This window comes from Rathayibacter sp. AY1F9, from assembly GCF_002932155.1.
In the GTDB taxonomy this organism is placed as follows: Bacteria; Actinomycetota; Actinomycetes; order Actinomycetales; family Microbacteriaceae; genus Rathayibacter.
The window spans coordinates 52268-109938 of the sequence record NZ_PSVA01000002.1 but is presented as its reverse complement, the minus strand read 5'-3'; the positions used below and the strand labels follow the sequence as shown (position 1 = coordinate 109938).

The window sequence follows — 57671 nt, the reverse complement described above, 5'->3', positions numbered from 1 at the left end:
GACGACGATGAGGCTGATGATGAGACCGAGCATGGCGGTCGTCCTTCCGTTGTGCGGGCGGGGGCCCGCTGATCGGTTCCGCGGTTGCGGGACCGGTGGCTACGCAACCACCCCGGAGGAGGCGGCGGTACACCCCTGGGGGTGTGCTCGCCCCGACGGGCCGTGCGGTAGCGTCCGACCATGACCCGCCGTGCGCCCCTCACCGTCGCGCTCGTCGACGACTACGACGTCGTCCTCACGGGCCTCGCGCACATGTTCGACCACTACCGCGATCGGGTGGTCGTCGCCGAGATCGACGCGAACGCCTCCCTCTCCGATCGGATCGACGTCGTCCTCTACGACTCGTTCGCCCAGCCGGAGTCGGACCACCACGAGATCGCGGAGCTGGTGCGCAACGAGCGGGCCGAGCACGTGGTCGTCTACACCTGGAACTTCGCGCCGACGCTCATCGCGGACGCCCTCGAGCAGGGCGTCCACGGCTACCTCTCCAAGACCCTGCCGGCGCGGGAGCTGGTGGCCGCGCTCGAGCGGGTGGCGGCGGGCGAGGTCGTCGTCAGCGATCCTCCGCGGCGGGCGGGCAGCGCACCGGGCCTCGACTGGCCGGGCCGCCACGAGGGCATCACCGACCGGGAGTCGGAGATCCTCGCGCTCATCACGCAGGGCAAGAGCAACGCCGACGTCGCCGCGCTCACCTACCTCAGCCCCAACACGGTGAAGTCCTACATCCGCAGCGTCTACGGCAAGATCGGCGCGACCAGCCGCACGCAGGCCGTCCTCTGGGGCGTCGACCACGGCTTCACCCCCGACCACCACCGCATCGACCACTGGCTCGGCGGCCCCTGACCCGCGCCCGCGGGACGCCACTCCGGTACGCGACCCGCCGACGAACCCGCACCCGGGAGGCGTCTCGCGGGAGGGGGCGGGGGCGCACGCACCGCTACGGTGTCGCCATGCCCCTCGACCGCGCGCCGACCATCCGCGACGTCGCGGTGCGGGCCGGAGTGTCGTACCAGACGGTCTCGCGCGTGCTCAACGACAGCTCCCAGCTGCGGCCGCGCACCCGGGAGCGCGTGCTCGCCGCGATCGAGGACCTCGGCTTCCGCCCCAGCGCCGCCGCCCGCGCCCTGGCGACGAGCCGCTCCGGCCTGATCGGGATCCTCGCCGCCGAGAGCCACAGCTTCTACGGCACCGCCACCGCGATGGCCGCGATCGAGCAGGCGGCGCGCGACGCGGGCTACCGGGTCCCGGTCGTGAACGCGGCGCCGGACGCGGAGTCGCTGGCCGACGGCCTCGCCCACCTGCAGCGGGAGTCGGTGGAGGCGATCGTGGTCCTCGCCCCGCAGGAGCGCGCGCTGGAGGCGATCGAGAGCCTCGCGATCGGCGTCCCGTCGGTGACGCTCGGCGCGACGGACCGCGGCGCCGACTCCCTGCTCCTCGTCGACCAGGCGGCCGGAGCGCGACTGGCGACCGAGCACCTCGTCGGCCTCGGCCACACCCGCATCGCGCACCTCGCCGGTCCGCAGCACTGGGTGGAGGCGCAGGCGCGGCTCGAGGGCTTCGGCGCCGGGATGAGCGCGGCCGGCCTCGACCCCGTCGCCGTCGTGGAGGGCGACTGGAGCGCCGAGTCCGGCTACCGCGCCGGCCTCCGCCTCCTCGACTCCTCGCCCCGGCCGACCGCGGTGTTCGCCGGCAATGACCAGATGGCCCTCGGACTCCTGCACGCCTGCACCGAGCGGGGACTGCGCGTGCCCGAGGACCTCAGCGTCGTCGGCTTCGACGACGTCCCCGAGGCGGCGCACTACCAGCCGCCGCTGACCACCATCCGCCAGGACTTCGCGGAAGTCGGCCGCCGCACGATCGGCGTCGTGCTCGCGGAGCTGCGCGGCGAGGAGCCCGCCGTCGACCGCCCGGTGCCGCCGGTGCTGGTGGAGCGGGCGTCGACGGCTCAGGCCTGAGCAGCACCGGCCCCCGCCTCACCCCGCGTGCGGCAGCAGCACCTCCACGCGCCCCTCGCGCACCCGCGTCTCGAACCGCGGCTGCGGCGAGGTGGCCGGCCCCCGCAGCACCTCGCCGGTCTCGAGCGAGAAGGCGCTGCCGTGCCACGGGCAGGCGACGCACGCCTCCCCCGAGCCGTCCGCCGTGACCTCGCCGTCGTCGAGCGGGCCGGAGAGGTGGCTGCAGACGTTCGAGAGCACGTCGATCCGCTCGCCCCGCCGGAAGGCGAGCAGGGGGAGGCCCGCGACCTCCCTCCTCACCGGCGTGCGCTCCGGCAGGTCCGCCAGGGCGCCGAGCTCCTGCCAGCCAGAGGGGAAGCGGTGCGGCACGTCCTCCGCGTGGTTCGCCCCCGCCGCCTGCCGGTAGCTGAGGTGGCCGCCCAGGTAGCCGCCGCCCGAGACGACGGCGAGCCCGAGCATCCCGAGCACCTTCCCGCTCGTGGTGCGCCCGCGGCGGCGCTGCACCCACGACGCGGCGTAGAGGCCCGTCGCGACCACGTTGGCCGCCGAGTGCACCAGCCCGACGCGGGTCTGCTGCTCGTGCAGCTCCGACCAGTCGGTGAAGCCGGAGGCGGCGGTCGGCAGGACGCTGATCACGCCGACGCCGACGAGGGTCCGCGCCGCCCGCTGGTTCCCCGGCAGCAGGTCGAGCACCGCCGCCGACACCCAGGCGCCGGTGGGCACGAGGACGAGCAGCGGATGGACGGGGTGGCCGACCGGGACGCCGTGCAGCACGTCCCGCACCGGCTGCGGCCGGACCACCGCGTTCACGGCCCGCTTCACCCGGCCGACGAGCGGATCGAGGGCGGCGGCGTTCTCGAGGCGGGTGACGAGTCTGACGAGTCTGATCTCACGCATGCCTCATGCGACCAAGCGGGCGGCCCCGGCGGAAGGGGCTTGCGGCGGAGGAGGAGCAGTCGGACCCCGTCGGCGGGCCCCTCGCTTGCCGACCCCGAGCCGTTTCGCCTACGCTGACCCGGGGCTTTGTGAACGGTCACATCGCCCGAGCGAGGAGCATGATGGACCAGCGCAGGCCCACCCCCGCCGACGTGATCACGAGCGGCGCCACCGCCCTCGGCATCGAACTCGGCTCCACCCGGATCAAGGCGTGCCTGGTCGACGCGGCCGACCCGTCCGTGGTCCTCGCCGTCGGCAGCCACGAGTGGGAGAACCAGTTCGTCGACCGCCGCTGGACCTACTCCCTCGACGCCGTCCACGCGGGCCTCCAGGCCGCCTACGCGGACCTCGTCGCCGACGTCTCGTCGCGCCACGGCGTCCAGCTCTCCTCCGTCGGGGCGCTCGGCGTCTCGGCGATGATGCACGGCTACCTCCCCTTCGATGCGGACGGCGGGCTGCTCGTCCCCTTCCGCACCTGGCGCAACACCAGCACCGGGCCCGCGTCGGCCGAGCTCACCGAGCTGTTCGGCGCCAACATCCCGCTGCGCTGGTCGCTCGCGCACCTGCACCAGGCGGTCCTCGACTCCGAGCCGCACGTCGAGCGGATCGACTTCCTCACCACCCTCGCCGGCTACGTGCACTGGCGCCTCACCGGCGAGAAGGTCCTCGGAGTCGGCGACGCCTCCGGCATGGTCCCGACCGACCCGGCGACCCGCGACTACGACCAGCGTGTCGTCGACCTCTACGACGAGCGCGCGGCCGGCGCCGTGAAGCCCCTGCGCGAGCTGCTGCCCGCCGTGCTCCCCGCGGGCGCCGACGCCGGCTCGCTCACCGCCGAGGGCGCGCTCCTGCTCGACCCCACCGGCGCCCTCCGGCCCGGCGCCCCCGCCTGCCCGCCCGAGGGCGACGCCGGCACCGGCATGGTGGCGACCAACTCCGTCGCCCCGCGCACCGGCAACGTCAGCGCCGGCACCAGCATCTTCGCCATGGTCGTCCTCGAGGGCCCGCTGGAGAGCGTGCACCACGAGCTCGACCTCGTCGCGACTCCCGCCGGGGACCTCGTCGCGATGGTCCACTGCAACAACGGAGCCAGCGAGCTCGCCGGCTGGGTCGGCCTGTTCTCGCGGTTCGCCGCCGCGTCCGGCGGACCCTCCGACAGCGACGCCGTCTACGGCACCCTCTTCGCCGAGGCGCTCGAGGGCGAGGCGGACGCGGGCGGACTGCTCGCCTACAACCACCTCGCGGGCGAGCCGATCGCCGGCCTGGTCGAGGGCCGCCCGCTCGTCGTGCGCACCCCCGACTCGCGCCTCACGCTCGCCAACTTCATGCGCGCGCAGCTCTACGGCGTGTTCGGCACCCTGGCGCTGGGCATGCGCGTCCTCGCGGGCGAGGGCGTCCGGATCGACGAGATGTTCGCGCACGGAGGCATGTTCCGCACCGCCGGGGTCGCCCAGCGCTTCCTCGCCGGCGCGCTCGACGCCCCGGTCTCGGTCGCCGCGACCGCCTCCGAGGGCGGCCCGTGGGGCATGGCGGTGCTCGCCGCCTACCGCCTGCAGAGCGGAGTCGCGCTCGACGCGTACCTCACCGATCAGGTCTTCGGCGACTCCGGCTTCGAGACCGTCGCCCCCGACGCGGACGACGTCGCCGGCTTCTCCGCCTACCTCGAGCGCTACCGCGCCGGCCTCGCCGTCGAGCAGACCGCCGTCGAGACCCTCACCGACCCGCAGAACCAGGGAGCCACCGCATGACCACCCAGACCCCCGCCGTCGAGGAGGCGATCGCCCGCGTCCGCGAGGACGTCGCGCGGCTGCACTCCGAGCTCGTCCGCTACGGCCTCGTCATCTGGACCGGCGGCAACATCTCGGGCCGCGTGCCCGGCGCCGACCTCTTCGTGATCAAGCCCAGCGGCGTCTCCTACGACGACCTCGCGCCCGAGAACATGATCCTCTGCGACCTCGACGGGAACGTCGTCCCCGGCACCCCCGGCAGCGACCGCAGCCCCTCCAGCGACACCGCGGCGCACGCCTACGTGTACCGCGAGATGCCCGAGGTCGGCGGAGTCGTGCACACGCACTCCACCTACGCGACCGCGTGGGCGGCCCGCGCCGAGTCGATCCCCTGCGTCATCACCGCGATGGCCGACGAGTTCGGCGGGGAGATCCCCATCGGCCCGTTCGCGATCATCGGCGACGACTCCATCGGCCGCGGCATCGTCGCGACCCTCAGCGGGCACCGCTCGCGGGCGGTCCTGATGCAGAACCACGGCGTCTTCACCATCGGCAAGGACGCGAAGGACGCCGTCAAGGCGGCCGTCATGGCCGAGGACGTCGCCCGCACCGTGCACCTCGCGCGCCAGGGCGGCGAGCTCGTCCCCATCCCGCAGGAGTCGATCGACGCCCTGTTCGACCGCTACCAGAACGTCTACGGACAGAACCCCACCGGAGCCATCGCATGAGCGTGTACCAGAGCATCATCCCCGACCTCGCCACCCGCACCGTCTGGTTCCTGACCGGCAGCCAGGACCTCTACGGCGAGGACACCCTCCGCCAGGTCGCCGAGCAGTCGCAGGCCGTCGTCGCGCAGCTGAACGAGGCGGGCGCGATCCCCGTGACCGTCGAGTGGAAGCCGGTGCTGAAGAGCTCCGACGCCATCCGCCGCACCATGATCGAGGCGAACTCCGACGACTCCGTGGTGGGCGTCATCACCTGGATGCACACCTTCAGCCCCTCGAAGATGTGGATCCACGGCTTCGACGCGCTCGCCAAGCCGCTGCTGCACTTCCACACCCAGGCGAACGTCGCCCTGCCGTGGCAGGACATCGACTTCGACTTCATGAACCTCAACCAGGCCGCGCACGGCGACCGCGAGCACGGCTACATCCTCAGCCGGATGAGCGTGCCCCGGAAGACCGTCGTCGGCCACGCGAGCGACGCCCGCGTCACCGAGGCCATCGGCACCTGGTCGCGCGCGGCCGCCGGCTGGTCCGCCTCGCAGAGCATGAAGGTCGCCCGCTTCGGCGACAACATGCGCAACGTCGCCGTCACCGAGGGCGACAAGACCGAGGCCGAGATCCGCCTCGGCGTCAGCGTCAACACCTGGGGAGTGAACGAGCTCGTCGAGCGCGTCGACGCCGCCACCTCCGAGCAGATCGACGCCCTCGTCGCGGAGTACGTCGAGAGCTACGACGTGGTCCCCGAGCTGCTCCCCGGCGGCGAGCGCCACGAGTCGCTCCGCTACGGCGCCGCGGTCGAGATCGGCCTGCGCTCGTTCCTGGAGGAGGGCGGCTTCGAGGCGTTCACCGACAGCTTCGAGGACCTCGGCGGGCTCCGCCAGCTCCCGGGACTCGCCGTGCAGCGCCTCATGGCCGACGGCTACGGCTTCGGCGGAGAGGGCGACTGGAAGACGGCCGTCCTCATCCGCATCGCCGCGGTGATGGGCGCCGGCCTGCCCGGCGGCACGAGCCTGATGGAGGACTACACCTACGACATGACGCCCGGCGAGGAGCTCATCCTCGGCGCGCACATGCTCGAGGTGTCGCCGTCCCTGTCGTCGAAGCGCGCCTCGCTCGAGATCCACCCGCTGGGCATCGGCGGCCGCGAGGACCCGGTGCGCCTGGTCTTCACCGCCGACGCCGGCCCGGCCGTGGTGGTCGCCCTGAGCGACGTCCGCGAGCGCTTCCGCCTGGTCGCGAACAAGGTCCGGAACGTCGAGCCGCCCCAGACGCTCCCGCACCTGCCCGTCGGCCGCGCCGTCTGGCAGCCCGCCCCGGACTTCGGCACCAGCGCCGCCGCCTGGATCACCGCCGGTGCCGCGCACCACACGGTGATGACGACGCAGATCGGCCTGGAGGCGTGGGAGGACTTCGCCCGCATCGCCGGCGTCGAGCTCCTGGTGATCGACGAGTCGACCACCCTCCGCGGCTTCGAGTCCGACATCCGCTCGAACGCGGCGTACTACCGCCTGTCCCAGGGCCTGTAGATCCTGCGAGGCCGGACGGCCGGCTCCCTGCGGGGGGTCGGCCGTCCGTCGTTCCCGGCGAGCCGCCGGGTCGGGGCGGGGGGCCCGCCGCCGAGACCGGCCTGGATCGCGTCCGCGATCGAGGGCGGATCGCCCTCTCCGGCCCGTTCGGCGCCCGCTGCAGCGTCCTGGCCCCGGTTGCGGACGCGGTCGCAGCACGACGGAGGCCGGGAGGCCCGGACGGCCCTCGCGGGCAGTCGGTCCTTCCGGCCTCCGGGACGCAGGCGTGCGGCGGACGGTCAGTCGCGCGAGGTCGAGAACGCCGCGTCGAAGGCGTCGGCCGGCGGCGTGATCGCGTTGAGCTTCCGCACGAAGGCCAGGGCCTCGGGGGCGCCGTCGAGGCGGTCCATGCCGGCGTCCTCCCACTCGACGCTGGTCGGGCCGGTGTAGCCGATCGCGTTGAGCGCGCGGAACACCGGCTCCCACGGGACGGCGCCGTGCCCGGTCGAGACGAAGGTCCACCCGCGGCGCGGGTTCGCCCACGGCAGGTGCGAGCCGAGGACGCCGTTGCGGCCGTCGAGGTTGGTGACCGACTCCTTCACGTGAACGTGGAAGATGTGGTCGGCGAAGTCGAGCACGAACGCGACGCTGTCGAGCTGCTGCCAGACGAAGTGCGACGGGTCGAAGTTGAAGCCGAACGAGGCGCGGTGGCCGATCGCCTCGAGGGTGCGCTTGGCGGTCCAGTAGTCGTAGGCGATCTCGCTCGGGTGCACCTCGAGCGCGTAGCGGACGCCGACCTCCTCGAAGACGTCGAGGATCGGGTTCCAGCGGTCGGCGAAGTCCTGGTAGCCGGCGGCGATCCACTCGTCGGAGGCGGGCGGGAACATGGCCACGCCCTTCCAGATCGACGAGCCGGAGAAGCCGTTGACCTGCGTCACGCCGAGCGCGGCGGCGAAGCGGGCGGTGTCCTTGAGGTCCTGGGCGGCGCGCTGCCGGACGCCCTCGGGGTCGCCGTCGCCCCAGACGCGGTCGCTGAGGATGTCGCGGTGGCGCTCGTCGATCGGGTCGTCGCAGACCGCCTGGCCGGTGAGGTGGTTCGAGATCGCGAACACCTGGAGGCCGTTGCGCTCGAGGATGTCCTTCCGGCTCTGCACGTACTCCGCGTCGTCCCAGCGCGCCACGTCGATGTGGTCGCCCCAGCAGGCGATCTCGAGGCCGTCGTAGCCCCACTCCCCCGCGAGGCGCGCCACCTCCTCGAAGGGGAGGTCCGCCCACTGGCCGGTGAAGAGGGTGATCGGTCGCGTCATCGCGGATTCCTAACTCTCGACTCCCGCGCGCCGTCGCACCGGGAGAGGTAATTTGAGGGTTCACGCAACATATCAGGCACTCCCGCGAGCCCGAAAGGAACCGATCATCGCCCCGATCGCCGGCGCACTGTCGCGCACGCCCACCCTCGTCACCGCCACTGCGGCCCCGACCTGGGAGGAGGGCCTGATCGTCGGCAGCGGCCGCGTCGGCGCCGTGGTGCACGGCCCGGCCGACTCCCTGACCGTCCCGCTCGCCCACGAGCGCTGGTTCCTCCCCGTCAATCCGCGCCCGGACGCGCCCGACCTCGCCGGCGTCCGCGACGAGCTGCGCGGCGCCCTGCTGGCCGGCGACTCCGACACCGCCACCGCCCTGCTCGCCCGCGCCGCCCGCGACAGCGGCTACGACGGCGGCCTGATCTGGACCGACCCGCTCGGCCTCTGCGCGACCGTCACGCTGCGCACCCCCGGCGGCGTCGCCTCCGCGGTCCGCCTGATCGATCCGCTCGGCGGCGAGGCCGCGGTGGAGTGGACCGACGAGGACGGCGGCCGCCACGCCGTGCGCCTGCTCGCCCCGCACGGCGGCGAGGGCGTCCGGCTGGCTCTGGAGTCCTCCGCGGACACCGTCGTCACCGTCGAGCTCGCGCTCGGGGCCGGCGAGGCGACCTCCTTCGACACCGGCGTGCCCGACGCCTCGGCCGTGGTCTCGTCGCACGTCGAGGGCGGCGCCTCCGCGGTGCTCACGGCCGAGGCGGGCGAGGGCCCGACCGCGATCCGCGCCGTGACGCGGGCGACGAGCGGAGCGACGTGGCGCGTGGCCGGGGGCGCCGCCGTCTCGGACGTGGAGATCTCCGCGGGGGTCGCCCGCGTGCTCCGGCTGGACGTCGCGATCGGCGCGGCTCCCGACGCCTCCGCCGACCTCTCCTGGGAGGAGCTGCGCGACGCCCAGCGCGAGGGGCACGGCCGGCTGGTCGGCGCCTCCGTGCTGGATCTCGACGGCGCCTCCGACGCCGAGCTGACCGAGGACCTGTGGGACGCCGCCCGCTCCGGCGACGCGGGCGCCCGTCGCCGCGTGGTCGAGCTGGCCTGGCTGAGCGGCCGCGCGAACATCGTCGCGTCGACCGGCGAGCTGCCGCCGACGCTGCAGGGCGTCTGGCAGGGCACCTGGCGGCCGGCCTGGTCGGCCGACTACACGCTGAACGGCAACGTGCAGAACGGCGCGATGGCGGGGATGATCCCGACCGGCACGCCCGAGCTGGCGCTGTCGATCCTGGAGCTGGTGCTGCCGCACCTCGACGACTACCGCGAGAACGCGCGCCTCGTCTACGGGGCGGAGGGGATGCTCCTGCCGTCGCGGATGTCGACCCACGGCCGCGCCGACCACTTCGCGGCGAGCTACCCGCACCTCTTCTGGACGGGCTGCGGCGGCTGGGTGCTGCGCCTCGCCGCCGACGCCGTCGCGGCCACGGGAGATCGCGGCATCGTCGACGACCGGCTGTGGGAGCTGGCCGAGGGCGTGCTGCGCTTCGCCGAGACCGGGACGACAGTGGTCGACGGGGTGCGCCGGATCGTCCCCTCCTACTCCCCCGAGAACACACCGGGTGGTGCGCGCTCGCCGATAGCGGTCGATGCGACGATCGACGTCGCCGTGCTGCGGGACGCCGCGCGGGCGACGGCGCTGCTCGGGCGGGCCCGCGGCGACGACTCGCTCGACGAGCGCTGGGCGCGGGTGGTGGCGGAGCTGCCGGAGTACCGGGTCGCCGAGGACGGCACGCTGGCGGAGTGGATCGACCCGCGGTTCGCGGAGGAGATCGCGCACCGGCACGCGTCGCAGCTGTACCCGCTCTGGTACGCGGGCGACGCGGCCTTCGAGGGCCCCGGCGCCTCCGCGGTGCGGCTGCGGGCCGCCGCGGCGGCGACGGTGGCGGCGAAGATCGCGTGGCGGGCCGAGGCGCCGACCGCTCCTCCCGGGCGGATGGAGATGGCGTTCGGGCTGGTGCAGGTGGGCGTCGCGGCGGCGGCGCTGGGTGACGGGGAGGCGGCGCTGACCTGCGCGGAGTGGCTCGCGGTCGAGCACTGGTCACCGACCCTGACGACCCGGCACGACGCGGGGCGGATCTTCAACCTCGACGCCAGCGGCGGACTGCCGGGGCTCGTGGCGGCGATGCTGCTGGGATCGGATGACGAGACGCTGACGGTGCTGCCGGCACTGCCGTCCGCGTGGGCGCGGGGTGCCGTGACGGGGCTGCGCGCGCGCGGCGGGGTGGTCGTGGACCGGCTGGAGTGGTCGCCGGGGCGGGCGTCGCTGTGGGTGCGGCGGGTGCCGGGCGCGGAGTGGCTGGCACCGGCGGGCGGGACGCGGGTGCGCACGCTGCGCGACGCGGTGCTGCGGGTCGACGGGCGCGAGGTGTCGAGCGGGCTGGAGCTCGGTGCGGAGGCGGTGCGCGTGGACGTGGAGTGGCGCGGCTGAGGGCGCTGCGGAGGGTCCGGCTGCGGCACGCGGAACGAGCTCCGGTCCGCCGACGGAGGCGGAGCAGCGCACCGGGTGTCGTCCCCGCTGGCCGCCGGACCCGCCGTGTGGCCGCGTCGACGTGAGAACGAGACGCGCGCCGGATGCGGTGGGGTCGGTTCAGCTCCGCGAGTGCCCGTAGCGGTCGTAGACGCGGTTGCGAGCCGCCCGCTCGGCGGCGGGCAGGCGCTGCGCATCGGCGATCTCGTAGACGCCGAAGGTGTCGCGCAGGCGCGAGGCCGGGTCGACCTCGACGAAGGTGCACCAGGGCAGCCAGTGGTGGTGGCTGCGCAGGGTCTGGGTCGCGAAGTCGCCGCTCTCGTGGCCGAGGCCGGGCATCGCGTAGCCGATGCTGCCGTCGACGTCGGTCGACTGGCGGGTGTTGCGGTGCAGGAACTCGGCGAAATCGAGGTAGTGCTCGTCGCCCGTGATCAGGTGCAGTCGGTAGTAGCTGTACGAGCAGGCCGCCATGTAGACGTCGGCGCCGCCGCCGAGGGTGATGATGCTCTGTCCGCTGATCGAGTACCGGTTGAAGGGATGCGCCCAGGGCGCGCGGACCGGGAAGGACCACGCGTAGGTCCAGGTCTCCGTGTAGTCGGCGGCGCGGACGGCGCCCTCCAGCCAGCGCGGCTCCTCCGTCAGGTCGTACAGCGCGAGGAAGCCGAACAGTCCGTAGATGCCCGCCTCCTTGTCCTGGATGTCGGCGTTGTCGCAGGTGCCGCCGCGGTACTCCAGCGTGCGGTGGATGTTCGCGAACGACCACTCGCCGGCGCGCACGGCGGACGCGCGGTAGCGCCCCTCCCCCGTCACGAGGTGCAGCTGCACGAGGAAGCGGATCACGCTCGGGGTGTTCGAGCGCGAGTCCATCCGCACCGAGCCGTCGGCGTTGTAGGCGCGGTGGAAGCTGCCGTCGGCGTCCTGCACCTCGAGCAGCCAGTCGGCGGTCCGCCGGCAGAACTCGAGCCAGAGCGGGCGCTCGTCGCCGAGGTCCCGCAGGTGCAGGTAGGCGTCGAGGATCGCCTCGACGCCGTCGGCGAGCATCCGCAGGTAGTGCGGGTACGGCTCGAAGCCGCCGAGCGAGGGGTTGAAGCACATCCGCGGCGGGCCCGACTCGGGCAGCGCGGTCCGCGCCCAGAAGTCGACGATGCCGACGCCCTGCTCGAACGCCTCCGGCACGCCCTCGCGGTCGCCGTAGCGCAGCAGCTGGTAGCCGATGCCCGGCTGCTGCCCGACGAAGCCGAACTGGAAGGAGACGCTCGAGACGTCGAGGTCCGGCAGCTGACAGGCGAACGGCAGGCCCCAGGAGTCGCCGTAGCGGCGGGTGAGGCGCTGGAGGATCGCCATGCCGTGGTGGAAGTGCCGCTCGTTGTCGACCTCGAACAGGTCGTCGCGGAGCCGGGCGTAGGTGCTGCGCCAGGTGGCGCGCATCATCGTCGCGAAGTCGTCGTACCGGCCGAGGTCGACCGCGACGGCGTAGCGCTGGCGGAAGCCGACCTCGACCGGGTGGTTCACCCGCTGCAGGGCCTTCGGGGCGGCGTCGTAGTCGAGGCCGGAGTAGGGGTTCTCGATCGGGCGCTCGCCGTCGGCGCCCGGGTGGACGTAGTCGATCGACAGGCCCGCGGGCGGCACGTCGAGCGGGGTCCGCACGCCGAAGCCGTAGTAGAGGTAGTTCAGCGTCGTGCCCTGCGGGCGGCTCAGGCCGATCGAGCCGACGGTGCACTCCGGGTCGGTGAAGTTCTCCGAGCGGACCACGTCCAGGCGCGGCAGCGTCGCGTCGGCCGCCCAGCGCGAGAGCGCCACGGTCTCGCCGGTCGCGAGGCTCTGCGCGGCGAACAGCGGCAGCGCGTAGTGCGTCTCGGTGCGCCAGAAGTACTCGCTGCCGGGGTCGCGGCCCATCGCGTCGGCGGGCCCGAAGGCGTTGTCGCGGTACCAGGCGCCGGGGGCGAAGCACTCGTAGTCGCGGAGGTCGTCGGACCCGGTCAGCCCGAGCGAGACGGCGGTGGAGAAGCCGAGGTCGCCGCCGGCCGCCAGCACCTCGACGTCGCGGTGCACGGAGAAGCCGTCGCCCGCGACGCGCCAGACGTCGGTGACGGCGAAGGCCGACCCGGAGCGGACGGTGATCGTCCCGCTCGCGGTGATCGCCCCCTCCGACAGCGAGACGTCGTCGTAGGGCGCGCCGGAGTACTCGCTGATCGCGGCGACGGTCTTGACCGTGACGCGCAGCGGCCGGTCGTTCGCGTAGAGGACGCGCTCGCCCTTGAGCACCTCGAGGCCGCCCGCCTCGACGCGGAGGGTGTAGTCGCCGGAGCGCAGTTCCACGGTGGTTCCTTCCCGGAGGGTCATCTCAGCTCTTCTCGTCGTGCGCGCGGGGGCCGGCCGATGGGGCGGCCCCCGCCCGCTCGTCCTCGATCCGCTGCGCCCCGGGATCGAAGCGCCGCGAGCCCGGCCGGAACAGCAGCGCCACGCCGCCCTCGACCAGGCCCGCGAGCAGCAGCAGGATCGCGAACGGGATCAGCGAGATCTCGGCCCACGCGCCCATCACCGGCATCACCAGTCCGGCCGCCGTGAAGCTGACCGTGCCGAGGATCGCCGTGACGCTGCCCGCCTCGCTCGACGGGCCCTGCAGCGAGAGGTACTGCACCGGGGCGAAGCCGAGCGAGCGGCCGGCCAGCGCGAACGTCAGCGCGCCGACGACGACGAGCAGCGGCTGCGTGCCGGTGAGCGCGAGCACCGCGACCACGACGGCGCCGAGCGCCGTGACGATCGCCGAGGCGAACATCGCGAACCGGGGTCCGAACCGCGGCACGATCACCCGTCCCGTCGTCTGCCCGACCGCGATCGTCACGAGCGAGGTGACCAGGAACAGCAGCCCGTACAGGTCGGGCCCGACCGCGTAGACGTTCGTGTAGAGGAAGGGAGCGGTCGCGAGATACGCGAAGCCGACCGACCAGCCCGCGGCCGAGGCGGCGGCGAGCGCCAGCACGCGCGGCCGGCGGAGCATCCCGAAGGAGTTGCGCAGCGACGGGCCGAGCCCGCCCTGGTGCCGCCGCTCGCGGGGCAGCGTCTCGGGCAGCACCAGGAGCGCGATCACGGTCGCGAGCGCTCCCCAGGCGGCGACCGCGAGGAAGGAGCCGCGCCAGTCGATCACCTTGGTCAGCTGCGCGCCGACGGAGGGCACCAGGATCGGGAAGACCGAGACGATCACGGCGAGGTTCGCGAGCATCGTGACGAGCCGCTTGCCGCTGTAGAGGTCGCGGACGATGGCGGTGACGACGACGCCCGCGGCGGTGCAGGCGGCGCCCTGGACGAAGCGGGCCGAGAGCAGCACGGCGGTGTCGGAGGTCATCGCCGCGACGAGGCTCGCCGCGATGTGCAGCGCCGCCGAGACGCCGAGCGGCCACTTGCGGCCGACCGCGTCGCTGAGCGGTCCTGAGACGAGCTGGCCGGCCGCGAAGCCGAAGGTGGCGCCGGTGACGACCAGCTGGGCGGTCGCCACCGAGACGCCGAGATCGTCCTGCAGCGTCGGCAGGAACGGCAGCACCAGGTCGATGGTGAGCGGCCCGAAGCCGACGAGCATCGCGAAGATCGGCAGCAGGAGGCGGCCGCGGGGCATCGCTTGGACGGCGGGGGAGGCGGTGGAGGCGGTCATGAGCGCGGAGCGCAGGTCACGGAGGGGATCCTGTCCATCAGCTCCCGGCCGAGACCGGGAAGTAGAGCGAGAAGGGTTCGTCGACGACCTCGTGCAGAGGCCGGAAGCGGACGGCGGCGGGCTGGCCGACGGCGCGGTATCCGCGCAGCCACTGGGTCCACTGCCGCTCGTTGTCGGGGGCGAGCAGGGCGGGGGCGTCCTCGAGGCGCCCCCGCAGCGCGATCTCGCGGTCGACGAGGCCGGCCAGCACGATCGGGCCCTCGACGAAGGCGACCGTTCCCGGCTCGTCCGGGATCGGCACGGCGCGGATCTCGGTGCCGAAGGCGAGGTCGACGCTCGTGCGGCCGCCGGGGTGCTCGATCAGGAGCGCGCCGTCGCCCGCCCGGACGCGCTCGGCGTCGCCCGCGACCCCCGGCTCGCCGACGGTCCACTCCGGCACCCGCAGCCGCACGTGCAGCGCGACCCCCTCCTCCGAGACGATCTCGACCCGGATCCGCGAGGCGGTGGGGCGGTGCACGTCGCCCGCGGCACCCGCGTTGGCGTCCGGGCCGACGTAGCCGGCGGTGTCGAGCACCTCGACCCGCACCGCCGCGTCGCCGGCGGCGGTCGGCAGGCGCAGGCTCGCGTCGACGTGCTGCGCGATCGTCAGCTCGGCGTCGCCGCCGCGGTAGAAGACGAGCCCGGAGTGGCGCGTGTGCGCCTGCACCAGCGTGCCGTGGCAGCACCAGAAGTCCTCGGTCGGGCTGCCCCAGTCCTTGCGGGCGCCGCCCTCGAGCGGCAGGAAGTAGGCGACCATCCCGGTCCGCGGGTTCTGCTGGGCGAGGAGGCCGTTCCAGAGGTTCCGCTCGATGTAGTCGGCGTAGGCGAGGTCGCCGGTCCAGCGCAGCAGCACGTCGGCCAGCCGGATCATGTTGTAGACGACGCAGTGCTCCTGCGTCTTCTCGCCGCGGCGAGCGGCGAACGCGAAGGGCGGCGTCCAGATCTCGCCGGAGGTCTGACCGCCCGTGCAGAAGGTGCCGCGGAGGGTGACCGCCTGCTCCCAGTAGGCCTCGACGATCGTCCGCCAGCGCTCGTCGCCGGTGACCTCGTAGGCGCGGGCGGCGCCGAGGACCTCGGGGATCGTGGTGTTGGCGTGCATGTTGGTCAGCACGTCGCGGCCCTCGAGCAGGCCCTCGAAGAGGGAGCGGCGGTCGTAGCGGCCGAGCAGCTCGGTGTAGACGGGGTCGCCGGTGATCGCGAGGAGGTCGGCCCAGACCTCGAGCATGCCGCCGGTCTCGACCTCGAGGATCTCCTGGAACGCGGCGTCGTCAAATCCGCGGACCCACTCCAGCAGCGGGACCGTGGCGGCCCGCGCCATCCGCAGCGCCCGCTCGTCGCCGAGGTCGAGGTGCAGGTCGACGAGGCCCATCAGCAGCTTGTGCATCGCGTACTGCGGCGCCCAGATGGGGCGGCCGGTCGCGAGGCGGTCGAGGTAGCCGCGCGGGATCGCCCAGATCCAGCCGCCGCCGTTCTCCTCCTGGCAGCGCTCGAGACCGTCGAGCACGGAGTCGATCCGGACGCGGAGCAGCGGGTCGCCGGTGACCGCGACCTCACGGGCCGCGGCGGAGAGCCAGTGGCCGAGGAAGTGCCCGCGCAGCTGCGAGCCCGGCGTCTCCCAGCCCCAGTACCGGTCGAGACCGCGGGCCTCGCGCGAGTCCTGCGAGGGGTGCAGGTGCCAGCCCTGGTCGCCGATCCCGGCCTCGATCAGGAAGTTCTGCAGCAGTCCCTCGTCGGTGAGCGAGAGGAGGTAGTCGCGGTTGAGCCGCCGCCGCGCGTCGAGCACCCCGCGCTCCAGGCGGGTCTCGTGCGGGGCCGGGTGGGTCAGCGGCATGGGTGCTCCTCGTCGAGGCGGTGGGTGGTGGGGGTGAGCGGTGCGAGCGGTGGTCGATCGGCGCAGGTCGATCCGCGCGGTGGTCCCTCCGACCGAGGGTCGAGATCGATCTCTCGCTGTACTCAGACCAGGATCGACGATAGGAATGGGGACATGCAATCCCCGAGAGTGATCCATCTCGTCGCCGATGACGTGTCCGCCCTCCTCACTCAGTCGGGAGGCGACCTGCCCGTGCTGCTGCACTGGGGTCCGCGACTCGACGCGAGCGACGACGATCTCGCAGCTTTCGCAAGAACTCCCGTGCGGACGGGGATCGAGGGCTCCTCCGACGTCCCCTACGAGCCCGGGATCCTGCCCGAGCACACCTTGGGCTGGGCCGGCCTGCCGGGTCTCCGGGTGCACCGGGAGGGCGCCGGCTGGTCGCCGAGGCTGACCGTGGACACCGTCTCGGTGGACGGGGAGGCCCTCGCGGAGGGCGCGGTCGCGCAGGCCGGCAGCGCCGCCGTGACCGTCGAGGCGCACGACGCGCAGGCCCGGATCGGGGTCGTCCTAGAGATCGTTCTCTCTCCTGCCGGACTGCTCAGGACCCGCGTCTCGGTCCGCAACGACGGCGCCGGGCACCTCGAGGTGATCGGCGTCGACCCCGCCCTCCGGATCCCGACCGAGGCCCGCGAGATCCTGGACTTCTCCGGCCGCTGGGGCACCGAGAAGATCCCCCAGCGCCACCCCGTCGTCACCGGCACCCACTCCCGCTCCTCGCGGCGCGGCCGCACCGGCCTGGACGCGACGACGGTCGTCGCGGTCGGCACCCCCGGCTTCGACTCCGCCGACGGGCGGGTCTGGCTCTGCCACGTCGGCATCGGCGGCAACCACGAGCACGCGGTGGAGCGCGGCGACGGCTGGCTCGCCTTCCGCGGCGGCGAGCTGCTCCTGCCCGGCGAGGTGCGCCTCGCGAGCGGCGAGAGCTACTCCTCCCCCTGGATCTCCGGCAGCTTCGGCCACGGCCTCGACGCTGCGGCCGCCCGCTTCCACGCCCACCTCCGCGGGGTCTCCCGCTCCTCGCGCCGGCCGCGCCCGGTGACGCTCAACGTCTGGGAGGCGGTCTACTTCGACCAGGACCTCGCCGTCCTCGCCGAGCTGGCCGACCGAGCCGCCGCCCTCGGGGTCGAGCGCTACGTGCTCGACGACGGCTGGTTCCTCGGCCGCAGCGACGACCGCGCGGGCCTCGGCGACTGGACGCCCGACCCCGTCGCCTGGCCCGACGGCCTCCTCCCCCTCGCCGAGCACGTCCGCGGCCTGGGCATGGAGTTCGGCCTCTGGGTCGAGCCCGAGATGATCAACGAGGACTCCGACCTCGCCCGCGCGCACCCCGACTGGATCCTGCGGGCCCGCGAGGAGCTGCCGCCGCGGTTCCGCTTCCAGCAGGTGCTCGACCTGACGAACCCCGACGCGTTCGCGCACATCCTCGGCGTGCTCGACGGCCTGGTCGCCGACCTCGGCGTCGCGTACCTCAAGTGGGACCACAACCGCGACCTGATCGACGCGGGCCACCCCGCCACCGGGACGGCCGCGGTGCACGAGCAGACGCTCGCGCTGTACCGGCTGATCGACGAGCTGCGCGCCCGGCACCCGGAGCTCGAGATCGAGAGCTGCGCCTCCGGCGGCGGCCGGGTCGACCTGGGGATCCTCGAGCGCACCGACCGCGTGCACACCTCCGACAACCAGGACCCGCTGGACCGCTCGCGGATGCTGCGCTGGACCGGGCTGCTCGTGCCGCCGGAGATGCTCGGCTCGCACGTCGCCTCGCCGGTCAACTCCGTCACCGGTCGCACCAGCGACCTGCACTCCCGCTGCGCGATCGCCTTCCTCGGCCACTTCGGGATCGAGTGGGACCTCCGCGAGCTGGACGCGGAGGAGGAGCCCGTGCTGGCGGGCTGGATCGCGGCGTACCGCGAGCACCGCGGCCTGATCGCGACCGGCCGGGTCGTCGGAGGCGACGACTCCGACCCCGACGCGCCGTCGCTGCGGGGCGTCGTCGCGCCGGACGGCTCGGAGGCGCTGTACACGCTGGTCACGCCTGCGCTGACCGCGGACTCGCGCCGCCGCGTCCGACTCCCGGGCCTGGATCCGCGGGCGCGCTACCGGATCGAGGCCGCGCGCCCCGGCTCGCTCGGCCCGCCCTGGCAGAGCCCGCACTGGCTGGAGTCGACGGTGCCGCTGGACTCCGACGCCCCGGCCCCCGCCTACTCGGGGAGCCTGCTGGGCGAGGCGGGCCTGGACCTGCCGACCTTCCACGCCGACCGCGCGATCGTCCTGCGGCTCGTCCGCGAGACCGCGTGAGCACCGCCGCCGCCGACCCGTCCGCCACGACCCTGGAGCACCCCGTGAACAGCACCGTCACCGTCGACCTCGACCGCCCCGGCGCCACCATCAGCCGCCACCTCTACGGCCACTTCGCCGAGCACCTCGGCCGGTGCATCTACGACGGCTTCTGGGTCGGCGAGGACTCGCCCGTCCCGAACGAGGGCGGGATCCGCCTGGACGTCGTCGAGGCCCTCCGCGCCCTCGACATCCCCAACCTCCGCTGGCCCGGCGGCTGCTTCGCCGACCGCTACCACTGGACCAACGGCATCGGACCGCGCGAGGAGCGCCCCGGCCTGATCAACACCCAGTGGGGCGGAGTCGCGGAGGACAACTCCTTCGGCACCCACGAGTTCATGGCGCTCTGCGAGCTGCTCGGCGCCGACGCCTACATCTCGGGCAACATCGGCTCCGGCACCGTGCAGGAGATGGCGGACTGGGCCGAGTACCTCACCGGCGCGGGCAAGTCGCCGATGGCCGACCTGCGCCGCTCCCACGGCCGGGAGGAGCCGTGGACCGTCCGCTTCTGGGGGCTCGGCAACGAGACCTGGGGCTGCGGCGGCAACATGCGCGCCGGCGCCTACGCCGACCTGGCGCGGCAGTTCGGGACCTTCGTGCAGAGCGGCAACGACACTCCGCTCTACCGCGTGGCGGCCGGAGCCGACGGCGCCGACACCCACTGGACGCAGACGCTGATGGAGGTGATCCCCGAGATCGAGGGACACCCCTTCTCCTCCGTGCCGTGGGAGTCGGTCTCGGTGCACTACTACACGATCGGCGGCAGCTGGCACGCGAAGGGCAGCGCGACCGACTTCGACGCGGACACCTACTGGAGCACGATCGTGGCCGCGCAGGGGATCGAGGAGCTGCTCCGCTCGCACGCCGCGGTGATGGACGTCCACGACCCCGAGAAGAAGTACGGGATGGTGCTCGACGAGTGGGGCACCTGGTGGGACGTGGAGCCGGGGACCCACCCGGGCTTCCTCTTCCAGCAGAACACGATCCGCGACGCGATGGTCGCGGCCTGGCACTTCGACGTCTTCCACGGCTTCGCCGACCGCCTGACGATGGCGAACATCGCGCAGACGGTGAACGTGCTGCAGGCGATGCTGCTGACCGCCCCGGACGGCGGCGAGATGGTCCGCACGCCGACGTACCACGTGTTCGAGATGAACAAGGGGCACCACGACGCGACGGTTCTGCCGACCACGGTCGCCGGCCCGACGCACGCGGTCGACGGCCGCGAGATCCCCGTCGCCTCCGCCTCCGCCTCCGCGAAGGACGGCCGCGTCCTGGTCTCGCTGACCAACGTCGACCTGGAGGAGCCGCTCGAGGTCTCCCTCGACTTCCGCGGTGGGACCGTGACCGGCGCGACCGGCCGCCTCCTCACCGCCGACCGCCCCGACGCGCACAACCGGCCCGGCGCCGCCGACGAGGTGAGCCCCGTCGCCCTCGAGGGCATCGAGACCACGGCGACGGGCCTGCGCGTCACGCTGCCCCCGCACTCCTTCGCGACCGTGACGCTGGAGCTCTCGTGATCGCCGCGCGCACGGAGGCCGCCCGCCGTCCGCCGATGGGCTGGAACAGCTGGGACTTCTTCGGCGCCTCGGTGACGGAGGAGGAGGTGCTCGCGAACGCCGAGTACCTCGCCGAGCACCTCCTGCCGCACGGCTGGGACACGGTCGTCGTCGACATCCAGTGGTACGAGCCCGATCCCGGCACGAGCGACTACCAGGAGGTGTCGGAGCCGGTGCTCGACGACTGGGGACGCCCGCAGCCCGCCGTCGGCCGCTTCCCCTCCGCGGCGACGGGCGGGTTCACGGCGCTGGCCGCGCGCGTGCACGCCCTCGGCCTCCGCTTCGGCGTGCACCTGATGCGCGGCGTCCCCCGGCGGGCCGCCGAGCTCGGCCTGCCGGTGCTCGGGTCGGAGGCGACCTGCGCCGACATCGCCGACCGCGGGAACGTCTGCCCGTGGAACCCGGACAACTACGGAGTCGACATGAGCGCGCCCGGCGCGCAGCAGTACTACGACTCCGTGATGGCGCAGCTGGCCTCGTGGGGCGTCGACTTCGTGAAGCTCGACGACGTGCTCTACCCGCCGATCCAGGCGGAGGAGATCGCCGCCCTCTCCCGCGCGATCGACGCGACCGGCCGCCCGATGGTGCTGAGCCTCTCGCCCGGCAAGCAGCTCTCGCTCGAGAACCTCGAGCTGCTGCGGTCGACCGCGCAGATGTGGCGGATCTCGGACGACTTCTGGGACGACTGGGCGCACCTGCACGAGCAGTTCCAGCGGGCCGCGCGCTGGGCGCCGCACCAGCGCCCCGGCGCGTGGGCCGACGCCGACATGCTGCCGCTGGGGCGGATCGGCGTGCGCGCGCACGTGGGCGAGGACCGGCTCTCGCGGTTCACGCCCGCGGAGCAGCGGACGCTCGTGACGCTGTGGTGCCTGCTCCGCTCGCCGCTGATGATGGGCGGGCACCTCCCGGACACGCCCGCCGACACCCTGGCGCTGCTGACGAACGACGACGTCCTCGCGCTGCTCGGCAGCGACGGCAGCCGCGAGATCGTCCGCGACGGCGACCTGGTGGTGTGGTCGGCGTGGCGCGGCGACGAGCAGTGGCGCGGAGTGTTCTGGCTGGGCTCGTCGGCGCGGTCCTACTCGGCGCACCTGGCCGACCTGGGCTGCTCCGGCGCGACCTCGGCCGTCGACGTGTGGAGCGGCGCCGAGCTGCCGATCGTCGGCGGCGCCGTCGAGCTCGAGCTCGAGCCGCACGGCTGCCGCCTGCTGCGCCTGGCCTGACGCGCGGGCGCCGGCCGGGGCGGGCGGGCGGGCCCGCCCCGCCCCGCCCCGGCGAGAAGCCAGGAGTCGTCGCACTCGAGACCGACTGCGACAACTCCTGCGCACTCGCGGAACCGCGATCGGGATGAGCCCGACGAGAAGCCAGGACTTGTCGCACTCGACTTCGAGTGCGACAACTCCTGCGCACTCGCGAGCGGAGGCGGCGCAGGACGCGCCGAGACGACGGAGGCCGCCGCGCTCGAGCTCGAGTGCGACGGCCTCCGGACCGTCAGGAGCAGGCGCCCGCGGGTCAGGACTCCGTGTCGACGAGCGAGTCGAGGTGGGCGAGGTCCTCGGACGAGATCTCGAAGTCGACGTCGGCGTTCTCGACGATGCGCGAGGGCGTCGTCGACTTCGGCAACGGCAGCACGTCCTTCTCGAGCAGGTAGCGGATGCAGAGCTGCGCCACCGACTTGTCGTACTTCGCAGCGATCTCGCCGATGTCGGAGTTGTCGAGCAGGCCGCCCGTCGCGAGGGGCGAGTACCCCTCGACGAGGATGCCGTGCTCCTTGCAGTACGCGGTCGTCTCGTCCTGGGTGTTGCCGACGAACCAGCGGATCTGGTTGGCGTGCGGCACCACGTCGGTCGCCGCGATCAGCGACTCCAGATCGGCGACCTGGAAGTTCGAGACGCCGATGGCGCGCGAGCGACCGGCCTCGAGGATCTCCTCCATCGCCTTCCACGCCGCGATGTTGCCCTCGCGGTGGTCGGAGCCCATGTCCTGCCAGGGCCACGGGGCGTGGATGAGGTACAGGTCGACGTGGTCGAGCTCGAGCGCCGCCATGGTGGTCTCGAAGCTCGCCTTCGCGCCCTCGTAGTCCTTCACCTCGGCCGGGAGCTTGGTGGTGATGAACACCTCGTCGCGCGGGACGCCGCTGTCGCGCAGTGCCCGGGCGACGCTCGCCTCGTTGCCGTAGGCGCGGGCGGTGTCGATGTGGCGGTAGCCCGCCTCGAGCGCGGCGGTCGTCGCGTCGTAGGCCTCGGGGCCGTCGGGGATCTGCCAGGTGCCGAACCCGATCTTCGGGATGGCGACTCCGTTGGACAGCGTGAACGTGTCGGTCAGGGCGGGCATGACTCTCCTCTGCATCGGTCTTCTCCGCGGGCCGCCACCGGCGGCGCCGCTCCTTCCACGCTAGGCCGGGCCCCCGGCTCGCGCGGGCCCCTTGCGCTGTGCGCCTCCGGTGCTACGCGGCCGTCGCGCTCCGGGCCGCCGACCCCGCAGAAGTCGCAGGTCTCGCGCGCGAGTACCGCGACTTCCGCGGACGCGAGCCGGCACCACCGGCCCGCCCCCGCGAGCGGCCGGCGCCTCCCCCCTGAGGCGCCGACCGCTCAGTCCCGCGCCACCGACCAGGGGGTCCGCAGCGCCCGCTCGGCGAGCAGCCGCCGCTCCCCCGTGATCGACACCTCCGCCGTCACCGCCGCGTCCGCCACCGAGGCGCCGGCCGTCAGCCGCAGCGGCCCCGGGTCCACGGCGAGCCGACCGTCCTCCCCCGTCACCGCGAGCCGGGCCGCGTCGACGTGGAAGTGCACCGTCAGCGTCTCGCCCGCCGCGATCGGCACGCGCGCGAAGCCGATCAGCTGCGCGACCGGCCGCACCACCGCCGAGGTCGGGTAGCCCGCGTAGAGCTGCACCACCTCGACCGTGTCGGCGCCGTCGTTCCGGAGCGATACCGCCACGTCGAGCGATCCGCCGACCGGCAGCTCCGCCGCCGTCGCCAGCTCCGTGTACGTCACCGCGCCGCGGGTCAGCCCGTAGCCGAACGGGTAGAGCGGAGTCGCGTCCAGCGCCGTGATCCCGGGGTTCGAGAGCCCGAGCGACGGCTGCAGGTACGTGGTCGACGCGGACGGGAGCCGCGGGATCTGCACGGGCAGGCGCCCGGTCGGAGCCACACGGCCCGAAAGCACGCCGGCGACCGCGGCCGCCCCGTCCGCTCCCGGGAAGAACGCCTGCACGAGTCCGCGCGCCGCTCCGAACGCCCCGAGCGCGTAGGGCCGGCCCGAGAGGACGACCACCACGGTGGGCACGCCGGTCTCGAGCACGGCCGTCACCAGCGGCTCCTGCGCTCCGGGGAGGCGGAGGTCGGCCGCGTCGCAGCCCTCGCCCGAGGTGCCGTCGCCGAAGAGCCCGGCGATGTCGCCGACCACGACGACCGCCGCGTCGGAGCCGCGGACGAGGTCCACCGCCTCCTGCACGCCGTCGGTCGACGCGGAGGTGATCGAGCCGCCCTCCGCGAAGCGCACGCGCGACGCTCCGAACTCCTCCTGCAGCGCCGTCAGCACCGTCGGGATCGACAGGCCGAGGTCGTGCCCGGGGTGCTTGGAGAGCACGTGGTTGGGGAACGCGTAGCAGCCGACCAGGCTGCGGAACTGGTCCGCGGCCGGTCCCACGACGGCGAGCGAGCCGGAGGACAGCAGCCCGACGACGTCCTCGTCGCGCAGCAGCACGACCGACTCCTCCGCGATCCGCGACGAGATCGCGCGGTTGCGGGCGCTGTCGAGGTCGACCTCCTCGGCCCCCTCGGGCACCAGCGGGCCGCCGTCGAGCAGGCCCGCCTCGAACTTGTGGCGGAGGTGCCTGGCGACGGAGCGGTCGAGGTCGGCCTCGTCGACGACGCCCTCGCGGATCAGGCGCGGCAGCTCGCCGTACGCCGCCGTCTGCGGCAGCTCGACGTCGACCCCGGCGTGCAGCGCCAGGCGCCCCGCGTCGGCCGCGTCGACCGCGACGTGGTGCATGGCCTGGAGGAACGGCACCGCCCAGTAGTCGGCGACGACCGTGCCCTCGAAGCCCCAGCGGTCGCGGAGCAGCGTCGTCAGCAGGTGCCGGCTGGCGCTGCTGGGCACGCCGTCGATGTCGGTGTACGAGGTCATCACGCTGCGGGCGCCGCCGTGCCGCAGGGCGGCCTCGAACGGAGGCAGCACCGTGTCGACGAGCTCGCGCGGCCCCATGCTGACGGGTCCGTGGTTGCGGGCGCCGCGGGAGGCGGCGTACCCGGCGAAGTGCTTCAGCGTCGCGACGACGCCGGTCCCCTCCAGCCCCGCGACGTAGGCGGCGCCGAGCTGCGAGACCAGGTACGGGTCCTCGCCGAGGGTCTCCTCGACGCGGCCCCAGCGGTAGTCCTTCACGACGTCGACGACCGGGGCGAGGCCCTGGTGGATGCCGAGGGCGCGCATGTCCGAGCCGATCGCCTCCGCCATCTCGCCCACGAGCTCCTCGTGGAAGGTGGCCGCCCAGGCGAGCGGAGTGGGGAACGCGGTCGCGCCGTACGCGGCCAGGCCGGTGAGGCACTCCTCGTGCGCGATGGCCGGGATGCCGAGGCGGCTGCCGGCGACCACGCGCTCCTGCAGCTCGCGGAGCCTGCGGACGCCCTCCGGGACGGTGACCGGCTCGGTGCCGAACACGCGGGTCAGCTGGCCGAGGCCGCCGGTGAAGAGGTCGTCGCCCGCGGCGGGCCCGTCGTCGAGCTTCGGGGCGAAGTCGTCGGCGGAGTCGGTGAGCCAGACGGAGCCGAGCTGCGCCGCCTTCTCCTCGAGGGTGAGTTCCTGGGTCAGGAGGCGGGCGCGCTCGGCCGCAGCCAGAGCGCGGTCCCGCCAGTCCCGCCCGGGAGGACGCGCGGCGTCCGTCCCGGGCAGTGCTGGGGAAGCGTCGTGCATCAGCCCTTGAACGCCCCGTCCATGATCCCGGACACCATCCGGCGGCCGACGAAGAAGAACGCGATCAGCAGCGGGAGGGTGGCCATGAACGATCCGCCCATCGCCAGGGCGACGTCGATCGAGCGGTTGGCCTGCAGCTGCTTCAGCGCGATCTGCACCGTGAACAGCTCCGGCGACTTGAGGACGATGAACGGCCACATGAAGTCGTTCCAGACGGCGGTGAACGTGATCAGCCCGAGGACGAACGCCGCGGGGCGGACCACCGGGAAGGCGATGCGCCAGAACAGCTGCCACGAGTTGGCGCCGTCGATGCGGGCCGCCTGGATCAGCTCGTCGCTGACCGTCGTGGACATGTGCTGCCGCATCCAGAAGATGCCGAAGGCGCTGGCCAGTCCCGGCACGATGATCGCCTGGAGGGTGTCGACCCAGTCGAGCGCCGAGACGATCAGGTACTGCGGGATGATGCTCAGCTGCGCCGGCACCGTCATGGTCAGCAGCACGATGAGGAACAGCACGTTGCGGCCCGGGAACTGCAGCTTCGCGAAGGCGAAGCCGGCCATCGCGCAGAGGATCGCCGAGATGACGGCGATGCTCAGCGACACGATGAGGCTGTTCAGCATCGAGGCGATGAACGGGACGGTGTCGAACACCTTCTCGGCGATCGCCATGAAGTTCGTGCCCGGGTACAGGCGCGGCGGGATCGACGTGACGGCGGTCGCTCCGACCGACGCGACGACGAACATGTAGTAGAGCGGGAAGATCGAGACGAGCACCGCGATCACGAGGAAGACGTAGGTCGGCCAGCCGACTCCGCCGCCCTTCCCGCGCCGCTTCGGCAGCTGTGCCTTCTGGACCGTGGGGGCCAGCGTCTGCGGGACGGCCTGGTCGATCACATCCGACATCAGACGGCCTCCTTCCGGGTGCGGGTGGAGAGGTAGAAGTTGAGGAGGGAGACGAGGACCACGATCACGAACAGCACGACGCCGATGGCGGATCCGTAGCCGAACTTGAACTGGCCGAAGCCCTGCTCGTAGAGGAAGAGCGCCAGCGTCTGGCACTGCCGGCCGGCGCCGCAGGTGAGGCCCGATTCAGGGGCCACCAGGAGCGCCTCCGTGAAGATCTGCAGACCGCCGATGGTCGACATGATCACGGTGAAGACGATGATCGGGCGCAGCGCCGGGATCGTCAGGTGGCGGAACTGCTGCCAGCTGGACGCGCCGTCGACGGAGGCCGCCTCGAACATCTCGCGGGGCAGCGACTGCAGGCCCGCCAGGTAGAGAAGCGTGTTGTAGCCGAACCAGCGCCAGAAGACCATCGTCGAGATGACGATCCAGGAGCCGTAGTTCGTGGCGAGGAAGTTGATCGACGGCAGTCCGAAGATGCCGAGGAACCAGTTGATCAGGCCGAAGTTCTTGTCGAAGATCTGCGCGAACACGATCGCGGTCGCCGCGACGGAGGTGATGTACGGCACCAGCAGCGCCATGCGGAAGAAGTTCGCCCAGCGGAGGCGGGCGTGGTTCAGCAGGTGCGCGAGGAAGAGGGCGAACAGCAGCTGGGGCACCGTCGAGATGATGAAGATGCCGAAGGTGTTGACCAGCGCGTTCCAGAACCGGGAGTCGGCGAAGAGCTGCTGGAAGTTCGCGATGCCGACGAAGGTCTGCTCGCCGATCGGGTTCCAGTCGAAGAGCGAGACGTAGAACGTGAACAGGAGCGGGAAGAGCCCGAAGACGATGAAGATGATGAAGAAGGGCGCGACGTACGCGTAGGGGGCGATCCGCTCCGAGAGGGAGTTGCGGATCCGCGCGGCCTTCTGGACCGGCGCGCTGGGCTGCTGGCGCTGCTTGCGGGGTGGTGCTGCTGTCACCGTTGACACGGGAGTACCTCCGTCGAGAAAGGGGGGAGGGGCCCGGCGCGCGAGGCGCCGGGCCGCTCGGGTGGGTGGGGCGATCAGCCGCCGATGGCCTGCTTGGCCGTGTCGAGTGCGGTCGACCACGCCTTGTCGGAGGTCACGTTGCCGGCCTCCAGCTCGACGAGGGTGTTGAGGAGCGCCCCGTTGATCGGGGTGGTGTCCGGTCCGTTGTAGAAGGACGGGAACTGCTCGACGGAGGTGGCCATGACCTCGCCGATCTTCGAGTCGCCGAAGAACGGGTCGGTGTACGACTGGACCTCTTCGCTGGCGACCGCCTCGGTGGCGGCGGGCAGCGTGCCCGAGGCCTTGAAGTGGTCGGTCTGGCCCTCGGCCGACATCATCGTCTTGATGTACTGCCAGGCGGCCTCGGGGTGCTCGGCGCGGGCGGGGATGGCGATGACGCTGCCGCCCCAGTTGCCGCCGATGCCGGGGACGCTGGTGACGCGCCAGTTGCCGGCGGTGTCGGGGGCGTCGGTCTTGATGCCGGCGAGGATCCACGAGGGGGCGATCGTCACGGCGAAGGCGCCGTTCGCGCGGCCCGGAGCCCAGCCCGAGGACCAGGCGGCGATGCCGGCGCTGATGCCGGCGTCCTTGGTGTCCACGGCGACCTGGAACGCGTCCTTCACCTGCGGGTTGGTGTCGTAGACCAGCTCGCCGTCGGGCGAGTAGTACTTCTCCGAGACCTGATTGACGGTCGAGAAGAAGACGCTGGTCTCGATGTTGTCGACGAACGGCTTGCCGGTCGCCTCGGTGTACTTCTTGCCGGTCTCGATGAAGGACGGCCAGTCCTTCCAGAGCTCGGCGACCTGGTCGGGCTCGGTCGGCAGGCCGGCCTGCTCGAAGAGGTCGGCGCGGTAGGCGAAGCCCAGTCCGCCGACGTCGGTCGGGACGCCCACGACGGAGCCGTCGTCGGCGGTCGCGGCGGAGGCGGCCCACGGGAGGTAGGTCGAGGCGACGTCGTCGCCGCCGAGGGTGCGCAGGTCGAGGAAGTTCGAGCTGTTGGCGACGAACTGGGGCAGGTCGTCGTTCTGGATCATGACCAGGTCGGGCACCTTGCCGCCGGCGAGGGCCGCGGTGAGGGCGGTGGCGGTCTCGGTCGTGCTGCCGACCTCGGAGAGCTTGATCTTCGCGTCGGGCATCTTCGCGAGGTACTCGTCGACGCTGTCCTTGGCGTTGATGCCGGTGAAGGACCAGAAGGTGGCTTCGGCGTTCGGGTCGTCCGAGGCGCCTCCTCCCCCTCCGGACGAGCACCCGGTCAGGGTGAGCGCGACTACTGCTGCTGCGGCGGCTACGGCCGTCAGGCTTCTTTTCACGACAATTCCTCTTCGTTGGGGATTCGCAGGGTTTCGGTGAGGGCGGGCCTCAGAGAACGATCTCTTGGCGGCCAACCTAACCCGCCCTCGAGCACGATGCAAGCGAGAACCGGTCTCCGCGAGATAACGATCTCCGCCTAGTATCAAAGGGAAGTTTCGCAAATCGAGCAGTTCCGGACGGCCGCCCGCCGCCCCGTGCGAGTCTTCACTCCGACGCTCTCCCCACCGTGCTCCGCGGGGAGGCACGGAAGCCGGACCCTCCCCTCGCAGAAGGAAGCAGCATGACTCGACCCACGCTGGTGGACGTCGCCCAGGCCGCGGGCGTCTCGCGCGCCACCGCCGCCCGGGTGCTCGCAGGCGGCACCAATGTCGACGTCCGGATGACCGCCGCGGTCGAGCGCGCCGCGAAGTCCCTCGGCTACGAGGCGAACAGCGCCGCCCGGATGCTCCGCGGCGGGCGGGCCGGGGCCATCGCCCTGATCGTCGCCTTCAACGAGCTCGACAGCCTCACCGGGACGTTCTTCACCTCGGTGCTGAAGGGCGCCGCGAAGGGCCTCTACGCCGGCGAGGTGCAGCCCGTGCTGCTGCCCGCCGACCACGACGACAGCGACCGCATCCCCCGCTTCCTCCGCTCGCGGGCCGTCGACGGCGCGATCGTGATCCTCCAGCACGAGATCACCCACCTCGCGCAGGCGCTGGCCGGCTCCCCCGTGCCGATCGCCTGGGTCGGCCGCCCGCGCGTCGCCCTGCCCGAGGACGCGATCGTCATCGACTCCGACAACTACGGAGGCGGCCGCCTCGCCGCCCGCGCGCTCGCCGACTCCGGCCGCCGGCGCCTGGGCATCATCGCCGGCCCGCACGACATGGAGCCCGCCCGCGACCGCATCCGCGGCTGGCGCGACGAGCTGACCGAGCTCGGCCTCGACTCCAGCCCGATCGTGCACGGCGAGTTCACCCTCGAGAGCGGATCAGCCGCTATGGCGCGCCTCCTGCAGCGCCACCCCGACCTCGACGGCGTCTTCGCCTCCTCCGACCTGATGGCCAACGGCGCGATCCGCGTCCTGCAGGCGTCCGGCCGCCGCGTCCCCGCCGACGTCTCCGTGATCGGCTTCGACGACGTCGTCATCGCGACCACCTCGGATCCGACCCTCACGACCATCCGCCAGCCCCTGGAGGACATGGGCCGTGTCGCCGCCGAGACCGTCGTCGCCGTCGTGCAGGGCCGCCCGGTCGACCGGCAGCCGATCCTCGCGACGACCCTCGTGCAGCGCGAGTCCGCATGACCCCGCCTCCCCCGCACCGCCTGATCGTCAGCACCGACGCGGCGAACGAGGCCGACGACCAGTTCGCGATCGTCCAGGCGCTGCTGACCGAGACCCTCGACGTCCGCGGCCTGGTCGCTGCGCACTTCGGCCGGCCGGGGAGCATGCCGGAGTCGCGCGCCGAGATCGACCGCATCGTGGAGTTGGCGGGAGCGACGGTGACCGTCGTCGACGGCGCCGAGTCGGCCCTGCCCGCCGAGGCGTCGGACGGCGCCCGCCTGATCGTCGCGGAGGCGCTGCGCGACGCCGGCCGACTGTGGATCGCCGTGCTCGGGCCGCTGACCGACGTCGCCGCCGCCCTGCTGCTCGAGCCGTCGATCGCCTCCCGCGACGTCGTGGTCGTCTGGGTCGGCGGCCCGCCCTACGACGAGATCCCCGCCTACAGCCCCGAGTTCAACCTGATCAACGACGTCGACGCCGCGAACCGCGTCCTCGAGTCGGGCATCGCCCTGTGGCAGATCCCGATGCCCGTGTACTCCGGAGTCGGAGTCGGGCACGCCGAGCTCCGCACGCGGCTCCGCGGGACGAGTCCCCTCGCCGACTACCTCGTGGACCAGCTGATCGCGTTCAACGACACCATCCCGTACGGGCCGCTCGACTTCCGGTCGCTGGGTGACAGCCCGGCGATGGGCGCCGTGATGAACCCCGCCGGCGGACGCTGGCGGGAGCGCCGCGCGCCGCGGTTCTCCGCGGACGGCGAGCTCCTGCCCGACGCAGGGCCGCACACGATCCGGGTCTGCGAGGCGTTCGACACCCGCTGGCTGATCGAGGACCTGTTCGCGAAGCTCGTGGAGTTCGGGGAGCGGTCGGGCGGCGAGCGCTGATGGTCCCTCGTGGCGAGGCATCCGATGCGTGCGCTCGCTGAACAAACGAAGGCCTTCTGCGATGCGAGCGGACACCGCGGGTTGCTCGCACGATCCCGAGATCAGGTGCAAAGACGCAGCTCGGCTTCGAGAAGCGACTCAGCCCTGAGTTCCTTTATGAGTTCTTGAAGAGCTTCCACCGCGACGGTCTCGGCGCTCTCCGAGTCGGTCGCCTTGTGCGCAGCTCTCAGTACCGCTTGATGTCTATCGCAGATCGGATCCTCTGCATAAACAGCCTCGAGCACATCCGCGAAATCGACGAAGTACCGGTAGAGAGTGCCGATGCCGACGCTGGCGCGAGCCGCCACCTTGGCGGTTGTCGCCCGATCTCTACCCACCTCGATGACGACTTCGCGTGCCGCCGCGACGATCGCGGCTCGCGTTCGATGAGCTCGATCTTGGAGTGGTTTCACTGGTGTGCTGCGATTTTTCGCTCCTGTCATACCTTTCATCCTCTCACCACACGCCTGGAACGTGACACATACTCATATGGTCGATCGGAGTGTGCTGCCAACGAGAGTCGCATTGCGGGCGGCCCCCGAAGTGATCTCACCAGCGCGCTGGCCGCCACCCTTCCGGCCACGCCAACCGAGGGCGCTGAAGCAAGCGAAAGCGGAGGAGAGAAAGAAGTAGAGCCGAATTCACGAAGATCCGAGTAAGACTCCTCGCTCACGAACGCGCCACTTATCCCGCCACTTGAAGCTCCGCTCTTGACCGTTCCTGACTTCGCTGCAAGCCTTCTTCAAACGCGGAGATCAATCCGCATCTGAAAAAACGCTACAGATGAAAGGCCGTTCGATATGCCATTGAGGGAATTCAGAAGTGCCAATGAGAGTAGAGACAAGAAGCTAGAGGTGGATCGCATGAAGCGTTTCCGTTCCTTCGCTGCAAGCCTGCTTATTGCGGGCATCGCAGCCACCGGAATCGGACTGGTCTCTACGGGACCGGTGATGGCAGCACAACCGCCCGCCGGCTACCCCAGTACAGACACCTTCGCGACGGTGTCGAGCAGTACGCATGGGAGTTTCCCGATCCGGCGCGGCTTCTACGATGCAGACATCGAGCGCGGGTGGGGCCTCGACAAGGTTTTCCACAAGCACAACATCTGGAGCACCAACGCAATGAAGAAGGTGATGGCTTCCACGAACAGCACGCTGCAGGGGAACGGCAATTACAATCTCAAGGCCTACGCGGGCAACTACGACTGCGTCGACGGCAGGTGCGTGCTCCGCGAGCAGGTCGAGTTGCTGGGCATCTACAATCCCCGGTCGTACGACCTGTACTACGGATGGCCCGTCGGCGGAAAGATGGGCATGCAGACCCTCTACTGCAAGCAGGGCGGCGAAGCTCGCTGCGCCGACTGGGTGACGTACTCGATTGACTACCCAGGTGTCGACAACCCGTTTAGCCGGTCGAGCACGCCTGCGGAGGAAGGGCTCACGGCGGACCAACAAGCGAAGCAGGCCGAGATCCTCGCGTCGCCGGAGATCGAGGAGCTGAAGGCAGAGATCGCAAGCGACGTGACCGAGGTCGCGTTCGACTACGCGCCCCTGCCGGAGATCATGTTCACGGAGTAAGTTCGGTCAGTAGCAGAGGAGAAGAAATCTACTCTTCTCCTCTGCTACTGTCGATTAGGAGGAGTTGGGCAATGACACAGGCGGAACATACAGCCGACGCCTTCCTGCGAGGAGTGCGTGTTTTCCTAAAGCAAGATCGTGCTGGTGATATCGAACTTATTCACTGCTGGGCACAGGAACCTAATGACGCCTTCATCCTCTATAGATATCGAAGAGGACCCTCCAACGTTTTCGGGTGGCATGAACAGCTTCTCACGTCCGAAGGAGTGGAAGCCGCACTACTTCATGGTATGGATACAGCCCAAGAGCTTTCGGAACCCGTTGGAACCGCGTCTATCAAGGCTGATGAGAATGGCATCAAATGGGTCGGGCAAGCAATTCATACCAGCCAGCCGAAACTTACCTTCGAGGCAGTGACTTTATTGCGTTCCGCTATGGAACGCTAGAAGAGGTAACGCGGGGCTTCGCAGGCCCGGCGGCGTGGCCCTGTGGCCGGGAAGGGTGGCCGACGGGCATGGGGGCTGGGCGTTTACATACCCGCGAGCCCCTGTGGTACCTCCTAGTTGGGTGTGACGGCGGAGGGAGGAGGGAGCGAGCCTTTGCTCGAGCGGTGCGTGTGAGCGCATCGCGTCACTCAGCTCCGAGCACCGTGCTGTCAAGGGGTCGGTTCAGGGTCCTGCGCATGGTGTCCGACCTGATCGGCACCTACGACCGGGAGACGACCTCCGCGAGCATGAACAAGGGTGTGCGCTCGACCACGAGCGCGTTGAAGCGCGAACTGATCCTCGACGTCGCGGAGCTGGCGAACCTCCCCACACCGAGGAAGGGCCGCAAGATCGGGCGCGCGGTGATGATGTCCTCCGGTAACCGTGCCGCGATTCTGCCCACCGTCCCCTGGTTCGACGGACCCAAGGCGCTGGTGGAGTCGATCAACGCCTCCATCGCGAACCACAAAGCGGGCAAGCCCGCACCGACGACGCCGCCCCTCGTCACTACCGCCGTTATCGAGGAAGCATGACCGCAGACGACTTCGACCCGTTCGGCGGCGAGGACTCCGCACCCACCGCAGAGCACGCTCCGGCGCCAGGCGAGGAGGCAGTAACGACGCACTACGGGTCCGCGGATGAGTTCGTGCGCAAGCAGCTCATCAGCACCTACCGCCGCCGGGTGATTGCGTATGGCTCCGGGGGCGGCATGCGCTGGAAAGCGGCCTGGTGGGGAAGCAAGGAGGCGGTGCAGCGCATCGAGGCCCTGTGGCGGGCGTGGGAGGCCGCACGGCGAGACGAGACGGACGGGCCGAGCACCTGGTGGGTCAACCACTGCGACCCGCACATGAACGTGCTCCTCTCGATGGACGGGCCGTTCGCGGACTCCCGCGACGAGAACGACGTCGGAGATCCGCTGCCCTACACGCCGCCACCGGTCGGCATGTTCGAGGACGACAACCAGCCCCCGCTCTACACCGAAGTGGCAGCGGCACGGGAGGCGACGGCCTGAGCCCAGGGCAAGAGTGAAGGGGAGCATCCGACTGGATGCTCCCCTTCTTTGCGCGGCGTGCGTCAGCGTCCGAGGCGGACGCCCCCTGACCACCTGTGCACAGCCCAGCTCTCGCTGGGGCTGGCCTGCACACAGGTGGACAGCGGGACCTCGGCCGCAGTACAGATTCGGGATTTTTTGCCCGATGATGCCGGGTATGGGTTTCCTCGACAGGCTGCTGGGCCGGACCGCTCCTCGCACCAACGACGCCACGTCGAAGGAGGAGCCGAGCGCCGCGTCCCCGTTCGCGCACCGCGTTCAACTTCGCGTGAACCTCAGCACCACGATCGAGCTTGGCGTGGTGCAGCTGACGGGAACGACGACCTTCGCCCGCGAGGCGATCACGGCGCTGGCATCACGTCATCACGCCGCCGAAGGCGGCTACATCGAGACGTCCGGTTCCCTGCAACGAGAGCCCGACAACAGAGCAGACCCGTTCGCCGTAGGAGTGCATGTCGAGGGCGAGCGCATCGGCTACCTCCCCAGCTTTATCGCGCAGGAGCTCGAGCTGAGCGAGGACGGGTCAGAAGTCGTCGAAGTGCAGATCTTCACCGAACTTCTGCCCACCGGCCTGCGAGCCGAGGCATGGGCATGGCTGGGCGACGGACCCGCGCGGTGGCAGTGGTCCGCATCGAACCGACCACCCCTGTCATCACCAGCGAAAGCCGCCGCGCACCACCAGTCCTCCCGAACCATGGTTAAAGAGGCCCTCGCCGGCGGAGGAGCGCGAGCGAAGGACTTCCAACGCGGGACGGTGAACGGAGTGCACTATCTGGAGCTGGTCGAGCCGATCAAACAGCTCAAGCGCGAAGGACGACTCGACGAAGCTCTCGTCCTGTGCACAGCAGCGATCGCCGGAGCAGAAGGCTCCCGCGACGGCCGCGAACCGGCACCCTGGTACACCGAGCAAGCCGCCATTATCTACCGCAAGCTCGGACGCCGCGACGAAGAGATCGCTGTCCTCCAGCGTTGGCTCAACCTGTGCCCGAAGGAACACCGCGACGGAACCCGCATCGGAGAACGACTTGCGAAACTGACGGTATGACCGCAGCCTCCGGGCCCTAGTCGCTGGCTCCGAGTGCTCCTCGGCCCGCGTCGACGCGCGCGCGGGAGCGGCGGTAGAACGTCGCTCGCGACACGCCCAAGTCACGCGTGACCTGGGCGACCGGATCCCCATCCGCATCGGTAGGCAGGCGCAGATGCCGGATCATGGCGCGCGGGATCGCTGTGCGAGTAGGCCCGCGGTGCTGACACGGTTGGGCGGGGGGACGAGCGGGCCCTCTGCACAGCGGATCGCGGAGATCGAGCTCTGACAGCACGGCGCTGGTGACCACAGACACAGGACGTGATGTCTCGCCGCACGAACTCGACATTGTGCCTCCGGGAATCCCGTCGACATAATGACCGCATGCGATCACGCACGGCCGGTGCGTCCGCATCGCACTCGACGCCTGGACCGCGTCTGACCCTTTTCGGGCTCGACGAGGTCATCCACCACACCTCTGCACCTGTCTCGACTATGCGGTGCCGAGCGTGAAGGCCCGCACCCTCGCGGTCACGATCGGAGCGATCGTGCTGATCGGCGCAGGCGCGACCTTCGTGGTGGATCCCTTCCAGTGGCGGTCGGGCCCGGGATCGTCGGCCAGCGCCCCCGTGAGCAGCGCGACGCCGACTCAATCACCCGATGTGACCGACCCGACAGCAGAAGCCGTTGCGGATGCTTTGCGAGCAGTGCCGGAGGATCCTGTCGCGGGGGCATCCGAGGCTCTGCGCCCCGCTGTTCAGGCCGCACCGGACGTCGCCGTGCCACCGGGCGCGACAATCGACGTTGACTCTTCCACCTGGGTGGCGACCGACGATCAGGCAGGCACGATCGCGATGTCGATGACGGTGCCCGGAGAGGCGGACCCGAGGGCCTACCTCGCATTCATGGTCGTCGAGAACGGCGTCTGGAAGCTGGACGGCACGATCGAGAGCGAGTTGCAGCAGTGAGACGCATTCGAGTCGCTCTGGTCATGCTGCTGCTCGCAGCGTTCGTCGTCGCCACGCCGCCCGCCGTCGCCTCGCCGACCGAGAACTCGTACACGAATCTCTCCGCCGGCTGTGCGCCCCGAGGGCTCGAGCAGGCAAACGTCTGGATCAGCGACTACGAAGCCGACGGCGAGGCGAGACCAGATCCGGAATCGGGCCGAGTCGTCCCGGTGCTGATGGTCCACGGGTGGACCGGGAACTCAGCACACCTCTCAAAGCCGCTCGGCAACTTCTCGCGCACGGCCGACCTCGGCACGATCGGCGAATCGATCACCCCATCCTCTCGGACCGTGGTCGGCGTCCTGCAGTACCTCGGGGATACCGACGTCTACACCTTCGATTATCACGACGCGTCGGCGCAGTGGGTCACGTCCGATCAGATCGCGGCACCGCTCGCGAACTCGATCCGGTGCCTGGCTCAGAACTCCGGCCAGAAGGTGATCGTCGTCGCGCACTCCATGGGTGGCCTCGCTGTGCGCCAAGCACTGGCCCAGGATCCTGGCCTGCTCAAGGACCTGAGCCAGGTCATCACCTTCGGAACGCCGAACACCGGATCCGACATCGCTCGTTCCGTCTCCGCGGGAGGCTCGGGCGGGTCGATCAATGCCACCGCCAGCCGCGCCTTCTCGGCGCTGCTGCGGAGCGCACTTAGCAGTTGCGGTTCCGCGACGACCACCTCACTGAACACCGGGACCCCGTGCGATTGGCTACCCGCGCAAGCGAGCGCCTTCGAATCAGATGCTGGGCGGGCGCTTCGAACTGGGTCGACGGAGCTCAGTCTGTTGAAACCATGGCCGACCGAATTGCCCGTGCACGCGCTCTACGGCGACACGACGCTGACAATGCCGCGGATGGGCTTCCTCGGTCTTCCCCTCCAGACAGAGGATGTCCGCGTCGGGGACGTCGTCGTCGGCCACGAATCGGCCACAGCACGCGCGACGACTCGGGACAGCGCCCGCTGCCGCTACACCATCAGCGCAGTGCACAGCCTCGGAGAGCAGTTCCTGCGGGACATGAAGCTGAAAACGGTCGACGAAGTCGGTCGTGACCTAATGGAAGGCGGCAATTCGCCGTGCTACCACGGGTCTTTGATGCGCACGCAGCAACTCGTGAACGCCATGATCGGATACGTCGTCGACGACGTCGACAGCCGTGGGCCGATCGAGGACGTCGTCGGCGAGCTGCTCATCCCCGCCGGTGCGTGCACCCAGTGGGAAGGGTCCCGGCCCATCCAGTTGTCCGACGGTCAGGGCGAGAACTTCGACGACGGCCAGAGTGGGACGGGCATCCTCGCAACGCGGCTCGTCGGCACCACGGATCTCACCGGGGACGGCAGAGACGACGCCGTTCTTGTCGTCCAGTGCACGGGCACGCCGGCCGCGCTGTGCTGCGCCGGGCGCGCGTCGATCATGTCGACGGTGCTGGCGCTCGACCTCAGCGGCGCGACTCCCGTTCTGATCGGGACGCCTTTCTCCGGCGGCAGTCTCTCCTCCTCCGAGGGCGACGTCTACGCCAAGATCTACGACGACGGGACCGACTCCCCGCGCCTCGAGGGCACGGATGTGCTGGCGTACGAATACCCGACTTACGATCTCGAGGACCCGGACGAGGCCGAGACGATCGCCGGCTGGTTCCGCCACACATTAAAGAACGGGGAATGGACTCGAGTGAGCGAGTAGCTCAGCTCCCCGCATCCAACCCCCGCTGAACCACGATCAAGGACCTCCGACGCCTCTGCACCGACGGCACTCGAATGACCGCGACCACGTCCAGCTGGGGTACACCTCAACTAGACGTCAGACAGATCCGCGAACCACGTCCGACTAGGGTCGCTCTCGGTTTTTTCTGACACTCGTCCTTGAGACTCTTAGACTTCAACTGGACAAATAGGGGTCGGAGGCGGCATGACGGGTCAGCGAGTCGGGTACGTGCGGGTGAGCACGCTGGATCAGAGCACGCTCCGTCAGCTCGACGGCGTGATCCTGGATCGAATGTTCGAGGACAAGGCTTCCGGGAAGGACGTGAACCGTCCGCAGCTCGAAGAGATGATTGGGTTCGTCCGCGACGGGGACACGGTGCTCGTGCATTCGATGGACCGGCTTGCGAGGAACCTCGAGGACCTGCGTCGGCTAGTGCGCCGGCTGACGGACAAGCGGGTCCGGGTCGAGTTCGTCAAGGAGCAGCTGACCTTCACGGGAGAGGACAGTGCGATGGCGAACCTGCTTCTGAACATGATGGGCGCGTTCGCGGAGTTCGAGCGCGAACTCATCCGAGAGCGCCAACGCGAGGGTATCGCCCTCGCTAAGCAGCGCGGCGCTTACCGCGGACGTGCCCGCTCACTCTCGCCGGCCCAGACTGCCGAGCTACGGGAACGTGCCGCCGCCGGGGTGCCGAAGACGACGCTGGCGAAGGAGTACGGCATCAGCCGGGAGACCGTGTACGCCTACCTTCGAGTTGCTGCAACCGTCGCCGCCAACTAGCGCCAGAGCCGAAGGGCCTGGCATCTAAGGGCGGTGAGTCTTGCACCATGTTTCGCGATGAGGTGCGCCGAGGTCACCACGGCGCCAACCCCTGTAGCTCCTCGTCAGGAGCGACAGCTTCTAGCCTGGCGGCACCTCGAAGTTCCGGCGTTGCCTGTTGCCAGCCCCAGCAGGACAGGCTGCGGCAGCAGCGAGCGAAACTTACCGCGCGCAATCAATGCGTATTCCTCATTATTTGAAGGCGTTGTGAGCGGCCGCTCGTCCCAGATTGCTCTCTGCACGAGACGCCCGTGATCACCTCGTCCCCGACAGGAGTCTCTGCACGACGGCTCGGGGCAGTATGCGAGGTAGAGCAGTGGCGCTGAGTGCCGATCAGCGGCACCATCGAGAAATGGGCTTCTTCTCCTCGGCGCTGAGCAACGGACGCATCTCTTTCCCGGGGGCGTCAGAGGAGTTGGTCTTCCGGGCGGTGCTGACGGCAGCGGCGCAGTGCCGCTTGTCGGTGCAGAACGCCGATTCGACGTCCGGCTTCGTCTTGTTGCGGGCGAAGAGCTTGTACCGGCATTGGGACGGCAACCTCTCGGTGTCCGTCACCGGCGAAAGATCCGGCGCCGTAGCTACCATCTCCGGCGCCACGACGACCAACTCGCTCACCGGAGTGACGGACCCTACTTCCCAGGGAGAGCTCGGACTTGTACGGGGCCGGCTCGATACGGCGATCCGGCGAGCGGTGTCACTCGCAGGAAGCGGGAGTGCGTCGGCTACCGCAACAGGGGAACCCTCTTCGTCAGCCGTGGACGCCGATGTCCAAAACGTGACCTCGCATCAGAAGCTGTGGTCGTCCCCGTTCGGCGACAAGCGCGACAAGGCGACGGTGACTATCTTCGACGACGCCCTCGAGTGGACGCACCGAGACGTCGAGGCGTCGATTCCCGTCGGCGATATCGAGGCCGTGGACGCCGTCGACTCCCTTCAGGGCGGAGCACTGAGGATCACGGCCTACGGTAGCGAGTACGTATTCGCGTTGGACCTCCACCGAGCAAGGACCGGCGCAGCGACAGTCGAGTCGCTCATGGTGGAGCGACGCGCTTCGTCCGTTGAGGCAACCCCTGAAACGCTTACGGACGACGAGTCGCTTAAGAGGAACCCTATCGATGCAGACACCGTTGGCCCCCTTGACGAGTCGAGTCACGACGCAGCGCGGCGGATCACTTCCCTGCACGGCCTGCTGACTTCTGGTGCCATCACTCAGGAGGAGTATGACCGCAAGAAGGCGCAGCTGCTCGAGCTGCTCTGACACGGTCGTCCGCGGTCAAGCACACAGGAGCTCGCCGACAAGGAGCACGGGCGTCATCACGAGGATCGCAGTCAAGATCAACCAAGCTGCTGCGCGCGCGGCGTGTAGGTCCGATCGACGTCGAAGACCTCAGCCACTCGCCCGCGACACCAGTCACGGTGCCTGAGCGCGGCAACGCAGGCGCCCGCTCCACAAGAAAGGCCGGGCTGCGTCTCGCAACCAGTGCAGTTGATAAAAGTCGCGGGAAACAGTTGCGTTACCTAGTTCTGAGACTCACTGCTCCAAACCAGCGCGCAGGTGAGGAAGCTCCGCTTCTCTGACCAATAAGACGTCTCGAATCCATAGGGATGCGAGACAACCTATGCGCCTGTATGTACCTCGGAATGACGTCTTTGGAGTAGCGGATTACGCGCAGGCGCAGCTGAGTGCTTCTTGGACGTCCTCCGTAGTCGGTGTGCAACCTCGCCGTGGTCGATGCGCAACCTCTCCGTAGTCCATGTGCAACCTCTCCACCGCTCGCGGCGAGGAGGAGGGTGGAACCAGTTGAACCGGAGAAACATCGAAGGAGAAACATCATGGACACCACGAAGACCACGGCCAGCCAGACGACTCAGCACGGCCGGTCGTTCCAGCGCAGCAAGATTCTCGGCGGCATCGTCGCCGTCACCCTCGCCCTCGGCGTCCCGACGCTCGCCGCCGCCCCCGCGCAAGCCGACACCGTCGCGACAGCAGCCGTCACTGCCGACAGCGGCCGCACCGTCGGCACTACTGAAGCGACCAACACCGTCCCGGACCCCACTCAGTGCACCTACGGGGCTAAGGAGAAGTTCCACGAGGCGACGGGCCTCTACCCGGCCTTCAAGGGCAACGCCTATGAATGGACCGACACCGCAGCGGCAACCGGTTGGACGACCGTCCTCGATGCGCAGGCGCGTAGCATCGTCGTCTTCCAGCCCGGAGTCCAAGGGTCAGATGCGACGTACGGCCACGTCGCCTGGGTCGACTCCATCGAACAGCACCCCGACGGGCTCTACATCAACATCACCGAGCTCAACGGTGTCGCCGGCCCCGGCCAGTGGGGCACCCGCCAGGTCAAGGACGTGCCCGGCATGAGCTACATCCTCGCTCCGTAGATTCGCGGAGAAGTCCGAACGGCTGTTGCAGCACGCGCTGCAGCAGCCGTTCGCTTGTCCGTCCACCCCGCAAGGACCGAACCGACAAGCAGAACGCCTGCTTGTCGAACCACGCCGGAGCCGTGTTCATCGGATCCGCCCACTGCAGACCAGCGGCGACCGCGCACACCACGCTCTCAGGACCGGCGCCGAAGTAGCAGTACCCGTGGGTCCCTCGATCTGCAGGTGCGGCAGCATCACCACGAGACGCCAGTTAGACAGCATCTTCCACACCTGGACCGTGAAGGTCTTCGTCTCCTGCAACCGGAAGCCGTTCCCCCGTCCGCACGATTCGCTCCCCCGCGAAGTCAGCCTCGGAACGCATCTGCCGCTCGAGGTCGTCGAGCGCCTCGGCTCGAGTGCGCAGCATCGCCTTCTGAATCACCGCCCCAGTGTCCCGATAGCCACCCCCTCACTGGACATTCCATCGGGCGGGCCTTACGGGACACTGCCGCCCGCACCCATGCACAGCGCATCCGGCTCGCCGCAGTGGTGCGGTGAACGACCCCCTATCGGACGCCCGCTCAGCGATCACCTTCGAGACGTGATCCGCCCCGACCGGTGATGCGGTTCACTGTGGACATGAATCAACGTCGCCTCGTGGTCCTTGCTTGCGCAGCAGCGCTCGCGATCACAGCAGGAGGTGCAGCTGCCCTCCTGCTGACCGCGCAGAGCTCGCTACCACCCGCCGGCTCCGCGCGCTCCACGCTCACGGCTCTCGAGCCGGGCGTTCTGACCGGGGATGTCGAAGCGATCCGTGCTGCCGCTGGCGCGACGTCGGAGGAACAGGCTTCCGGGATCCTCGATTCCTGTGCTGACGTATCAGCGACGGATACGCAGTTCGACGTGTTCGATGAGCTCGTGCCGACCTCTGCCCACGCTTACCTCGCCGGCGCATCCCGCTCTGGAGCCGCCGCGCGCAGTGCGTGCGAAGTGTGGATCAGCTGGGATGGCGAAGCATGGGTCGCCAGCTCGAAGCACACCACCGCATCTCCGACACCTCTCCCCACGAGCTGACCGGACCTGCCGCGCTGCGGGAGACGGAACAAGCATCGGCGCCTCAAGCGACCGGTGAACGACCCCTTACGGAACGGGCGCGATGGGCCGGATGTGCCGACTGAACGACACTGGGTATTGCCAGGCCTTGCGACACAAGGCATAGTGTCGGCATGGCGACCGACACCGAGAAGATCCTCACGAACCTCCGAAAGGGGGTTCTGGAGTTCTGCGTCCTCGCGGCAATCTCCGGCGAGCCGAAGTACGGGCGAGACCTCGCCCACACGCTCAGCGAGCAAGGGATGCTCGCCGGCGAAGGCACCCTCTACCCCCTGCTCTCACGCCTCCGCGATACGGGCTTCGTGTCGACCGAGCTGACCGAGTCGAGTCAGGGACGACAGAGGCGCTACTACTCCCTCGCTCCCGCGGGTCGCGCCCGGCTCGAGGAGTTCCGCTCGGCCTGGGCGCCGTTCCGGACCACCGTCGACACCCTCTTGGAGACGCACTGATGACCACGACACGTACCCCCGACACTCGTCGCACCTACCAGGCCCAGTTGCGGCGCGAGCTGGCCGTGCTGCCGCGGCGATCACGCCGCAACCTCCTCCGAGAGGCCTCCGATCACGCTGCCGACATGGCCGACGGTCCCGAAATCGACAGCTCCTTCGGCGATCCCGTCATGATCGCTCGGACCGCGCTGGAACAGCAGGACACGAATGCTCGACGCCCGAGCCGACCCAGCCCACTCATGTCCTCCAAGGTCCTACAACTCGTCGCCGCCGTCCTCGCAAGCCCATTTGCCGTGTTCGCCATGATCGACCTCTTCGCCCGAGACTTCTCCGCCGACTCATTCAGCGACTCCAGCTCGGGTCTGGTGCGGATCCTGCTGTGGGCTTTTCTCGCGCTGCCGCCCCTCTTCGCTCGGTGGACGACGTGGTGGAGGACCTCGGTCGCCTGCACGACGCTGTACGCCTGCTACCTCACAATCGCTCTGGTCATCTTCCTCGGAGGATGGAACGTGCCGAGCGCCGGGGTCGTCTTCCTTATCAACGGACCGCTCGCGATCAGTCTCGCGTTCGCGCTCGCACTCTCGCTCATCGCTCTCCTCCGAGCGCCCAAGGCTCTCCGCCTCCGCTGACCACCTAGGGGTCAAGGCGCTCGGCACCCGCTCAACGGACCTGACGCGATGAACGATCCCCGACCGGACACCCGAGCCGGGCGGGAGAGGAAAACGCCGTCGACGGCTCATAGATCGGCTCACTCGGATCGATCTGTCGAGGGTAGATTCGCCGGATGATGACGACTCGGACCGGCCGCTCCACCCTCGCTTTGCTGCTCTCCCTTCCCGAGTTTGCGCTCGTCGGTTGCGCCGGTTCGACGACGGGGGCTCCGGCGTCGACATCGGATGCCGCACCGGCGTCGAGCGCGACCGCCACTCCGACGTCGACCGCCTCGACTACTCCCACGCCGACCGCGACTGCGCAGGGGGAAGCGGCCGGTCCGGTGTGGCCAGAGGACCCATGCCAGGACACGCAGCTCACGGCCACGGTGGAGGACCGGCCCGAGCTTTCCGGGGCGGGCCAGGAAGGGTTTGCGATCGTGCTCACGAACGCCTCGGATCAGGCGTGCTCGTTCTTCGGGTGGCCGGGCGTTCTGATGCTCGGCGCCGATGGCACGCAGCTCACCAGTGCCGGCACGTCGGGTGCGGAAGCGTTCCCGGGGGCTCTTGCTCCGGGTGAGTCGGCGCAGGCGGAGGGCCAGCTCTCGGCGGTCGGCGCGTACGACTGCACGCCGACGACCGCAACGACTGTCCGGGTGCTCATCACCTCAGACGGCGCCGGCCCAGGAATCGACACTCCGGCCCATTTTGAGGTCTGCGGCGGGGACGGTCGCAGTGACTTCACGACCGGGCCGCTCACGCCGGCGTCCTGACTCTTCAAAGAAACGAGTGGGACGTCGCATACCCTGGGCCTGTGGGGACATTCTCGAAGGCCCGAAGCACCATCGCACTGGCAGCGTGCTTGATCGCCGTCACGGGATGTACACCTCAGCCGATACCGCCGGCTCCGGTGCCGTCAACGGACGACAGCTCCGAGTCAGCGCTAACCGGTGATCTTGGCGTGGCAACGTTCGCGGGGAGCGATGGGACGGCCGGCACCGTCCGTTTAAGTGCTGCCGATGGTCGGCTTGCTCTTGCGTCAGACGAGCTCGAGATTCCCGCCGCGACAGCATCTTCCTCCGGTTTCGTCGCGATCATGGCGGCCCTGGATCCCGTCGATGCAGGTGCCACCTGTTTCGACGTCGATTTCCCGATGTATCTCGCGGATGCGGAGTCAGGGAAGCCCTACAAAGCGTGGCGGAACCTCGCAGATGTCAACGGCGACCCGACAGCGATCGATCAGCTCGTCATCACCACCCAGCATCAGAGCGAGCTCGACTGCGCGACGAAGATCATTGCTGTCGCTGACGTCCAATGGAGCGTGAAGCCTCAACGTAGCGATCTCGTCGCCCAGGACGCCGGCCCACGTGCAGCAGCGCGCGGCGAGACGACGTCGACGGACGGAGTGCCGACGTCGTACATGGTCGCTCGCAACGACCTCGCAGAGGACGTCGCGGCACGATTCGGCATGACGGCCGATGACCTGTTCTACCTCAACCCGTTCCGCTTCCCTTCTGACGAGATTCTGCGTGTCGGTGAGGAGCTGAACCTCTCTGTCGCTGCGCGGTGACCTCCACGCGGGGCACTCGATGCCGCGCGTGACGTTTCGACTCTTGGTCAATCTGGTGGAGCGCAGTGCATGATGTCCCGATGAACGTTGGAGAGTTCCCGCGGCCAGATGGAATGATGCCCATCGTCTTCGCCCCTCTTGGGCCCATCGTGGGAGTCATGTCCTCCATCTACATGTGGGACCCGAGGGAGACGTGCGAAACCCGCGGGGGACGCAGCCTGAGCGGAGAGAAGCTCCTCTGGAATAGGCTGCTCGGATGGTTCAGTAACTAAGGCGGCGGGTAACTAGCATGACAACTTGTTTCTTCATGGCCATACTTCTGCCATTTTTTATCTGGGTACTCTGGCTAGCGATAGTTCGCAGGAAGGACGGTGGAACTCTTCCTTCTCGCCTCGCATGGGCACTAGCAAGCGGCATCGGAATTCTAGTCATGTTTGGAACGGCAACATCCAAATTTGCGGAACCAGCCACAGATAGGAATATCCTCACGAGCGACATGTCCTTTGCTCGTCTGGATGGATACTTTTTAATCGCTGGCGCAGTAGTTTCCACCCTTGTTCTGCTGGTTCTTTTCTTTGCATCAGGTGAAGGAGGGGGCGATGCTCATACGCAACCTGAAAAGTCACGGAAAACCGAAGCAGACGCTTCTCGTAAGCTGGGGGACGACTGGTAACATCACCTGCGAGCTTCGTCCGACTACGTGAGGTGATGGCTTTCTGAGCCACAACCGCTTCGTAGGCTGACTAGGTACGGCGACTGGCCGAAAGATGACAGCCAATCGCGTCGAGTTCCTCTTCGGCGCACTGCTCACCGGCGTCCTCGTAACCGCTTGGGGATACCAACTGACGATCGGAACAGCGGCGATCGCCTTCACGGCAGCCGACCTCATCGTCCTGCTCTCCCCCTTGCGCGACGCCCGCCACGAGGACCCGGACATCGTGCCCGGGCACGATCAGGACGCGATGAACGGGACGCCCCACTAAGCGATCCCTAAATGGGACGTGACGCACTCGCCTCGGGTCGGCTCAGTCGGCAGGCTCCGCGACTGCCGGCGCTGCAAGGCCGAGTCCTTCGCAAAACGGGCCGGTGGGCTGACCCGATCTGTTCGGGAAGACCCCGAGCCTGGTATCCGCGAGGACGCAGGCAGTCGGGTTGGGTACGTCAATGGGTCCGCTCCCCGGGTAGGGCTCGTCGGGGACGGCGCTCCAGCTCGCTTCGCATCGTTCGATGGCGGCGGCGACCCGCTCCGACAAGGGGAGCAGCTCGAATGCGTTGCGGTCGTCGTCCACGAGGCTGCTCGTGGTGTGGTCCGCGCGGACATTGGCGACGGAGTAGCAGTCGAAGCTCGTGTTGGCTTCGTCGTTGCTGGCCTGCGTGACGGCGATCGCGGCAGCGCTGGTGCCGATCGCGACGACGGCCGCGAGGCCGAGCCCGACGAGGCGTCGGCGCTTGGTGGAGCGGTGGCGGGTAGCGATGTCGGTGAGGATGGTGGCGCGCATCCTGGTGAGCTGTTCCGTGGTGGGGCCGAGGTCGTGGGTCATCAGTTCTCCCTTTCGAAGGGGCGCAGGGTGGTGCGAAGCGTGGCCCGGAGTCGGCTGAGCCGGTTGCGGATGGCGCCGTGGGTGGAGCCGAGCGCTTTCGCGGCGTCGGCGTAGCTGCTGCCCTGCTCGATGCAGAGGTAGTACAGCGCTTGATCGGTGTCGGAGAGCTCGGAGACGGCTTCCTCGATCGCTCCGGCGAGCTGACGCCTCTCGACTTCCTCGTCAGGGATGCCGCGTCGGTCTGAGTGCAGGGACAGGTCCGCGTCTTCGGTGCGGTTACGTGCACGGGTCTTGGTTCGGACGAGATTCAGCGCGGTGAACCGCGCGGTGGTGAGCAGCCACGGAAGGGCGGACGCATCCACGATCGCGACGTCGTTGATCCGCGTCCACGTGGTGAGGAACACATCTTGCACGACGTCTTCGGCGTCGGTGGGCGCGCGGACGATGCTGAGGGCGTAGCGGTAGGTCGTCGCCGCGTGCCGGTCGTAGAGCCGGCCGAACGCAGCCCGGTCGCCTCGCCGCGCGCCGTCCATCAGGGCGGCGTCATCGGTGCGTGCCGCAGCGTCTCGGGCGAGTGCTGCTGCTTTCGGTGGCGTGCTCATGCTCAGTGGTGTCCGATCCGGCCCGATCGTCTCAGACGGGAGCAGCTCTGCGGTCATCCGCCCGAGGCTCCATCTTGTAGATGGGCGCCACCCGTCAACTCAAATGAGTATCTGAGGATATGAGTGCTGGTTCACGTAGAAGCGACCTCAGCCGTTGCGGTGGCGAGCTTCGCTGATCGAGAGGTGGTCTTTCGAGCAGGATCCGTGGACGTAGCCTTCTCAGCATGACGACGCCGGCCGACTCCGTGCCCCTGACCGGCCGACGGCCGCCGCAGCGGCGGCGGCACGAGGCGCTGCTGTTCTTGCGAGACGTGGTGGTCATCGTCCTGGTGGCGGTTCTGGTGTCCAGCCTGGTCAAGACGTTCCTCGTGCGGTCGTTCTACATCCCGTCGTCTTCGATGAACAACACGCTGGTGCAAGACGACCGCATCATCGTCAACGAACTCGTCCCCCACGTCGTGCCCCTCTCCCGCGGAGACGTCATCGTGTTCAAGGACCCGGGCGGATGGCTTCAGCCCGTCCCGCAGACTGAGGACACGTCCGTGGCCGGGCTGTTCGAGAACACGCTGCAGGCGGTGGGACTGGCGCCCGAGGAGACGAACGATCACCTCATCAAGCGGCTCATCGGGCTTCCTGGCGATCACGTCGTCTGCTGCACACCGTTGGGGCAGATGACCGTGAACGGGCAGCCCCTCGATGAGGCCTCGTACGTCAAGGGCGGGGAGAACGCACCGGCGGCGTCGAGCATCCCGTTCGATGTCACCGTGCCGCCCGATGGGCTCTGGGTGATGGGCGACAACCGGGGGAACTCCGCCGACTCTCGCCTCCAACAGGGCACGCCCTCCAAGGGCTTCGTCCCGATCGACAATGTGACCGGCCGAGCCGTCGCGATCACGTGGCCGATCGACCGATGGCGCTGGCTCGACAACTTCCCCAACACGTTCCAGGGCCTCGATCCCCGCTAGAAGCGATCACCGCAGTGAAGCCGACCCTCGACTGACGCTCCCGGCGCGTCGGTTGTGGACGAGCCGGTCGGACTACCCGATTTCGCCGCCATGGCTTCTGTAGACGGATCCCCCGGTACGAGGTCGACCGCCCTCGTCGTGACAGCGGCACCCGGCGACTCATTTTTCTGTCGCGGTTTCGCGTTCTCGTCCTCCTCGCGACATGTCCTCTATGACGCCGCATCATTGGAGGACCACCATGACTCGCCCCACGATCAACGACCTCGACGCCACGAACCCGTACCGGACCGCTTCTCCGCAGGACGCCGATGAGGCCGTACGGCTGATGCTGGCGGTCGAGCCATCGCGACAGCAGCGGCACCGCCGGCAGGCCGGGATCGCTGCTGTGATCGCCGGCGTCATCGTCGCGGGAGTAGGCGGTGTCGCGGTCGCGGCGCCCTTGCTGCAACGCCCGATTCTCAGCAGCGATATCCGCGAGTTCGCGGTGACCATCGATGGCGAGAGCTGCACGGCGACGGTTCAGGTGCAGCCCGAGGACGTGACCAAACGGACCCTCAATTCTCCTGAGGGGATGGCCGCGGCCGCCGCAGCCCTGGCTGCCATCGACCTGGACAACCTCGAACCCGAGCCAGACGACTACTGGCACTTCTCTGAGGGAGATTCCCCGAGCGAGCCCAGCGCTGCGCTGAGAAAGCTCTCTGATATCGGCGCAAGCGTCAGCGACTCCGTTCATGCCGCACTAGAGGACGCGGGTTTCCAGGAGCGGGTGTCGATTGCAACCTCTCTGGACTGCGGAGCAGCAGAGTGATCCGGAAGCAGAACGACGATCGCGCCACGCGCCTTCGAGCCGCGATGGAAGCAAACGCCGCCGACCTCTTCGCCTACTTCCTCCGCCGAACCCTCCATCACGAGGATGCAGCGGACCTCCTCAGCGAAACTGCCCTGACGGCATGGAAGCGGATTTCTGCGATCCCGAGAGAGCCGGAGCGGGCGCGGATGTGGCTGTTCGTCACCGCCCGGCACACCCTCGCGAACCACCGCCGGAAAGCGAGCACGGTCCGGAAGACAGCCGACGCGCTGGTTCTCGAGGACGTAATCGCTCCATCGAGCACCGCGGCCGTCGATGTTGCGATCGATGTTCGTGACGCGATGCTGCGACTGCCGGAGAAGCTGCACGAGGTGGTGAGCCTGGTGCACTGGGAAGGACTCACGATAAACGAGGCAGGTCGTGTGCTGAGGATCCCGGTATCGACCGCCCGTTCGCGGTACGCGCGTGCGGTCGCGTCTCTGCGGGAGACGCTCTCCGAAGAGGAGGACGACAACCTAGCGGTAGCGGCGTCGGTCCGACTCCCTGCGCCCGCTGCTACCGCGTAGCCGCGTCGCACGTGTGTCCGCGTTGATGGCGCGGAGTACGTGGCTCCTGGCAGCGCGTCGAAGCGGCAGGTGAGGGGTGGCGGCTTACGGTGAGTGGTCGGTTTCGGAGAGGGCGTCGTGCGCAGCGGAGAAGTGACGAAGAACCGCCTGGTTGTCCAACTGCCGATGCGGTACCCGGACACGGCGTCGCGAGCGGTGATGACCCGTCGCGGCTGGTGGCTGCTGGGCCTGAATGTGCTGATCCCCGGATCGGCGCAGGTCCTCGCCGGCTCGCGGCGCCTCGGGCGCTTCGGTCTTGCAGCGACCCTCGCGCTCTGGACGGTGCTGGCTCTGACGCTGGCGTTGTTCCTGCTACTGCCCTCGGTCTTCTACTCGCTCGTCGCCCTCGACGGGACACTGATCGTCGCGCAGGCGTTGCTCCTTGGCTACGCGGCGTTCTGGCTCATGCTCACTCTCGACACCCTGAGGCTGGCCCGCCTGGTGAGAGTCGCGCCGCGAGCGCGCGCCGCGCTGAGTGCAGCGACCGTCGCGCTCCTCCTGGTGTCGGTGGGGACGGCCGGCTATGGCAGCCACCTGATCGGGATCTCCCGCGGGCTGCTCTCGAACGTGTTCGGGGACGGGCAGATGGCCGCGCCCGTCGACGGCCGCTACAACATCCTTCTGCTCGGCGGCGACGCCGGCGGGGACCGTGACGGTCTGCGCCCCGACAGCATTTCCGTCGCCTCGATCGACGCAAGCACCGGCGCAGCAACCATCGTCGGCCTCCCCAGGGATCTCCGGGACGTACCGTTCCGGGAGGGATCACCGATGGCCGAGCTCTATCCAGACGGGTACCTCTGGAACGAGTGCAACGTCGACCCGTGCATGCTCAACTCGATCTACACCGAAGTCGAGCTGAAGAGCCCCGAGCTGTACCCGGACGCCGAAGCTGAGGGCAGCGCCCCCGGTATCGAGGCGATGCGCGATGCGGCCGAAGGTGCCCTCGACATGACCATTCAGTACTACGCCCTCATCGACATGCAGGGCTTCGCGGACCTCATCGACGCGCTCGGTGGCATCGACATCGACTACACCGGCGAGGACGACCTGCCCTTCGGCGGGGTCCTCGACCCCGACACTGGCGAGCTCGTCGGAGTGAACGGCTGGCTCAAACCCGGCAAGCACCACCTCGACGGCAACAACGCCCTCGCCTACGCCCGCTCCCGCTACGGATCCGCTCGCGGCGACTACGACCGCATGGAACGACAGCGTGAAGTACAAGGTGCGATCCTCACCCAATTCGCCCCAGCCAACGTGCTGCTGAAGTTTCAAGCCATCGCGGACGCCGGCTCGAACGTCGTCCAGACCGACATCCCACAGGGCATGCTCGGCAAGTTCGTGCAGCTCGCTCTCAAGACCCGCTCGCAGCCCATCGGATCCATCGAACTCACCCCGCCGGACGTCAATCCCGAAGACCCCGACTACGACGCGATCCGCGCCTCCGTCGCCGCAGCACTCGACACGTCCACGACCGGCTGATCAAGCGTCCGCAAGACCATCCTCTTACGGAACGGTTCAGTGGCGCCCGCGTCGCATGTGCAGGGGACCTTGAACATCTAAATGCTCACGGTCGTCTGCACGAGTGCCGCGGTGACGCGAAGAGGTGTGCAGGCGACTGCGAGGACCGACAGCGGCGTACGCAACTCGCGGGCGACCGGTTGACGACCCCTCAACGGACGCCGCGGCGCTGGTAGAGCTATCTTCAAGATGGACACGGGAGGGCTGATGCGAGCCGAATGGAACGAAGCGTTCTTTGACGCGCAGCGCGAGGAACCGCTGACCTATTGGGTCTGCTTCTGGATTGGCGCCGATGACGAGCTGGCGGTGACCCATGACCCGCAGCGGATCACGGACGCCGACTCGGTCGAGGAGGTCCTGGCCTGGATTCACGACACGAAGGGCGACCGAGACTTCGAGCTGTTCGTGGAGACCCTCAACCACACCGAGACCCGCGAGCACGGCTGGATGCCAGCCCGAAACCTCATCCACCTCGCCGGCAATTACCGCCCACCAGGAACGACTTCCACCCTCTCTGCAAGCTCGGAGAACTAGCAGCACCTCCACCCCGGCCGGGCGACACGAGAAAACAGCTAGCCGCCCAGCAGTGCCCGCCCGGGGCGACGTCGACCCGAACCACGCGAAGCCTTGGCGGGGCAGCGGGCTCCGGGTTGGATGAGCACATGCAGAGCCGAAAGTCGAGCAGACCAGCGACCAGCCGCACGTCATCGATCCGGTAGTCGTACTCCGGAACCGGATGACGCCGCCGCACCCCGACGGCCTCGATCGCTGCGGCAAGCTCGGCATCCGGCAACATGCGCTGATCCTCTCAGACGCACGGCCAGCGATCCCCTTACGGGACAGGCGTCTTCCATGGTCCTGACGTGCTTGAACGAGGCCGGAGCGGATCGGGCTCAGAGCACATCGACGCGGCTACCCACTCCGTCATCCAGTGACCCGTTGCGAAGCTGCCGTGGCTCGAACAGGCTGAGGCCGTGCACTCCAGCCTTGAGGACCCGTACCCGCCGTCGCTTGATGAAGTGACCACTCGATTCCCTGGTGCGCTGTTCACGTTGCAGCAGCAACCCTCCGTCGAAGAGATCGCTGTAGGGACGATCGTGCACACCACAAACGAGCAGAGCCGCTACCTCTCCGCGGCGATCACCTACACCCTCTGGCGCCGACCGGAGAACCGAGACGATCCCGCCAACCTGGCCGACATCAGCAGCGAGCTGCGCACTCAGCTCGACGAACCACCAGTGCGCCCCCTTCCCGCACGACTTATGGAGATAAGAGCTCGACTCCAGTTCCCGATGCTCTGGGAAGCAGTGCTGACGACGCTCATCGACCCGAAGGACCCCGGTCCACGAACGATCGAATCAACGCTGACGGATCATGTGAATCACGTGCTGAGGAACCGATTCCGCGATACGCGCGTCCAAGGGACGCTGCCAGGGGAACTGCTAGGCGGAGCGACCGCGGCTGCGGTCGAGCGTGGCGTGGCAGTCAGCGTCGACAGTCGACCGGAAAACGGGGTTCTACTTGATACCGACGCTCACGTCCTCGGTATCGGAGCCGAACTCGAGGGTCGCCACATAACGGCCGTCATCGCACGCGACGATCTACCCTTCCTCAACCTCGCGTTCGCGACCAGACAATCCACGGGCGCCCTTTGACGGGCTGATCCAGCCCTGTACGGGAGGGGCGGATCAACCCCGGTGATCCGACCGTTCCGCGTGGGGATCCCTACACGGGATGCACGCCAGCGACCTGACACCGGCGCCATGGCGCCCAAACGACGTCGGAACGGACAAAGATCCGAGGCGTGAAAACAGCCCTGACGGTGAGCACTACATCTTCCTCAGGACCGCCCGATGGGTAGACGCCCCGAGGTCGTTGGGATTTAGGGCAGCGAGCAGCCCGCTCTAGTCGAGTGGCGCGTGTCGGTCGGCGACCGTGCGAACCGTTCGCACGAGTTGTGGATCTTCGCCTCGGGCGAGTCCGGCGTACTCGAGGCGCAGCGAGCCGTCCTCGGCCGGGGTGGCCTTGATCCAGACTCGTCGGCGCGGCACGAATAGTGACGTGAGAAGCCCGGCGAGGACGAGTATCGCGAAGAGCAGCACCCAGCCCTGGGTGGCGTCGTGGTGGATGTCGAAGGACGCGAAGCGGCGGACGCTGTCGGTGCCGATGACGTCCGGGTCGGCTCCGACGTTCTCGAAGGTGACGGTGCCCAGTCCGTCGGGCAGGTTCGTGGTCTCGCCCGGCTTCAGCGTCAATGGTGCTACTCCGGTGTCGCCTCCGGTCAGTCGAGTCAGAGAGTCGACGGCGAGCTCGTAGACAGAGGTCGGCACTCCGCCGTTCAATCCCAGGTCGCCCGAGAACACGTTGAGCGAGAGCACGGGGTACTGAAGGTCCGGGAAGACGGACGTCGATGCCCCTGTCGCGAGCTGGTCCTGGGTGGGGTAGAAGAAGCCGGTCATGCCGATCTGCTCAGCAAGGCCGTCCGTCACCTTCACCACTCCGACCGAGGTGAGGTTCGCGTTGGTCGGGAGGAAGGGCACCGAGTCGGTGAAGATCGCCGTGCCGGAAGGGTCGCGGACCGTGATCGTCGGGGCGTAGCCGTTGCCGAGGAGGTAGACATTCGTGCCCCCGATCGCCAGCGGCTCGTTGACCTTGACGGTGCGCTCTTCGCTGCTGCCTCCGCGCTGGGTGGTGGTGACGGTCGCGGTGTAGTCGATCGGCTGCCCGAACGCCTCGCCCGGCTCGGTCACGTACTCGACGGCCAGACTGTCGAGGTTCAGCTGATACGGGTCGAGCTGGCTGCTGTCGAAGAAGCGCCCCGGGTTGAACGAGTCGTAGGCCGCGAGGTTGTTCGCAAACCCCTGACCACCCTCGACCAGCACACGCTGCCCGCTGTAGCCGAATCCACCGCCGATACCCACGGCGACGAGGATGCCGACCAGGGCGGAGTGGAAGACCAGGTTGCCGGTCTCGCGGAGGTAACCGCGCTCAGCGGAGACGCTCGACCAGCGGCCGCGCGGATCGTTGTACCGCTCGATGCGGTAGCCGGCGCGGCGCAGCATCGCGTGGGCGCCCTCGATCGCCTCCTCCGCAGTGGAGCCCTCAACTTCTCGGACGGTGTAGCCGGCGAGGCGTTGCAGACGGGCCGGCGTCTTCGGCGGCCGCGAGCGCATCGCCTGGAAGTGGTGCTTCGTCCGCGGGATGATGCAGCCGATCAGCGAGACGAACAGCAGCAGGTAGATGCTCGAGAACCACGCCGAGGTGTAGGTGTCGAAGGCCTGGACCTTGTCGAGCAGCGGCGCGAGGTCCGGGTTGTCGATGAAGTACTGGGTGACGCCGTTGGGGTCGGAGGAGCGCTGCGGCACGAGCGAGCCCGGCACCGCCGCGATCGCGAGCAGCAGCAGCAGGAACAGCGCGGTGCGCATGCTGGTGAGCTGGCGCCACATCCAACGGACCCAGCCGGTGAAGCCGAGGGTCGGCTGCGTGATAGACCCGTCGGAGTCGAAGTGGTCGGCCGGGCGGAAGTTCGCATCGGTGCGAGCCTGAGCCGTGTCGGGCTCGCGCGCGAGAGACGCGTCGTGGTCAGATCGCTGATCGGACGTCATGGATCACCGCGCCGAGAGCGTTGCAGGCGAGCGCACTGCTCGCCCCGCCGGCCATCAGCAGCCCGCTGACGGCTGCACCGCGACGGCGGACGCGGGGACGATAGCGAGCTTGTCGTCGCGCACGAGCTGGATTCGATCAGCAGTCACAAGTCCTCAGTGTATGGACGCCGCTCGATGTCCGGCTGATCGTCGCGGCAGTCCAGAACCGTGGGCTGCACGCGAGTTCAAGGCTTTCAGCCACCGAGCCGATCGCCCGCTCACGATCCTTTCGCGGGCGGCCATGATCGGTTGCAGGGCTCGACTACCGGCGCCGAAACGCTCCATACAGTGCGCCGAGGACGATCAGGCTGCCGATCCCGACGAGTACCCAGGTACGGGGATCCTCGTTGACGCTGGTGCACACGCCTGGCGAGTTCACGTACTCCACGCAGCTACCCGAACGGTCACCGGCGAGAAGGACCACCGCGACGAGAGCAACCAACGCGATCGCGAGCCACCACCACCGAACGCGACGCCGAACCAGTGCACCCATGACCAGACCGTACGACGACAGTGGTTCATCGAGGAGGCGGCCAGGTCTCGATAGTTCATCGATGTGGCCTGCCGCTCGCCTCTGCCGGCGGAGGCGCCCGGTGCCAGAAGGTGGCAGGAGCGTTTAAGTACCCCTGAGCTGTCCCCACCCGAAGACGCTCTCCGCGATGAAGTCTTGAAGATCGCTCTGCACGGCCAGAGCGAGGACGAACACGGAGACGCCGCTCTGAAGCTCTCGCGATGAGCCCGTCTCCCCGAGGACTACCCACTGCGCGACGACGCTGCCGTCCTCGAGGCGATCTGCAGGACTCAGAGGAGAACCGTCCGGCCACTCTGCGAGCCGCACGAAGTGCAGCCGAAGTGACGAGCGTTCGTCCTCGTGCAGCATCGCCTCGAACACGGGAACGAGCGCCAGTCGAAGCTCCTCGATCGTCGTCACCGCACACCAGGGCTGTCGACGTAGACGTTCTCGCTGAGCGGCGTCCACGTCTCTTCGACTCCCCCGCCGTCCGGGACGACGTGGACCGTGTCGCGGCCGATCGCGCTGTCGAACCCGCCGGCCCCGCAGCTCTGGCCCCATGTGTCCTCGTCAGCGACGCTCGTCAGGCATGTCGTCTCCGGATCGCTCGTGCGCGCCAGGAACAGCGACAGGTCGCCGACTCGGCCGACGAGCCGGGAGCTGGTCTCGTCCATCTCGGACCAGGAGGCCCGCGGGGGCAGCGTCGGGAACGTATCGGCGTCGGTCGCCGCCCGGTCGAGGTCCGCGAAAGTGAGCGGCGGCCGCTCGGCGGTGGTGAAGCACCCGCTCAGCGAGGCCGCGCCCGCGGCAGCGATGGCCGTGATGGCGAGGGTTCGAGCGGTCACCCTTGCGATGCTGCGCGGTCGACTTGTCCAGGTCACAGGGTCAGCCTAGGAAGCGCGGGACCAGGACACGCCCTTTCCGGAAACTAGGGTGAGGGCATGTTCCCCGCGCTCGGCACCGCGTTCCTCGCGGGCGCGCTCGCTCTCCTCTCCCCCTGTGCCGCACCGATCCTCCCCGGCATCGTCGGCGCGCTCACCTCGACAGGGGACGGACGGGCTCGACCGTCTCGGCAGGTGTGGTCGATCCTCGCGTTCGCGGTCGGGGCCGCTCTCGTGCTGATCGGGTCGGTGGCGTTGCTGCTCGCGTTCGGCGCGAACGTGAACCTCGCCCGGCCGCCGTACACGTTCATCGCCGGCGGACTGCTCATCGCCGCCGGCCTCTACTCCCTCGGCGTCCTCCGGATCCCCTGGATCACGAAGACTTCCACCCCAGGCAGCTCGGTCGCGAAAGCACTGCTGCTCGGAGTCAGCTGCGCCGCCGTCTGGTACCCCTGCCTCGGCCCGTCCCTCGCCATCGCCTACGGCCTCGCCTCCAACATCGACACCGTGGGACTCGGCGTCGCGCTGGGGTTCGTCTACTTCCTCGGCATGCTCACCCCGCTGTTCCTGCTCGGACTCGTCCTCGCCCGCGCAGCACGCTCACGCCGCTGGCTGCGCCGCATCGGCGCCTACGCCAACAAGGCCGTCGCCGTGCTCCTCATCGCGATCGGCGTCCTCGTCATCACCGGGCTCTGGAACTCCGTGTCGCTGTGGATCGTGGACAACTCGAGCTGGTTTCCCACCCTCTGACCTTCGGGTGGGAAGTGTCGCACTGGGCGATCCCCATACGGGACGCGGTGCTGAACGCTGTAGGCGATCGAATGGTGTCGCAGGCCAGCTACACGAGACCGTGCCGGTGGGCGAAGGCGACGAGCTGCAGACGCGAGGCGAGTCCGAGCTTGCTCAGGATGCTGGAGATGTGGCTCTTGATCGTGGATTCACTGAGGTGCGCGGCGGCTGCGATCTCGGCGATGCTCCGGCCCTCCGCGGCGGACGCGAAGATCTCCTTTTCCTTGACCGAGAGCGCGTTGAGAACTTCGGGCGTCGTGGTCGACGCCGAGGGCAGGTAGTCGCGCACCGGTAGGTGCTCCGCGGCGCCGGCGACGACGGTCCGGCCGGCGGCCACTGCGCGGATTGTTCCGAGGAGCAGTTCGGTGGAGGCGTCTTTCACGAGGAAGCCGGCGGCGCCGGCGGAGAGAGCCTGCGCGATCGCGCTGTCGTGCTGGTGGGTGGTGAGGATGATGACGCGGGTGCTGATGCCGGAGTGCTGCGTGAGACGTCGGGTTGTCGAGATGCCGTCGAGGACGGGCATGCGCACGTCGAGGAGCAGGACGTCCGGTTTCTGCTCGAGCACCAGCTCGATGGCGGCGGCTCCGTCGTAGGCGGCGCCAGCGAAGTGGAGGTCGGCTTCTGCGTCGATCAGCATTTCCAGCCCTGAGCAGAACAAGAGGTGGTCATCGGCCACCGCGACTCGGATCACGTGCCGCGCTCGGAATCCGGTGCCGGGATGGAGGCGGTGACGACGAAGGAGCCGTCGCCGTCCGTGCCCTCGGCGGTGAGCCACCCGCCGGCGAGCTCGGCGCGTTCCTTCATTCCGGCGACTCCCATCCCGGAGCCGACTGAGGGCTCTCGCCCTGGTCGCCCGTGGGAGGTGACTTCGAGCAGGAGCGCGGTTCCGTTCCAGAGCAGCCGGACGAAGGCGTTGGGCCGATCGCCGCTGTAGCGGAGCGCGTTGGTCAGCGCCTCCTGCACGATCCGGTAGACGGCCAGCTGCTGCCCCTCGGTGAGCGTGAGCCGTTCCCCGTCCTCCGCGAAGCGGACGGTGAGGCCGGCGCTGTCGAAGCGCTCGATGAGGTGCGGCAACTCGCTGAGGGTCGGCTGGTCGAGGGTGACGGGGCTGGGTCCGATCGACTCGATGAGCATCCGCACTTCCACGAGGGAGGAGCGCGCGACGTCAGAGATCACTCCAAGGGACGCCTGGGCCCGGCCGGGATCGGCCCGGACCAGTCGCGCAGCGCCATCGGCCTGCGCGAGGACGATCGAGAGGGACTGGGCCATGATGTCGTGCACATCCCGCGCGATACGAGCGCGCTCGGAGATGAGGTTCAGCTCACGTCCGGCGTCCTCGAGACCCTGCGTGAGGACGCGCTGCTCCGCGAGCAGCCGCGCTCGTTCCCGGCTGACCCGCGAGAGGTGACCGCCAGCCCACGCGAGCACCACGACTCCAGCGAGCACGGCGGCGGAAACCGGTCCACCGGTCGGCAGCGCGAGCGCAAACCCAGCGACGACGAGTACCACGGAGAGCAGCCATCTGCCGCGCGTCATCGTCTGCGCTCCCGT

General features: G+C 69.4%; 53 protein-coding genes (2 of these 53 running past the window's edge). 34 read left to right on the top strand and 19 right to left on the bottom strand.

The features are described from left to right. A protein-coding gene (locus C5C37_RS02245; RefSeq protein ID WP_104225042.1) for a GlsB/YeaQ/YmgE family stress response membrane protein crosses the window boundary here: on the bottom strand, positions 1 to 33 show its 5' portion. The gene continues 246 nt to the left of window position 1, outside the view; 33 of the gene's 279 nt are visible here — the first part of the coding sequence; it begins with the start codon at positions 31 to 33; its stop codon lies off the left edge, out of view. 147 nt (positions 34 to 180) lie between these two features. On the opposite strand from C5C37_RS02245, the gene C5C37_RS02240 reads away from it, so the two are divergent. After that, the gene (locus tag C5C37_RS02240; protein WP_104225041.1) at positions 181 to 843 is read left to right on the top strand and encodes a response regulator transcription factor; all 663 of its coding nucleotides are present in this window, start codon (positions 181 to 183) and stop codon (positions 841 to 843) included. A 107-nt stretch (positions 844 to 950) separates the two neighbouring features. Continuing rightward, on the top strand, positions 951 to 1955 hold the full coding sequence (locus C5C37_RS02235) for a LacI family DNA-binding transcriptional regulator (RefSeq protein WP_104338387.1): 1005 nt from the start codon (positions 951 to 953) through the stop codon (positions 1953 to 1955). Between the two features lie 18 nt (positions 1956 to 1973). Here C5C37_RS02235 and C5C37_RS02230 read toward each other — a convergent pair whose 3' ends face one another. Beyond that, positions 1974 to 2852, bottom strand: coding sequence for a Rieske 2Fe-2S domain-containing protein (locus C5C37_RS02230; RefSeq protein ID WP_104338386.1), 879 nt, complete (start codon positions 2850 to 2852; stop codon positions 1974 to 1976). A 161-nt stretch (positions 2853 to 3013) separates the two neighbouring features. Between C5C37_RS02230 and C5C37_RS02225 the strand changes: the two genes are divergently transcribed. The 3 genes from C5C37_RS02225 to araA are packed head-to-tail and all read left to right on the top strand — an operon-like array spanning position 3014 to position 6869. Beyond that, on the top strand, positions 3014 to 4639 hold the full coding sequence (locus C5C37_RS02225) for a xylulokinase (RefSeq protein ID WP_104338385.1): 1626 nt from the start codon (positions 3014 to 3016) through the stop codon (positions 4637 to 4639). Then, entirely contained in the window at positions 4636 to 5346 is a 711-nt protein-coding gene (locus tag C5C37_RS02220) for an L-ribulose-5-phosphate 4-epimerase (protein ID WP_104224687.1), read from the top strand. The genes C5C37_RS02225 and C5C37_RS02220 overlap by 4 nt, the downstream gene beginning before the upstream one ends. Further along, positions 5343 to 6869, top strand: coding sequence for an L-arabinose isomerase (araA, locus tag C5C37_RS02215; RefSeq protein WP_104282569.1), 1527 nt, complete (start codon positions 5343 to 5345; stop codon positions 6867 to 6869). The genes C5C37_RS02220 and araA overlap by 4 nt, the downstream gene beginning before the upstream one ends. A gap of 278 nt (positions 6870 to 7147) precedes the next feature. Here the strand turns inward: araA and C5C37_RS02210 are convergent, their stop codons facing one another. After that, positions 7148 to 8155 carry a sugar phosphate isomerase/epimerase gene (locus C5C37_RS02210; RefSeq protein ID WP_104226056.1) on the bottom strand — a complete coding sequence of 336 codons (1008 nt, stop codon included), beginning with the start codon at positions 8153 to 8155 and terminating at the stop codon, positions 7148 to 7150. 52 nt (positions 8156 to 8207) lie between these two features. On the opposite strand from C5C37_RS02210, the gene C5C37_RS17095 reads away from it, so the two are divergent. Further along, positions 8208 to 10622, top strand: coding sequence for a glycoside hydrolase family 95-like protein (locus C5C37_RS17095; RefSeq protein ID WP_146085171.1), 2415 nt, complete (start codon positions 8208 to 8210; stop codon positions 10620 to 10622). A 159-nt stretch (positions 10623 to 10781) separates the two neighbouring features. Here C5C37_RS17095 and C5C37_RS02200 read toward each other — a convergent pair whose 3' ends face one another. From C5C37_RS02200 to C5C37_RS02190, 3 genes are read right to left on the bottom strand one after another with little or no spacing between them, the layout of a single operon-like run. After that, positions 10782 to 12980 carry a hypothetical protein gene (locus C5C37_RS02200; RefSeq protein WP_104338460.1) on the bottom strand — a complete coding sequence of 733 codons (2199 nt, stop codon included), beginning with the start codon at positions 12978 to 12980 and terminating at the stop codon, positions 10782 to 10784. 25 nt (positions 12981 to 13005) lie between these two features. Then, positions 13006 to 14310, bottom strand: a complete 1305-nt coding sequence (locus tag C5C37_RS02195) for a multidrug effflux MFS transporter (RefSeq protein ID WP_104287769.1) — start codon at positions 14308 to 14310, stop codon at positions 13006 to 13008. 37 nt (positions 14311 to 14347) lie between these two features. Continuing rightward, entirely contained in the window at positions 14348 to 16180 is a 1833-nt protein-coding gene (locus C5C37_RS02190; protein ID WP_181065750.1) for a beta-L-arabinofuranosidase domain-containing protein, read from the bottom strand. A gap of 153 nt (positions 16181 to 16333) precedes the next feature. On the opposite strand from C5C37_RS02190, the gene C5C37_RS02185 reads away from it, so the two are divergent. The 3 genes from C5C37_RS02185 to C5C37_RS02175 are packed head-to-tail and all read left to right on the top strand — an operon-like array spanning position 16334 to position 21341. After that, positions 16334 to 18520 (top strand): alpha-galactosidase, encoded by a 2187-nt coding sequence (locus tag C5C37_RS02185; RefSeq protein WP_104338459.1) that lies wholly within the window; start codon positions 16334 to 16336, stop codon positions 18518 to 18520. Continuing rightward, complete coding sequence (locus C5C37_RS02180) at positions 18517 to 20079, top strand: alpha-L-arabinofuranosidase C-terminal domain-containing protein (protein ID WP_308471047.1); 1563 nt, start codon at positions 18517 to 18519, stop codon at positions 20077 to 20079. Before C5C37_RS02185 ends, C5C37_RS02180 begins: the two co-directional genes overlap by 4 nt. Continuing rightward, entirely contained in the window at positions 20076 to 21341 is a 1266-nt protein-coding gene (locus tag C5C37_RS02175; RefSeq protein WP_258074007.1) for a glycoside hydrolase family 27 protein, read from the top strand. Before C5C37_RS02180 ends, C5C37_RS02175 begins: the two co-directional genes overlap by 4 nt. Positions 21342 to 21630: 289 nt before the next feature. On the opposite strand, the gene C5C37_RS02170 is transcribed toward C5C37_RS02175, so the two are convergent. The 5 genes from C5C37_RS02170 to C5C37_RS02150 form a co-directional block, all read right to left on the bottom strand. Further along, positions 21631 to 22452, bottom strand: coding sequence for an aldo/keto reductase (locus tag C5C37_RS02170; protein ID WP_104226493.1), 822 nt, complete (start codon positions 22450 to 22452; stop codon positions 21631 to 21633). Positions 22453 to 22709: 257 nt separating this feature from the next. Next, on the bottom strand, positions 22710 to 25031 hold the full coding sequence (locus tag C5C37_RS02165) for a glycoside hydrolase family 3 N-terminal domain-containing protein (protein WP_104338383.1): 2322 nt from the start codon (positions 25029 to 25031) through the stop codon (positions 22710 to 22712). Further along, on the bottom strand, positions 25031 to 25933 hold the full coding sequence (locus tag C5C37_RS02160) for a carbohydrate ABC transporter permease (protein ID WP_104224678.1): 903 nt from the start codon (positions 25931 to 25933) through the stop codon (positions 25031 to 25033). The genes C5C37_RS02165 and C5C37_RS02160 overlap by 1 nt, the downstream gene beginning before the upstream one ends. Continuing rightward, positions 25933 to 26895, bottom strand: a complete 963-nt coding sequence (locus tag C5C37_RS02155; protein ID WP_104338382.1) for a carbohydrate ABC transporter permease — start codon at positions 26893 to 26895, stop codon at positions 25933 to 25935. Before C5C37_RS02155 ends, C5C37_RS02160 begins: the two co-directional genes overlap by 1 nt. Positions 26896 to 26978: 83 nt before the next feature. Then, a complete protein-coding gene (locus C5C37_RS02150; RefSeq protein WP_104226495.1) occupies positions 26979 to 28253 on the bottom strand; it encodes an extracellular solute-binding protein in 1275 nt (424 codons plus the stop codon). A 281-nt stretch (positions 28254 to 28534) separates the two neighbouring features. On the opposite strand from C5C37_RS02150, the gene C5C37_RS02145 reads away from it, so the two are divergent. Continuing rightward, positions 28535 to 29536, top strand: a complete 1002-nt coding sequence (locus tag C5C37_RS02145; protein WP_104338381.1) for a LacI family DNA-binding transcriptional regulator — start codon at positions 28535 to 28537, stop codon at positions 29534 to 29536. Next, entirely contained in the window at positions 29533 to 30399 is an 867-nt protein-coding gene (locus C5C37_RS02140; RefSeq protein WP_104338380.1) for a nucleoside hydrolase, read from the top strand. The genes C5C37_RS02145 and C5C37_RS02140 overlap by 4 nt, the downstream gene beginning before the upstream one ends. 101 nt (positions 30400 to 30500) lie before the next feature. Here the strand turns inward: C5C37_RS02140 and C5C37_RS02135 are convergent, their stop codons facing one another. Next, a complete protein-coding gene (locus C5C37_RS02135) occupies positions 30501 to 30881 on the bottom strand; it encodes a TetR/AcrR family transcriptional regulator (protein ID WP_181127354.1) in 381 nt (126 codons plus the stop codon). 411 nt (positions 30882 to 31292) lie between these two features. On the opposite strand from C5C37_RS02135, the gene C5C37_RS02130 reads away from it, so the two are divergent. The 16 genes from C5C37_RS02130 to C5C37_RS02065 all read left to right on the top strand — a co-directional run bounded on the left by C5C37_RS02130 (position 31293) and on the right by C5C37_RS02065 (position 45239). Next, the gene (locus C5C37_RS02130) at positions 31293 to 32015 is read left to right on the top strand and encodes a hypothetical protein (protein WP_104262297.1); all 723 of its coding nucleotides are present in this window, start codon (positions 31293 to 31295) and stop codon (positions 32013 to 32015) included. A gap of 71 nt (positions 32016 to 32086) precedes the next feature. Beyond that, on the top strand, positions 32087 to 32461 hold the full coding sequence (locus C5C37_RS17090; protein WP_146076867.1) for a hypothetical protein: 375 nt from the start codon (positions 32087 to 32089) through the stop codon (positions 32459 to 32461). Positions 32462 to 32697: 236 nt separating this feature from the next. Further along, a complete protein-coding gene (locus tag C5C37_RS17085; protein ID WP_104273445.1) occupies positions 32698 to 33033 on the top strand; it encodes a hypothetical protein in 336 nt (111 codons plus the stop codon). Further along, positions 33030 to 33512: a DUF4913 domain-containing protein gene (locus tag C5C37_RS02120; RefSeq protein WP_104338378.1), complete on the top strand. Its 483-nt coding sequence runs from the start codon at positions 33030 to 33032 to the stop codon at positions 33510 to 33512. Before C5C37_RS17085 ends, C5C37_RS02120 begins: the two co-directional genes overlap by 4 nt. Before the next feature lie 196 nt (positions 33513 to 33708). Further along, positions 33709 to 34596 carry an HIRAN domain-containing protein gene (locus C5C37_RS02115; protein ID WP_146085169.1) on the top strand — a complete coding sequence of 296 codons (888 nt, stop codon included), beginning with the start codon at positions 33709 to 33711 and terminating at the stop codon, positions 34594 to 34596. A gap of 488 nt (positions 34597 to 35084) precedes the next feature. Next, the gene (locus tag C5C37_RS02110) at positions 35085 to 35543 is read left to right on the top strand and encodes a hypothetical protein (protein WP_146085168.1); all 459 of its coding nucleotides are present in this window, start codon (positions 35085 to 35087) and stop codon (positions 35541 to 35543) included. A 23-nt stretch (positions 35544 to 35566) separates the two neighbouring features. Beyond that, positions 35567 to 37261, top strand: coding sequence for a triacylglycerol lipase (locus tag C5C37_RS02105; RefSeq protein WP_104273449.1), 1695 nt, complete (start codon positions 35567 to 35569; stop codon positions 37259 to 37261). A 225-nt stretch (positions 37262 to 37486) separates the two neighbouring features. Next, positions 37487 to 38062 (top strand): recombinase family protein, encoded by a 576-nt coding sequence (locus C5C37_RS02100; protein ID WP_104256138.1) that lies wholly within the window; start codon positions 37487 to 37489, stop codon positions 38060 to 38062. Positions 38063 to 38453: 391 nt separating this feature from the next. Beyond that, on the top strand, positions 38454 to 39359 hold the full coding sequence (locus tag C5C37_RS02095) for an SHOCT domain-containing protein (protein ID WP_104338375.1): 906 nt from the start codon (positions 38454 to 38456) through the stop codon (positions 39357 to 39359). 575 nt (positions 39360 to 39934) lie between these two features. Beyond that, complete coding sequence (locus C5C37_RS02090; protein ID WP_104338374.1) at positions 39935 to 40492, top strand: CHAP domain-containing protein; 558 nt, start codon at positions 39935 to 39937, stop codon at positions 40490 to 40492. 621 nt (positions 40493 to 41113) lie between these two features. Next, positions 41114 to 41548, top strand: a complete 435-nt coding sequence (locus C5C37_RS17080; protein WP_146085166.1) for a hypothetical protein — start codon at positions 41114 to 41116, stop codon at positions 41546 to 41548. 152 nt (positions 41549 to 41700) lie between these two features. Next, complete coding sequence (locus C5C37_RS02085) at positions 41701 to 42036, top strand: PadR family transcriptional regulator (RefSeq protein WP_104338373.1); 336 nt, start codon at positions 41701 to 41703, stop codon at positions 42034 to 42036. Continuing rightward, positions 42036 to 42665 carry a hypothetical protein gene (locus C5C37_RS02080; protein WP_104297783.1) on the top strand — a complete coding sequence of 210 codons (630 nt, stop codon included), beginning with the start codon at positions 42036 to 42038 and terminating at the stop codon, positions 42663 to 42665. The genes C5C37_RS02085 and C5C37_RS02080 overlap by 1 nt, the downstream gene beginning before the upstream one ends. A gap of 155 nt (positions 42666 to 42820) precedes the next feature. After that, entirely contained in the window at positions 42821 to 43459 is a 639-nt protein-coding gene (locus tag C5C37_RS02075; protein WP_104338372.1) for a DUF4232 domain-containing protein, read from the top strand. Between the two features lie 188 nt (positions 43460 to 43647). Further along, on the top strand, positions 43648 to 44256 hold the full coding sequence (locus tag C5C37_RS02070) for a hypothetical protein (RefSeq protein ID WP_104338371.1): 609 nt from the start codon (positions 43648 to 43650) through the stop codon (positions 44254 to 44256). Positions 44257 to 45023: 767 nt separating this feature from the next. Then, the gene (locus tag C5C37_RS02065; protein ID WP_104288531.1) at positions 45024 to 45239 is read left to right on the top strand and encodes a hypothetical protein; all 216 of its coding nucleotides are present in this window, start codon (positions 45024 to 45026) and stop codon (positions 45237 to 45239) included. 42 nt (positions 45240 to 45281) lie between these two features. Here the strand turns inward: C5C37_RS02065 and C5C37_RS02060 are convergent, their stop codons facing one another. Continuing rightward, on the bottom strand, positions 45282 to 45797 hold the full coding sequence (locus C5C37_RS02060; protein ID WP_104338370.1) for a hypothetical protein: 516 nt from the start codon (positions 45795 to 45797) through the stop codon (positions 45282 to 45284). Then, entirely contained in the window at positions 45797 to 46456 is a 660-nt protein-coding gene (locus tag C5C37_RS02055) for an RNA polymerase sigma factor (protein ID WP_104338369.1), read from the bottom strand. Before C5C37_RS02055 ends, C5C37_RS02060 begins: the two co-directional genes overlap by 1 nt. A gap of 167 nt (positions 46457 to 46623) precedes the next feature. On the opposite strand from C5C37_RS02055, the gene lepB reads away from it, so the two are divergent. From lepB to C5C37_RS02025, 6 genes are all read left to right on the top strand, one after another. Then, complete coding sequence (gene lepB / locus C5C37_RS02050; protein ID WP_104338368.1) at positions 46624 to 47364, top strand: signal peptidase I; 741 nt, start codon at positions 46624 to 46626, stop codon at positions 47362 to 47364. Between the two features lie 238 nt (positions 47365 to 47602). Next, positions 47603 to 48172: a hypothetical protein gene (locus C5C37_RS02045; RefSeq protein ID WP_104338367.1), complete on the top strand. Its 570-nt coding sequence runs from the start codon at positions 47603 to 47605 to the stop codon at positions 48170 to 48172. Next, complete coding sequence (locus C5C37_RS02040) at positions 48169 to 48738, top strand: RNA polymerase sigma factor (RefSeq protein WP_219814457.1); 570 nt, start codon at positions 48169 to 48171, stop codon at positions 48736 to 48738. Before C5C37_RS02045 ends, C5C37_RS02040 begins: the two co-directional genes overlap by 4 nt. A 132-nt stretch (positions 48739 to 48870) precedes the next feature. Then, positions 48871 to 50256 carry an LCP family protein gene (locus C5C37_RS02035; protein WP_308471046.1) on the top strand — a complete coding sequence of 462 codons (1386 nt, stop codon included), beginning with the start codon at positions 48871 to 48873 and terminating at the stop codon, positions 50254 to 50256. A 228-nt stretch (positions 50257 to 50484) separates the two neighbouring features. Further along, positions 50485 to 50829, top strand: a complete 345-nt coding sequence (locus C5C37_RS02030) for a hypothetical protein (RefSeq protein WP_104261691.1) — start codon at positions 50485 to 50487, stop codon at positions 50827 to 50829. A gap of 485 nt (positions 50830 to 51314) precedes the next feature. After that, a complete protein-coding gene (locus C5C37_RS02025) occupies positions 51315 to 51950 on the top strand; it encodes a hypothetical protein (RefSeq protein WP_146085164.1) in 636 nt (211 codons plus the stop codon). A 249-nt stretch (positions 51951 to 52199) separates the two neighbouring features. On the opposite strand, the gene C5C37_RS02020 is transcribed toward C5C37_RS02025, so the two are convergent. The 3 genes from C5C37_RS02020 to C5C37_RS02010 form a co-directional block, all read right to left on the bottom strand. Beyond that, positions 52200 to 53900 (bottom strand): cytochrome c biogenesis protein ResB, encoded by a 1701-nt coding sequence (locus C5C37_RS02020; RefSeq protein ID WP_104338366.1) that lies wholly within the window; start codon positions 53898 to 53900, stop codon positions 52200 to 52202. Between the two features lie 655 nt (positions 53901 to 54555). Further along, on the bottom strand, positions 54556 to 54870 hold the full coding sequence (locus C5C37_RS02015; protein WP_104255884.1) for a hypothetical protein: 315 nt from the start codon (positions 54868 to 54870) through the stop codon (positions 54556 to 54558). After that, a complete protein-coding gene (locus C5C37_RS02010) occupies positions 54867 to 55295 on the bottom strand; it encodes a hypothetical protein (protein ID WP_104255885.1) in 429 nt (142 codons plus the stop codon). The genes C5C37_RS02015 and C5C37_RS02010 overlap by 4 nt, the downstream gene beginning before the upstream one ends. Before the next feature lie 96 nt (positions 55296 to 55391). Between C5C37_RS02010 and C5C37_RS02005 the strand changes: the two genes are divergently transcribed. After that, positions 55392 to 56081 (top strand): cytochrome c biogenesis CcdA family protein, encoded by a 690-nt coding sequence (locus tag C5C37_RS02005; RefSeq protein ID WP_104338365.1) that lies wholly within the window; start codon positions 55392 to 55394, stop codon positions 56079 to 56081. 88 nt (positions 56082 to 56169) lie between these two features. Here C5C37_RS02005 and C5C37_RS02000 read toward each other — a convergent pair whose 3' ends face one another. Further along, positions 56170 to 56796 (bottom strand): response regulator transcription factor, encoded by a 627-nt coding sequence (locus C5C37_RS02000; RefSeq protein ID WP_258074002.1) that lies wholly within the window; start codon positions 56794 to 56796, stop codon positions 56170 to 56172. Between the two features lie 11 nt (positions 56797 to 56807). Continuing rightward, positions 56808 to 57671, bottom strand: partial view of a sensor histidine kinase gene (locus C5C37_RS01995; RefSeq protein WP_104338364.1) — the 3' portion only. It continues 291 nt past the right edge of the window; the window shows 864 of its 1155 coding nt (coding positions 292-1155); the start codon falls outside the window, past its right edge; its stop codon occupies positions 56808 to 56810.

Coding starts and splice junctions, on each gene's coding strand:
- C5C37_RS02190 (WP_181065750.1), bottom strand. CDS start 16,180: ATGCCGCTGACCCACCCGGCCCCGCACGAGACCCGCCTGGAGCGCGGG.
- C5C37_RS17085 (WP_104273445.1), top strand. CDS start 32,698: ATGGTGTCCGACCTGATCGGCACCTACGACCGGGAGACGACCTCCGCG.
- C5C37_RS02210 (WP_104226056.1), bottom strand. CDS start 8,155: ATGACGCGACCGATCACCCTCTTCACCGGCCAGTGGGCGGACCTCCCC.
- C5C37_RS02100 (WP_104256138.1), top strand. CDS start 37,487: ATGACGGGTCAGCGAGTCGGGTACGTGCGGGTGAGCACGCTGGATCAG.
- C5C37_RS02075 (WP_104338372.1), top strand. CDS start 42,821: ATGATGACGACTCGGACCGGCCGCTCCACCCTCGCTTTGCTGCTCTCC.
- C5C37_RS02170 (WP_104226493.1), bottom strand. CDS start 22,452: ATGCCCGCCCTGACCGACACGTTCACGCTGTCCAACGGAGTCGCCATC.
- C5C37_RS02020 (WP_104338366.1), bottom strand. CDS start 53,900: ATGACGTCCGATCAGCGATCTGACCACGACGCGTCTCTCGCGCGCGAG.
- C5C37_RS02085 (WP_104338373.1), top strand. CDS start 41,701: ATGGCGACCGACACCGAGAAGATCCTCACGAACCTCCGAAAGGGGGTT.
- C5C37_RS02240 (WP_104225041.1), top strand. CDS start 181: ATGACCCGCCGTGCGCCCCTCACCGTCGCGCTCGTCGACGACTACGAC.
- C5C37_RS02225 (WP_104338385.1), top strand. CDS start 3,014: ATGGACCAGCGCAGGCCCACCCCCGCCGACGTGATCACGAGCGGCGCC.
- lepB (WP_104338368.1), top strand. CDS start 46,624: ATGACGACGCCGGCCGACTCCGTGCCCCTGACCGGCCGACGGCCGCCG.
- C5C37_RS02105 (WP_104273449.1), top strand. CDS start 35,567: ATGCTGCTGCTCGCAGCGTTCGTCGTCGCCACGCCGCCCGCCGTCGCC.
- C5C37_RS02135 (WP_181127354.1), bottom strand. CDS start 30,881: ATGACAGGAGCGAAAAATCGCAGCACACCAGTGAAACCACTCCAAGAT.
- C5C37_RS02235 (WP_104338387.1), top strand. CDS start 951: ATGCCCCTCGACCGCGCGCCGACCATCCGCGACGTCGCGGTGCGGGCC.
- C5C37_RS02140 (WP_104338380.1), top strand. CDS start 29,533: ATGACCCCGCCTCCCCCGCACCGCCTGATCGTCAGCACCGACGCGGCG.
- C5C37_RS17080 (WP_146085166.1), top strand. CDS start 41,114: ATGAATCAACGTCGCCTCGTGGTCCTTGCTTGCGCAGCAGCGCTCGCG.
- C5C37_RS02195 (WP_104287769.1), bottom strand. CDS start 14,310: ATGACCGCCTCCACCGCCTCCCCCGCCGTCCAAGCGATGCCCCGCGGC.
- C5C37_RS02065 (WP_104288531.1), top strand. CDS start 45,024: ATGACAGCCAATCGCGTCGAGTTCCTCTTCGGCGCACTGCTCACCGGC.
- C5C37_RS02230 (WP_104338386.1), bottom strand. CDS start 2,852: ATGCGTGAGATCAGACTCGTCAGACTCGTCACCCGCCTCGAGAACGCC.
- C5C37_RS02030 (WP_104261691.1), top strand. CDS start 50,485: ATGGACACGGGAGGGCTGATGCGAGCCGAATGGAACGAAGCGTTCTTT.
- C5C37_RS02165 (WP_104338383.1), bottom strand. CDS start 25,031: ATGCACGACGCTTCCCCAGCACTGCCCGGGACGGACGCCGCGCGTCCT.
- C5C37_RS02145 (WP_104338381.1), top strand. CDS start 28,535: ATGACTCGACCCACGCTGGTGGACGTCGCCCAGGCCGCGGGCGTCTCG.
- C5C37_RS02220 (WP_104224687.1), top strand. CDS start 4,636: ATGACCACCCAGACCCCCGCCGTCGAGGAGGCGATCGCCCGCGTCCGC.
- C5C37_RS02055 (WP_104338369.1), bottom strand. CDS start 46,456: ATGACCGCAGAGCTGCTCCCGTCTGAGACGATCGGGCCGGATCGGACA.
- C5C37_RS02185 (WP_104338459.1), top strand. CDS start 16,334: ATGCAATCCCCGAGAGTGATCCATCTCGTCGCCGATGACGTGTCCGCC.
- araA (WP_104282569.1), top strand. CDS start 5,343: ATGAGCGTGTACCAGAGCATCATCCCCGACCTCGCCACCCGCACCGTC.
- C5C37_RS02060 (WP_104338370.1), bottom strand. CDS start 45,797: ATGACCCACGACCTCGGCCCCACCACGGAACAGCTCACCAGGATGCGC.
- C5C37_RS02120 (WP_104338378.1), top strand. CDS start 33,030: ATGACCGCAGACGACTTCGACCCGTTCGGCGGCGAGGACTCCGCACCC.
- C5C37_RS02090 (WP_104338374.1), top strand. CDS start 39,935: ATGGACACCACGAAGACCACGGCCAGCCAGACGACTCAGCACGGCCGG.
- C5C37_RS17090 (WP_146076867.1), top strand. CDS start 32,087: ATGACACAGGCGGAACATACAGCCGACGCCTTCCTGCGAGGAGTGCGT.
- C5C37_RS02095 (WP_104338375.1), top strand. CDS start 38,454: ATGGGCTTCTTCTCCTCGGCGCTGAGCAACGGACGCATCTCTTTCCCG.
- C5C37_RS02160 (WP_104224678.1), bottom strand. CDS start 25,933: ATGTCGGATGTGATCGACCAGGCCGTCCCGCAGACGCTGGCCCCCACG.
- C5C37_RS02045 (WP_104338367.1), top strand. CDS start 47,603: ATGACTCGCCCCACGATCAACGACCTCGACGCCACGAACCCGTACCGG.
- C5C37_RS02005 (WP_104338365.1), top strand. CDS start 55,392: ATGTTCCCCGCGCTCGGCACCGCGTTCCTCGCGGGCGCGCTCGCTCTC.
- C5C37_RS02080 (WP_104297783.1), top strand. CDS start 42,036: ATGACCACGACACGTACCCCCGACACTCGTCGCACCTACCAGGCCCAG.
- C5C37_RS02115 (WP_146085169.1), top strand. CDS start 33,709: ATGGGTTTCCTCGACAGGCTGCTGGGCCGGACCGCTCCTCGCACCAAC.